At 45.1% G+C, this 57,671-nt stretch carries 45 protein-coding genes and 3 tRNA genes (1 of these 48 running past the window's edge); 23 read left to right on the forward strand and 25 right to left on the reverse strand.

Annotation, left to right across the window (positions count from 1 at the left end; genetic code table 11):
* Positions 1-101: 101 nt before the first annotated feature.
* Positions 102-2,921: a carbamoyl-phosphate synthase large subunit gene (gene carB, locus IE165_RS14185; protein WP_189627305.1), complete on the reverse strand. Its 2,820-nt coding sequence runs from the start codon at positions 2,919-2,921 to the stop codon at positions 102-104.
* A gap of 285 nt (positions 2,922-3,206) precedes the next feature.
* Between carB and IE165_RS14190 the strand changes: the two genes are divergently transcribed.
* A complete protein-coding gene (locus IE165_RS14190) occupies positions 3,207-3,704 on the forward strand; it encodes a hypothetical protein (RefSeq protein WP_189627306.1) in 498 nt (165 codons plus the stop codon).
* 110 nt (positions 3,705-3,814) lie between these two features.
* On the opposite strand, the gene IE165_RS14195 is transcribed toward IE165_RS14190, so the two are convergent.
* Positions 3,815-6,064, reverse strand: a complete 2,250-nt coding sequence (locus tag IE165_RS14195) for a glycoside hydrolase family 20 protein (protein WP_189627307.1) — start codon at positions 6,062-6,064, stop codon at positions 3,815-3,817.
* Between the two features lie 148 nt (positions 6,065-6,212).
* On the opposite strand from IE165_RS14195, the gene lipA reads away from it, so the two are divergent.
* Positions 6,213-7,094, forward strand: coding sequence for a lipoyl synthase (gene lipA, locus IE165_RS14200; RefSeq protein WP_189627308.1), 882 nt, complete (start codon positions 6,213-6,215; stop codon positions 7,092-7,094).
* Between the two features lie 178 nt (positions 7,095-7,272).
* On the opposite strand, the gene IE165_RS14205 is transcribed toward lipA, so the two are convergent.
* Both IE165_RS14205 and IE165_RS14210 read right to left on the reverse strand, forming a co-directional pair.
* The gene (locus tag IE165_RS14205; protein WP_189627309.1) at positions 7,273-8,916 is read right to left on the reverse strand and encodes an amidohydrolase; all 1,644 of its coding nucleotides are present in this window, start codon (positions 8,914-8,916) and stop codon (positions 7,273-7,275) included.
* Between the two features lie 92 nt (positions 8,917-9,008).
* Positions 9,009-9,419 carry a BrxA/BrxB family bacilliredoxin gene (locus IE165_RS14210; RefSeq protein ID WP_189627310.1) on the reverse strand — a complete coding sequence of 137 codons (411 nt, stop codon included), beginning with the start codon at positions 9,417-9,419 and terminating at the stop codon, positions 9,009-9,011.
* A gap of 218 nt (positions 9,420-9,637) precedes the next feature.
* Here IE165_RS14210 and ahcY point away from each other — a divergent pair, with 218 nt between their 5' ends.
* Positions 9,638-10,954 carry an adenosylhomocysteinase gene (gene ahcY, locus IE165_RS14215; RefSeq protein ID WP_189627311.1) on the forward strand — a complete coding sequence of 439 codons (1,317 nt, stop codon included), beginning with the start codon at positions 9,638-9,640 and terminating at the stop codon, positions 10,952-10,954.
* A gap of 57 nt (positions 10,955-11,011) precedes the next feature.
* Here ahcY and IE165_RS14220 read toward each other — a convergent pair whose 3' ends face one another.
* The 4 genes from IE165_RS14220 to upp all read right to left on the reverse strand — a co-directional run bounded on the left by IE165_RS14220 (position 11,012) and on the right by upp (position 13,405).
* Entirely contained in the window at positions 11,012-11,539 is a 528-nt protein-coding gene (locus tag IE165_RS14220) for an AAA family ATPase (protein ID WP_229826571.1), read from the reverse strand.
* Entirely contained in the window at positions 11,532-12,146 is a 615-nt protein-coding gene (pnuC, locus tag IE165_RS14225; protein WP_189627313.1) for a nicotinamide riboside transporter PnuC, read from the reverse strand. The genes IE165_RS14220 and pnuC overlap by 8 nt, the downstream gene beginning before the upstream one ends.
* A gap of 59 nt (positions 12,147-12,205) precedes the next feature.
* Complete coding sequence (locus tag IE165_RS14230) at positions 12,206-12,679, reverse strand: ribonuclease H-like YkuK family protein (RefSeq protein ID WP_189627314.1); 474 nt, start codon at positions 12,677-12,679, stop codon at positions 12,206-12,208.
* Between the two features lie 78 nt (positions 12,680-12,757).
* Positions 12,758-13,405 (reverse strand): uracil phosphoribosyltransferase, encoded by a 648-nt coding sequence (gene upp, locus IE165_RS14235; protein WP_189627315.1) that lies wholly within the window; start codon positions 13,403-13,405, stop codon positions 12,758-12,760.
* Between the two features lie 131 nt (positions 13,406-13,536).
* Here upp and uvrB point away from each other — a divergent pair, with 131 nt between their 5' ends.
* Positions 13,537-15,582, forward strand: a complete 2,046-nt coding sequence (gene uvrB, locus IE165_RS14240; RefSeq protein ID WP_189627316.1) for an excinuclease ABC subunit UvrB — start codon at positions 13,537-13,539, stop codon at positions 15,580-15,582.
* Between the two features lie 6 nt (positions 15,583-15,588).
* On the opposite strand, the gene IE165_RS14245 is transcribed toward uvrB, so the two are convergent.
* Positions 15,589-16,014, reverse strand: coding sequence for a hypothetical protein (locus tag IE165_RS14245; RefSeq protein WP_189627317.1), 426 nt, complete (start codon positions 16,012-16,014; stop codon positions 15,589-15,591).
* Positions 16,015-16,161: 147 nt separating this feature from the next.
* Between IE165_RS14245 and proB the strand changes: the two genes are divergently transcribed.
* The 3 genes from proB to IE165_RS14260 are packed head-to-tail and all read left to right on the forward strand — an operon-like array spanning position 16,162 to position 18,891.
* On the forward strand, positions 16,162-17,196 hold the full coding sequence (gene proB, locus IE165_RS14250) for a glutamate 5-kinase (protein WP_189627318.1): 1,035 nt from the start codon (positions 16,162-16,164) through the stop codon (positions 17,194-17,196).
* Positions 17,197-17,229: 33 nt separating this feature from the next.
* Entirely contained in the window at positions 17,230-18,480 is a 1,251-nt protein-coding gene (locus tag IE165_RS14255) for a glutamate-5-semialdehyde dehydrogenase (protein WP_189627319.1), read from the forward strand.
* Between the two features lie 3 nt (positions 18,481-18,483).
* On the forward strand, positions 18,484-18,891 hold the full coding sequence (locus IE165_RS14260; protein WP_189627320.1) for a hypothetical protein: 408 nt from the start codon (positions 18,484-18,486) through the stop codon (positions 18,889-18,891).
* Positions 18,892-18,926: 35 nt separating this feature from the next.
* On the opposite strand, the gene IE165_RS14265 is transcribed toward IE165_RS14260, so the two are convergent.
* Positions 18,927-20,063 carry an acyl-CoA dehydrogenase gene (locus tag IE165_RS14265; protein WP_189627321.1) on the reverse strand — a complete coding sequence of 379 codons (1,137 nt, stop codon included), beginning with the start codon at positions 20,061-20,063 and terminating at the stop codon, positions 18,927-18,929.
* Between the two features lie 165 nt (positions 20,064-20,228).
* Here IE165_RS14265 and IE165_RS14270 point away from each other — a divergent pair, with 165 nt between their 5' ends.
* Positions 20,229-20,864: a peroxiredoxin gene (locus IE165_RS14270; RefSeq protein ID WP_189627322.1), complete on the forward strand. Its 636-nt coding sequence runs from the start codon at positions 20,229-20,231 to the stop codon at positions 20,862-20,864.
* 59 nt (positions 20,865-20,923) lie between these two features.
* On the opposite strand, the gene IE165_RS14275 is transcribed toward IE165_RS14270, so the two are convergent.
* The 3 genes from IE165_RS14275 to IE165_RS14285 all read right to left on the reverse strand — a co-directional run bounded on the left by IE165_RS14275 (position 20,924) and on the right by IE165_RS14285 (position 24,356).
* Entirely contained in the window at positions 20,924-22,018 is a 1,095-nt protein-coding gene (locus IE165_RS14275; protein WP_189627323.1) for a trypsin-like peptidase domain-containing protein, read from the reverse strand.
* 13 nt (positions 22,019-22,031) lie between these two features.
* Positions 22,032-22,601, reverse strand: coding sequence for an RNA polymerase sigma factor (locus tag IE165_RS14280; RefSeq protein ID WP_189627324.1), 570 nt, complete (start codon positions 22,599-22,601; stop codon positions 22,032-22,034).
* A 222-nt stretch (positions 22,602-22,823) separates the two neighbouring features.
* Entirely contained in the window at positions 22,824-24,356 is a 1,533-nt protein-coding gene (locus IE165_RS14285; RefSeq protein WP_189627325.1) for an SUMF1/EgtB/PvdO family nonheme iron enzyme, read from the reverse strand.
* Between the two features lie 191 nt (positions 24,357-24,547).
* Between IE165_RS14285 and ispF the strand changes: the two genes are divergently transcribed.
* Positions 24,548-25,027, forward strand: coding sequence for a 2-C-methyl-D-erythritol 2,4-cyclodiphosphate synthase (gene ispF, locus IE165_RS14290; RefSeq protein WP_189627326.1), 480 nt, complete (start codon positions 24,548-24,550; stop codon positions 25,025-25,027).
* Here ispF and IE165_RS14295 read toward each other — a convergent pair.
* Complete coding sequence (locus IE165_RS14295) at positions 25,011-26,231, reverse strand: TCR/Tet family MFS transporter (RefSeq protein ID WP_189627327.1); 1,221 nt, start codon at positions 26,229-26,231, stop codon at positions 25,011-25,013. The genes ispF and IE165_RS14295 overlap by 17 nt on opposite strands.
* A 210-nt stretch (positions 26,232-26,441) precedes the next feature.
* On the opposite strand from IE165_RS14295, the gene porW reads away from it, so the two are divergent.
* From porW to uvrC, 3 genes are all read left to right on the forward strand, one after another.
* Positions 26,442-29,585, forward strand: a complete 3,144-nt coding sequence (gene porW / locus IE165_RS14300; protein WP_189627328.1) for a type IX secretion system periplasmic lipoprotein PorW/SprE — start codon at positions 26,442-26,444, stop codon at positions 29,583-29,585.
* A gap of 19 nt (positions 29,586-29,604) precedes the next feature.
* Positions 29,605-31,851: a penicillin-binding protein 1A gene (locus IE165_RS14305; RefSeq protein WP_189627329.1), complete on the forward strand. Its 2,247-nt coding sequence runs from the start codon at positions 29,605-29,607 to the stop codon at positions 31,849-31,851.
* A 65-nt stretch (positions 31,852-31,916) separates the two neighbouring features.
* Entirely contained in the window at positions 31,917-33,716 is a 1,800-nt protein-coding gene (gene uvrC, locus IE165_RS14310; RefSeq protein ID WP_189627330.1) for an excinuclease ABC subunit UvrC, read from the forward strand.
* A gap of 6 nt (positions 33,717-33,722) precedes the next feature.
* Here the strand turns inward: uvrC and era are convergent, their stop codons facing one another.
* On the reverse strand, positions 33,723-34,601 hold the full coding sequence (gene era / locus IE165_RS14315) for a GTPase Era (protein ID WP_189627331.1): 879 nt from the start codon (positions 34,599-34,601) through the stop codon (positions 33,723-33,725).
* 248 nt (positions 34,602-34,849) lie between these two features.
* Between era and IE165_RS14320 the strand changes: the two genes are divergently transcribed.
* From IE165_RS14320 to IE165_RS14360, 9 genes are all read left to right on the forward strand, one after another.
* A tRNA-Met gene (locus IE165_RS14320) sits at positions 34,850-34,922 on the forward strand.
* Between the two features lie 81 nt (positions 34,923-35,003).
* Positions 35,004-35,076 (forward strand) — tRNA-Met (locus tag IE165_RS14325).
* 81 nt (positions 35,077-35,157) lie between these two features.
* A tRNA-Met gene (locus IE165_RS14330) sits at positions 35,158-35,230 on the forward strand.
* Positions 35,231-35,506: 276 nt separating this feature from the next.
* Positions 35,507-36,832 carry a DUF3472 domain-containing protein gene (locus IE165_RS14335; protein WP_189627332.1) on the forward strand — a complete coding sequence of 442 codons (1,326 nt, stop codon included), beginning with the start codon at positions 35,507-35,509 and terminating at the stop codon, positions 36,830-36,832.
* A gap of 197 nt (positions 36,833-37,029) precedes the next feature.
* Positions 37,030-40,128, forward strand: coding sequence for a SusC/RagA family TonB-linked outer membrane protein (locus IE165_RS14340; RefSeq protein ID WP_189627333.1), 3,099 nt, complete (start codon positions 37,030-37,032; stop codon positions 40,126-40,128).
* A 14-nt stretch (positions 40,129-40,142) separates the two neighbouring features.
* A complete protein-coding gene (locus IE165_RS14345; protein WP_229826572.1) occupies positions 40,143-41,858 on the forward strand; it encodes a RagB/SusD family nutrient uptake outer membrane protein in 1,716 nt (571 codons plus the stop codon).
* A gap of 166 nt (positions 41,859-42,024) precedes the next feature.
* Entirely contained in the window at positions 42,025-43,329 is a 1,305-nt protein-coding gene (gene der, locus IE165_RS14350) for a ribosome biogenesis GTPase Der (protein WP_189627334.1), read from the forward strand.
* Positions 43,330-43,348: 19 nt separating this feature from the next.
* Positions 43,349-44,821: a cysteine--tRNA ligase gene (gene cysS / locus IE165_RS14355; RefSeq protein ID WP_189627335.1), complete on the forward strand. Its 1,473-nt coding sequence runs from the start codon at positions 43,349-43,351 to the stop codon at positions 44,819-44,821.
* Positions 44,822-44,845: 24 nt separating this feature from the next.
* Complete coding sequence (locus IE165_RS14360) at positions 44,846-45,715, forward strand: DUF4440 domain-containing protein (RefSeq protein ID WP_189627336.1); 870 nt, start codon at positions 44,846-44,848, stop codon at positions 45,713-45,715.
* A gap of 131 nt (positions 45,716-45,846) precedes the next feature.
* Here IE165_RS14360 and IE165_RS14365 read toward each other — a convergent pair whose 3' ends face one another.
* Complete coding sequence (locus IE165_RS14365) at positions 45,847-47,214, reverse strand: peptidylprolyl isomerase (RefSeq protein ID WP_189627337.1); 1,368 nt, start codon at positions 47,212-47,214, stop codon at positions 45,847-45,849.
* A gap of 268 nt (positions 47,215-47,482) precedes the next feature.
* Between IE165_RS14365 and IE165_RS14370 the strand changes: the two genes are divergently transcribed.
* Positions 47,483-48,538, forward strand: coding sequence for a lactonase family protein (locus IE165_RS14370; RefSeq protein WP_189627338.1), 1,056 nt, complete (start codon positions 47,483-47,485; stop codon positions 48,536-48,538).
* 40 nt (positions 48,539-48,578) lie between these two features.
* On the opposite strand, the gene mnhG is transcribed toward IE165_RS14370, so the two are convergent.
* The 8 genes from mnhG to acs form a co-directional block, all read right to left on the reverse strand.
* On the reverse strand, positions 48,579-48,998 hold the full coding sequence (gene mnhG / locus IE165_RS14375; protein ID WP_189627339.1) for a monovalent cation/H(+) antiporter subunit G: 420 nt from the start codon (positions 48,996-48,998) through the stop codon (positions 48,579-48,581).
* Positions 48,991-49,266: a monovalent cation/H+ antiporter complex subunit F gene (locus tag IE165_RS14380; RefSeq protein ID WP_189627340.1), complete on the reverse strand. Its 276-nt coding sequence runs from the start codon at positions 49,264-49,266 to the stop codon at positions 48,991-48,993. The genes mnhG and IE165_RS14380 overlap by 8 nt, the downstream gene beginning before the upstream one ends.
* The gene (locus IE165_RS14385; protein WP_189627341.1) at positions 49,263-49,739 is read right to left on the reverse strand and encodes a Na+/H+ antiporter subunit E; all 477 of its coding nucleotides are present in this window, start codon (positions 49,737-49,739) and stop codon (positions 49,263-49,265) included. Before IE165_RS14385 ends, IE165_RS14380 begins: the two co-directional genes overlap by 4 nt.
* 3 nt (positions 49,740-49,742) lie before the next feature.
* Positions 49,743-51,254: a proton-conducting transporter transmembrane domain-containing protein gene (locus tag IE165_RS14390; RefSeq protein ID WP_189627342.1), complete on the reverse strand. Its 1,512-nt coding sequence runs from the start codon at positions 51,252-51,254 to the stop codon at positions 49,743-49,745.
* Entirely contained in the window at positions 51,251-51,607 is a 357-nt protein-coding gene (locus tag IE165_RS14395) for a Na+/H+ antiporter subunit C (RefSeq protein WP_189627343.1), read from the reverse strand. The genes IE165_RS14390 and IE165_RS14395 overlap by 4 nt, the downstream gene beginning before the upstream one ends.
* Position 51,608: 1 nt before the next feature.
* Positions 51,609-52,019, reverse strand: coding sequence for a Na+/H+ antiporter subunit B (locus IE165_RS14400; RefSeq protein WP_189627344.1), 411 nt, complete (start codon positions 52,017-52,019; stop codon positions 51,609-51,611).
* Between the two features lie 43 nt (positions 52,020-52,062).
* Positions 52,063-54,372 carry a putative monovalent cation/H+ antiporter subunit A gene (locus IE165_RS14405; protein WP_189627345.1) on the reverse strand — a complete coding sequence of 770 codons (2,310 nt, stop codon included), beginning with the start codon at positions 54,370-54,372 and terminating at the stop codon, positions 52,063-52,065.
* Positions 54,373-54,532: 160 nt separating this feature from the next.
* Complete coding sequence (gene acs / locus IE165_RS14410) at positions 54,533-56,449, reverse strand: acetate--CoA ligase (RefSeq protein ID WP_189627346.1); 1,917 nt, start codon at positions 56,447-56,449, stop codon at positions 54,533-54,535.
* A 178-nt stretch (positions 56,450-56,627) separates the two neighbouring features.
* Here acs and IE165_RS14415 point away from each other — a divergent pair, with 178 nt between their 5' ends.
* On the forward strand, positions 56,628-57,509 hold the full coding sequence (locus tag IE165_RS14415) for a UbiA prenyltransferase family protein (RefSeq protein ID WP_189627347.1): 882 nt from the start codon (positions 56,628-56,630) through the stop codon (positions 57,507-57,509).
* Here IE165_RS14415 and IE165_RS14420 read toward each other — a convergent pair.
* Positions 57,484-57,671, reverse strand: the 3' end of a protein-coding gene (locus IE165_RS14420; protein WP_189627348.1) for an NAD(P)-dependent oxidoreductase. The gene runs 748 nt beyond the window's last position; 188 of the gene's 936 nt are visible here — the last part of the coding sequence; its start codon lies beyond the right edge, outside the window; the stop codon is at positions 57,484-57,486. The two genes, IE165_RS14415 and IE165_RS14420, sit on opposite strands and share 26 nt — an antisense overlap.

The following is a 57,671-nucleotide window of genomic DNA, read 5'->3' on the forward strand; positions in this document are numbered from 1 at the left end:
TGGTGCCTTTCCCATGACTTTAAAGTACGAAAATTCAACCAAATAAAAAAAGAGGCTATCCTTATGAGACGGGCTCTTTTATGCGATAGCTAGCTCAACCTTTATTGCGCATTCAAAAACATAGATTTTTGGCTGTAAAGTTCTCGGAAAAACGGATCCTGCAGATCCTTGATGAAGCGAATAGCTTCGCCGGTAGATTTCATCTCAGGCCCTAAGGTCTTGTCGACTTCGGGAAATTTAGAGAACGAAAACACCGGTTCCTTGATTGCATAGCCTTTCAACTTACGTTCGATCTTGAAATCTTTCAAGGTATTTACACCCAACATCACTTTTGTCGCGATATTGATATAGGGCACATCGTATGCCTTGGCGATAAATGGAACGGTACGGGAAGCACGTGGATTGGCTTCGATCACGTAAACGTTTTCTCCTTTTACTGCGAATTGAATGTTCAACAGCCCCTTTACACTTAACGCTTTTGCCAACTTGATGGAATATTCTTCCATCTTTTGTTGCACGGCATCAGACAAGCTGAATGGAGGCAAAACTGCAGATGAGTCGCCCGAGTGTATTCCGGCAGGCTCTATATGTTCCATCATACCTATGATATGCACGTCTTCTCCGTCACAGATCGAATCAGATTCTGCTTCTTCTGCGCGATCCAGGAAGTGGTCAATCAAAATTTGGTTTCCAGGAAGGTTCTTCAATAGATTGACAACTGCCTTTTCAAGATCTTCGTCGTTGATCACAATACTCATGCCTTGGCCACCAAGTACATAAGACGGACGGACAAGTACCGGATAACCAACTTCATTGGCTACTTTAAGCGCCTCTTCAGCCGAGGTAGCCACCCCATATTTTGGATAGGGAATTTCCAGCTCTTTCAGCAGGTCGGAAAAGCGACCGCGATCTTCCGCTAGATCCATGTTCTCGAATGACGTTCCGATAATTCTGATGCCCAATGCTTCCAACCGTTCCGCCATTTTCAAGGCTGTTTGTCCGCCAAGCTGAACGATAACGCCTTCTGGTTTCTCCATTTCAATAATTTCGCGCACATGCTCCCAAAATACAGGCTCAAAGTACAGCTTATCTGCCATGTTGAAGTCGGTTGATACGGTCTCTGGATTACAGTTGATCATGATGGCTTCAAATCCAGATTCTTTGGCTGCAATTAAACCATGCACACAAGAATAGTCGAATTCAATACCTTGACCGATACGGTTAGGGCCAGATCCCAACACAATAATTTTTTTCTTATCAGAAACGATCGATTCGTTTTCTTCTTCGAAAGTCGAGTAGTAGTATGGTGTTTGCGCGGAAAATTCTGCCGCACAGGTGTCCACCATTTTATAGACGCGGTTAATGCCTAGCTCTTTACGACGCGCATATACATCGTCTTCCGATACATTACCCAGCAGCCAAGATATTTGCGCGTCCGAATAGCCTTTTTGCTTCAATGTTAGAAAGAAATCACGCGGTATATTGTTCAACTGGTAACGGCGAAGCTCTGTTTCTAAATGCACAAGCTCTTGGATCTGCAGCAAAAACCATTTATCGATACGTGTGACTTTACGAATTGATTCCAGTGGCACGCCTAGTTCGAACGCATCTTTGATATGGAAGATACGGTCGCCACTTGGATGTTCCAAGCTGTCCATGATCTCTTCCAAGTTGCGTAGCTGACGCCCATCGGCACCTAATCCCGAGCGATTGGTTTCCAAGGACTGGCAAGCTTTCTGCAACGCTTCGATAAAGGTACGACCTATGGCCATGACTTCACCCACCGCTTTCATTTGCAGCCCTAATTCCTTATTCGCTCCTTTAAATTTATCAAAATTGAAACGTGGAATTTTTACGATGACGTAATCAAGTGTAGGTTCGAAGTAGGCGGATGTTGTTTTCGTTATTTGGTTCTGTAACTCATCTAGATTATAGCCGATCGCTAATTTGGCGGCGATTTTTGCAATGGGATAACCTGTTGCCTTGGATGCCAATGCTGAAGAGCGGGAAACACGTGGGTTTATTTCGATGGCAATGATATCCTCATTTTCAGGGTTTACAGAAAACTGTACGTTACATCCACCAGCGAAGTTGCCGATAGAGCGCATCATGCGGATAGCCTGGTTGCGCATATCTTGGTAACATTTGTCGCTTAAGGTCATGCCCGGCGCAACGGTAATGGAGTCTCCGGTATGGATTCCCATTGGGTCAAAGTTTTCGATGGTACAGATGATGATCACATTGTCATTGGTATCGCGGAGCAATTCCAATTCAAACTCTTTCCATCCTAGCACAGCCTGTTCTACCAACACTTCATGCGTAGGCGAAGCATGTAAGCCTCTGTTTAACGCGGCATCAAAGTCTTCCTTCCGATGCACGAAACCACCGCCTGTTCCAGCCAGCGTATAAGATGGACGGATAACAAGTGGAAATCCAATTTCCTGCGCAGCCTCTTTACCTTCCAAAAAAGAGTTGGCGATTTTTGACGGTGCCACACCTACGCCGATGTCAATCATGAGCTGGCGAAATTCCTCCCTGTTCTCTGTTTTTTCGATAGCAGCAACATCCACACCGATGACTTGGATGTTATACTTCTCCCATAGGCCGAGATTTGATGCTTCAATGCATAGGTTCAAGGCTGTTTGTCCACCCATTGTAGGCAAAACGGCGTCAATCTGCTGTTCCTGTAAAATTTTCTCGATACTCTCACAAGTAAGCGGCAACAAATACACATGGTCTGCTATAACCTTGTCGGTCATAATCGTAGCAGGGTTCGAATTGATAATGGACACAGTGATGCCTTCCTCTTTCAGAGAAAGTGCTGCTTGCGATCCTGAATAATCGAATTCACAGGCCTGACCGATGACAATTGGTCCTGAACCGATGATTAAAACGGATTTAATGGAGGTGTTTCTAGGCATTATTTTTCTTCTTCAAAAAATTAACTATCAATCTGTTGTGCAAGACAGAGCAACGAAACGTGCCTTTTAGTGAGGGATTCCGACTGCGTTGTCGGAGTGCAAAGTTACATTAAATTTATTAAAATGTATGTCTTTTTTGAAAGTTTACGGCACGATTTATGTTTACTGTTTCTCGCTCAAATACCAACCGTAACAGGATAAGTTATTTCGTTGGTTTTATTGATCATATGGATGCGTTTACAATTACATTAAATAAACTGTGTTATTCATTTCAAATTAAAATTTATGAAAAAATCCATCTTAGCTCTTGTAGCTCTATTTTTCACTGTAGGTGCGTTCGCGCAAGATTACAAAAATTCAATAGGTATTCGTTTGGGAAGCGGCTATTACGATATGGTCGGCGTATCTTTTAAAACGTTCATCACCCAACCAGGAGCATTGGAATTCAACGCTGGATTTGATACAGACCGATTTGTGGGAGACAACTTCACCAACGTATCTTTCTCGGGTACTTATCAACATCACTTTCCTATCGGCAACATCCAAGGTTTTAAATGGTTTGTCGGCGGTGGGGCTGTGCTATCGAATACCTTTTCTGATTTCGATGAAGTAAAAGGATTCAATGTTGGGATTTATCCTACCGGCGGTGTTGATTATAAGTTGAAGAATGCACCATTTGCGTTTTCCGCTGATATCCGCCCAACAATCCATGTTGTTAACGGAGCAGGCTATTACAACAACTTTTACGCGAACGGCGGTGTAACGGCACGTTATACGTTCTAGTCATCTACTGCGCCAACTTATAAAAAGAGGCTACTCCAAAAAAGCAGTGCCCCCAAAAAGTTAGACACTTTCTGTGGGCACTGCAAATGGATAGCCTCTTTTTTATACTGTTAATAAACGACAATCTCGTCGGTAAACAAAAATCCTTTTTGGACATTTGTCGCTACAATCTTAACATATCTCGCCATTTGCGGCTTTTCGAGTTTTATCTCAAAGGTCTTGAACGTTAAACGTGGATTGCTTTGGTCATCTTGGTTTTTCAAAGAGCCTACTTCGCGATAGTTCTTTCCATTGTCGGAGAGAAATACCTTAAATTCGCCGGGAAAGAACACGCCCGGTCCGGGGATTTGCATAAAGCGCATGGCAACGGATTTAATTTCTTCCCGTCGCTCAAAATCAATATACGCATCGAAATTTTTGGTAAAGCCCTGCCATTGCCCATCATGGTAGCTTAACCCGCCCATGACGCCGTTGGTCAATGTCAATTCTTTTTCTGCCGGATATCCTTCCCAGTTATTGTTATAAAAAACCTTTTTTCCAATGGCCTTATGGATATCCAACTTTATTTCTTCTACAGGGCTGACCCGAGCGGAGTCGATGAACGAGGCTGCCTTGATCAGTGTGGTCGTGGTAAAATCTATGGGATTGGTGTATGGTGTAGAATGGTGCGAGGGTGTGGAACCATCTGTTGTATAGTAAATGTTCGGTGTGAGCTGTTCGGAAGTCAGGGTCAAGGTGTTGCTAAGACGTTCTCTATTAAATAAAACCTCGGACATCACGTTATAGGAAGGACGATAATAGTTTACATCCCACCGTTGTAAGAGCTTGTAATGATGTTGCAGCCGCTTCTTGAAATCCATCCAGTTCCGCGCTTCCTGCGACGTCCAATTCACCTCAGCCAACGCTAGGGCCCGAGGGAAGGCCATATATTCGACATGTTGATAGGTGGGCATGTATTCGGTCCATAGATTGGCCTGCGCCCCAAGGATATGTTTTGCCTTATCTGTCTCCAATTCCTTCGGGACGGGGTTGTACGCATAAACTTTGTCTAGGGTCAAATAGCCTCCCATCGCTTCCGGTTGGGTTCGGGGATCGGTTTGGTAGTTGTCGAAATAGAGGTAGTTGCCCGGCGTCATAACTACGTCATGGCCCATATTGGCAGCCTTGATGCCTCCGTCTTCTCCGCGCCAGCTCATCACGGTTGCACCTTTGGTAAGGCCCCCTTCCAAAATCTCGTCCCATCCGATTAGCTTTCTCCCTTTTCCTTGTAAGTATTCATCCATCTGTCGGATGGCGTAACTTTGCAGCTCGTCTTCATCTTTCAATCCTACTCGCTCCTTCAGTGCTTGGCATTTAGCGCAGGCTTTCCAATGCTTCTTCTCGGCTTCATCGCCGCCGATGTGTATATACTCCGAAGGGAAAATCGCCAAGACCTCATCCATCACATTTTTCAGAAAAGTGAAGGTTTCTTCATTGCCGATACAGAATTCTGACTGCGTATAAGGCTTGCCTGAGCAGGCTAGTTGCGGGTATACAGCAAGCACCTCTTCGGAATGTCCAGGCATTTCGATCTCGGGGATGACGGTGATGCCTTTTTGCGCGGCATAAGAAACAAGATCCTTGGCTTCTGCTTGTGTATAGAAGCCACCGCTGGCGTTAGGTGTTCCTTCCTGCACATATTGGCGCCCATTGTCCATCCATTCCTTCCAAACGGTATGCGTACGCCATGCGGCCTTTTGTGTCAACTCGGGGTATTGTTTAATTTCCAAACGCCAACCCGCTCCATCGGTTAGGTGCCAATGAAAGTAATTAAACTTATAGAGGGCCATGATATCTATAAATTTTTTCACGAAAGACATGGGCATGTAATGGCGTGATACATCCAAATGCAGACCACGGTAGCTGAAACGGGGCTTGTCGTCGATCGTGAGCTGTGGCAGCAGGGTTGGATCGTCTGATAACATACCCATCTGAATCAGCGTGTATATGCCTTGGATCATTGCTTTTGGGTCGTTGGCTTTGATAAGGATTCCCGAAGCATCAATTTGGAGCCGGAAGGCATCGGCGGCTATTTTGTCGGCCGCCTCGGCGGGAAAAAGTCGTATGCCATGCTGCACCTTCTTATTTACTTTCTTCACAATCTCCAAGGGAGCTGTCTGCAATTGCGGGTACTCCTGCAGCAAGGCACTGGCTTGAACAAATGCTTCGGTGCTGTATAATGCAATTTGCGGCGCTATTTGAAAAGTTCCCTCGGCATAGGTTACTTTGTCAGGTTTGGGGATCAAATTTAACTGCTCTTTCTGCGCTTCACTAAGTAGAGGATACAGTAAAATCAAAGCAAGTATTGGAATAATTCGCATGTCTAATTCTCGTATTAGTTTGATGGTGCAAATATTACAAAATATTTCGTTAGCGCATGGACAGAGTTTTGCACGAACGGTGGAATATGATATTGGAACTACAATTCAGATAGCGGTTTTTTAGCAAATTAATGATTAACTTTGTGACATGATTGAACTTCCTGTAATCCCCGTCACGGAAACACAACGCAAGCCAGATTGGTTGCGTGTGAAATTGCCCGTAGGAAAAGAGTATCGTCATGTGAGAAGTCTAGTTGACGAGCATAAGCTGCATACCATTTGCGAAAGCGGTAATTGCCCAAATATGGGTGAATGCTGGGGCGCTGGTACAGCAACATTTATGATCTTAGGGAATATCTGTACACGCTCTTGTTCGTTTTGTGCGGTGGCAACAGGCCGTCCAAAAGCGGTTGATCTGGACGAGCCCAATCGGGTCGCCAACTCTGTGAAATTGATGCAGGTAAAGCATTGTGTGATTACATCGGTGGACCGTGACGATTTGAAAGACGGAGGCTCTACCATTTGGGCGGAAACGATCCGTGCTATACGGCGCGAAAGTCCAGAAACGACTTTAGAAACCCTCATTCCAGATTTCAAGGGGCAATGGGACAATTTGGAACGGGTGATAGCCGTCCGGCCAGAGGTTGTTTCCCATAATTTGGAAACCGTTCGTCGATTGACGCGAGAGGTCCGTATCCAAGCAAAATATGAACGATCGTTGGAATGTCTCCGTCGTATTTCAGCGGCAGGACTGCGTACAAAATCAGGTATCATGCTAGGCTTCGGAGAAACGGAAGAAGACGTCGTGGAAGCCATGCAGGATCTTTATGATGTTGGTGTTCATATTTTGACGATTGGACAGTACCTACAGCCGACGAAAGCACACCATCCGGTCGTTGAATGGATCACACCGGCGCAATTTGAGAAATATAAAGAAATAGGATTGCAGATGGGATTCAAGTACGTGGAATCAGGGCCATTGGTACGTTCCTCTTACCATGCGGAAAAGCATCTGTTCGATATGCAATAATATGACATCGCTGTTAAAAGTATAGCCCCGACTAATTTCTGCCGGGGCTTTTTTATGGACGTTTTACTGTTTGTTCACGATATAGCCGGACTTGTATTGCTTACAGGTGCAGCATTCATTTAACATGGTTGCAATGCTGCTAAGCCAAGATGCAATCCTAGTGAGATGAGAAATACGGTTATTTTTTTGAATAGACCGTTTCGCCGGCGATCACCGTGCGCAAGGTCTTGATCCGCCTTATTTTGTCTAGGGCAACCTCCATGATATCCTCGTCCAGTATCACAAAATCCGCATCTTTGCCGCGTTCTATACTGCCGCGTTGCCGCTCTTGGAAGCAGGAATATGCTGCCCAGATCGTCATTCCGCGCAAAGCCTCTTCGCGCGACAAGGCATTTTCGATTTGAAAACCTCCCTGCGGAAACCCGCTATTATCGACACGGGCTACGGCAGCGTGAAACCCGTAAAGCGGATTGAAATGTTCTACTGGAAAATCGCTGCCAAGAGCAATCATACCATATTGTTTCAGGAGACTTTTGTAAGCATAAGCTCCCTTGATCCGCTCGGGACCCAAACGCTCATGAGCCCATGCCATATCGGATGTGGCGTGGGTAGGTTGTACGGAAGGGATGATGTGATACTGCGAAAATTTCACAAAATCTGCTGCTGCGATTACCTGCGCATGTTCTATGCGCCAACGTCTTTTTTGCGGTTGTTTGAGGTACTTTCCGTATGTGTCGAGCATCAGTCTATTGGCAGAATCGCCGATAGCATGGGTATTGACTTGAAAGTCAGTGGCCGCCAGTCTTTTTACGACAGCATCGAACTGTTCGGGACTGTACAATAAAAATCCGCGTGTGGGGGCATCGTGGTAATGATCAAGCAGACATGCGCCCCGCGACCCGAGCGCTCCGTCGGCCATTAACTTGATCGATCTGATCGACAGCCGATCAGACTGATAAAAGCCTTCGTTAAGGTATTTCTCAATACTGTTCGGGTTACCCGCGATCATTGCGTAATCCCGTATGGTTAGCGAATCCTGTTGATAAAATTTTTTGAGGTAATCCAGCTGTTCCATCGTCAGACCGGCGTCCACGATGGAAGTCAGTCCCACTGAAAAGAGGGAGTCCTGTGCCCGTCGTAGCCGCAGCAGCAATGAACGCTCCTCTGGGAGAGGGATATGTTGTGCGACCAAGGACATGGCATTGTCCACCAAAACGCCGCTTGGACGCCCTAAGCTATCGCTTACGATAAGTCCGCCTTCCACTCGGAAAAGGGAATCGATCTGCGCTAATTCCATCGCTTTACTGTTTACAAGTGCGGCGTGGTAGTCAATGCGTGATAGAAAGATAGGGGTGTTCGGGAAATATTTGTCTAGACTGTCTTTTGTCGGGAATCCGGCAATGCCCCATTTATGCTGATCCCATCCGCCTCCGATGATCCATTTCCTTTCTGGATAGGCATCTTGGTAGATTTTTAGTTTTTCAACCACTTCGCTGAGCGACCTTGTGTTGCTTAAATCTACTTGGTCAAGCAAATCTGCAAACATAAAGAAGTGTGCATGGGCATCGTAAAATCCGGGGTATATAGCTTTACCTAAGGCGTTGATGCGATCTTTGGCGACATACTTGCGTTGTATCTCCTTACTTGTGCCCATATCGACAAAAACGCCATTTTTTATAGCGAGTGCCTCGTAAATAGTAAAGCTGGAGTCCACTGTATATATCTTCGCGTTGTAGACGATCAGGTCGACTTCTTTGTTGGTCGTACAGGACGAAAGCAGCGTGGCAGCATAGAGCAAGAAAAGGGAATAGATCAATCGCATAAAAAGGATTTAAACACGCATAAAAATAATAAAAAAGAGGCTTTCCGAAAAATTAGGAAAGCCTCTCCATTCAAAAAATCAAAAAATCAGAACTAGCAGTACTCGTCAAAGGCGGCGATCAAGTTGTCTGCAATCATCTGTGCTGGACGTCCTTCGATCATATGTCGCTCGATCATATGTACTAATTTTCCATCTTTAAACAGCGCCATTGCCGGAGACGATGGCGGATAGGGTAGCATGTAATCGCGCGCTTTATCAACGGCTTCTTTTTCCATGCCAGCAAATACCGTTACCAACTTAGCCGGTTTTTTTCCGTTTTCTACCGCAAAACGAGCTGCTGGGCGCGCATTGGCCGCAGCACAACCGCAAACGGAATTGACCACGACGAAAACTGTTCCCTCGGCCGGGATAGCCGTATCAACATCTTCAACGGTTTTTAATTCTTCGAAGCCTGCGTCAACTAACTCTTGACGCATGGGCGCTACTAAATATTCTGGATACATCTCTTTTTGTTAAAATGTCTAAATTACAATAAATAAATTGCCTGGATAGCCAAAATGCGGTGCACGGCTACATGCTCTTCGTAACAAAGATAAGGCATTACGTAGCTTGAATCAAGACGGCATCCTCAAGATAATGTCAGATTTGATGCGAAAGGCTACCAAGTTGCTTTGAAATCAACCTTGTATAGGTTATTTTTGTAAGTAAAATATAAAACATTATGTCTTCTACAGAAACGAAGTATGTACCTTACAAAGTGAAAGATATCTCTTTGGCAGCGTGGGGTAGAAAAGAAATAGAACTGGCGGAAGCAGAGATGCCAGGATTGATGAGTCTTCGCCGAGAATTTGGCGCTTCAAAGCCTCTGCGCGGTGCTCGTATTGCCGGATGTTTACATATGACTATCCAAACGGCGGTTTTGATCGAAACATTGGTGGAACTCGGTGCCGACGTATCTTGGTCGTCCTGCAATATCTTCTCTACGCAAGATCACGCTGCAGCGGCCATTGCGGCGGCAGGAATTCCTGTTTACGCTTGGAAAGGGATGAACGAAGAAGAATTTAACTGGTGTATCGAGCAAACCTTATTTTTCGGAGAGGAACGGAAGCCCCTCAATTTGATTTTGGATGATGGTGGTGATTTGACGAACATGGTCTTCGATGAGTTTCCCGAATTGATCGACGGAGTGAAAGGGTTATCGGAAGAAACAACGACTGGCGTGCACCGTTTGTATGAACGTATGAAGAACGGTACGTTGCACGTACCTGCTATCAACGTTAATGATTCGGTCACCAAGTCGAAATTTGATAATAAATATGGTTGCCGGGAAAGCTTGGTAGACGCTATACGTCGGGCTACCGACCTTATGCTTGCCGGTAAAGTAGCTGTCGTAGCTGGATATGGAGATGTCGGCAAAGGCTCGGCGGAATCATTACGCTCTGCCGGAGTGCGGGTTATCGTGACGGAGATCGATCCGATCTGTGCGCTACAAGCCGCAATGGAAGGTTATGAAGTGAAGAAAATGGCTGATGCCGTGAAAGAGGCCAATATTGTTGTAACGACCACAGGCAACCGCGATATCATACGGCCAGAACATTTCAAAGCGATGAAAGATAAGACTGTTGTGTGCAATATCGGCCACTTTGACAACGAGATCGATGTCGCTTGGTTAAACAGTAACCATGGTGATAGCAAGGTAGAAATCAAACCACAGGTGGACAAATACACCATCGATGGAAAAGATATTATCTTATTGGCAGAAGGCCGTTTGGTAAATCTTGGCTGCGCAACGGGGCACCCGTCTTTTGTGATGTCTAACTCGTTCACCAACCAAACGCTGGCTCAGCTTGAGCTGTGGACCAACACGGATCAATACGGCAAGGAAGTATATACGTTGCCCAAGCATCTGGACGAAAAAGTAGCGCGGTTACACTTGCAGCATATCGGTGTGGAACTCGATACCTTATCAGCAGAGCAAGCGAGGTACATCGGTGTAGCCGTTGAAGGTCCCTATAAGCCTGAAGCATATCGGTATTAAGCGATCAATAAAAAGAAGACCTAAGTTTCTGCCAGAAAGGCTTAGGTCTTCAATAGTTTAATAGTAGCGGCTGCAGCGAGCTAGTGCATTTTCTAAGCGTTTGCCGTCTAGGCCCGATATGACCGTATATTTAGCCGAAATGGCATCCAATTCTTTTTTCCAAATTTCCATAAAGTGGGCACGGTCGTTTGGGAAATCGCGTAAAGGATCATCCTGCCAAGGCAGGTCGATGTCCATTAAAAGGTACAGGTCATATTCCCTCGACCTGATTTCATTCGTGACCTCTTTCGGCGTATCCCCAAAAAGATGATCACACCAAATTTTTACGGTCAAGATGGTGGTATCACAGATCAGGATGTTTTGCTTGGCGAGCGGTACCAGCGCATCCTCAAGTGCCAGTTGACCATAAAACATGTTCACTTCATCTTGCAATGTATACTGCCTGTTCAATCCCTCACAGTAATAGCGGGCATATTCGGGTACGCAAACTGTGCCGATATGATTGGCCAGATTGCGTGCGACCGTAGATTTTCCGGTAGATTCGGGACCAACGACGGCGATTTTTACGATCGAATCTTTATGCACAGTGTTTTTTCTCTTGTTTATACGCATGTTGCCACTCACGATAGCCATTCCATGCAATAATAGTAAAAGCTACATAAAGTATAGCAGTTAACGCCAAATCTTTATGTAGATAGAGTGGAATGTACAACAGGTTGACCACGATCCATAACAGCCAATTTTGTAGTACCCTGCGGGTCAGTAGAAATTGCGCAACAAAACTCATTGCCGTACATAGACCATCCATGTAGGGGACGTCAGAATTTGTTGCGTAGCGCAGGATCGTTCCGATGAGCAAAGCCAAGGACAGCGTAAGGATTGCGATGTAAAGCTGTTGTCTGTTGGTAAGTTTTGTCACAGGCACCAAATCTTTCTTGTCGGCAGAACCCCAATAGTGCCAGCCGTAAATTGCCGTAAAAAGGAAGTAAAGCTGTAAGACGGCATCGCCATACAGACGGTTTTGGTAAAAAAGATAGGCGTATATTGAAACACTTACTATACTGACTGGCCAATTCAAGATGTTTTGACGGGCAGCCAAGTGGACGCACATAAATCCCGTTATGGTGGCCAACCATTCCAGAAGGCTGGTGGAAAGAAATTGCTGATAGAAAGAGGTGAAAAGTTCAGGCATACCTTTAAATGACGTTTAAAGATACACTTTCATTCGAAATGTGTGCTAAACCTAGGCTCCTATTGTACGATTTTGTTTGCGCAATTCGTACTGGCGAACGATTCCGGTTTAGCTTTGAATTGGAAACCCATGCCCATAATATAACCCATTGCCTCTTTTAGCGCTACATTGGATTCAAAATTGGGATTGGTGTTGATGTCGACATGTACTTCCAGATCGATGTGATATTGATCCAAAAGCGGGCAGAGTAGATAAGCGATGTCGATGGATTTTTGGACTTCAGTCAGCATGCGTTCTTTGATGCTTTGCCGTTGGGTCTTTCTATCGCGATGGATGAACATGAAGCCTCCTTTGTGCTCGCGCAGGAAAACGATTACCGTAGCAAACTCAATGATTCCTCGCTTGACTTGGGAATCTGTTCCTATGTAAACTTTCAATTTGTTACCTAGGTGAGTTTCTGCTTTGATAATCTCTTCAACGGCCTCGTTTATCGAGGAACGAATTGTCTCGCCATTGTATTTTTGCCAAACCATAATGATAAATTATTTGAGATAAATTTACTGATAAATAGTGCATTGCGTTTTTTTGTGCGTGTTAAATTTCTGTTATTATTAAGCTTCTTTGTTGCCATAAGCCAAGTCGCCGGCGTCGCCAAGTCCGGGAACAATATAGGCTTTGGAGGTCATCTCTTTATCCACGGCACCCACCCAGAGGTGAGCGTCTGGCAGAAATGCGCGTACATGTTCTATGCCTTCTTCAGAAGCGATCACTACCGCGATATGTAATTCTTTGATAGCATATTCGGCGAGCAGCTCTTTACAGCATAGCACCAAACTTTGACCGGTTGCCAGCATAGGATCTGCAATGATCACCACGCGGTTATCCAGATTCGGTGTATTGCTATACTTTTTATGGATTTCAATTTCTCCGCTTTTTTTGGTGTGCCTGTATGCCGCGATAAATGCGCTATCTGCACGGTCGAAGACATTAAGCAACCCCTGGTGAAAAGGTAGTCCAGCACGGATAATCGTCGCTAGGACAGGCTGTTGTTCCAACACGTTATGGGAAGCAACACCCAGCGGCGTATCCACGGAACTTGGCGTAAATGCAAGTGTCTTACTGATTTCATAGGCTGTAATCTCGCCCAGACGTTCTAAATTTCGACGGAAACGTAAGCGATCTTTTTGGATATTGATGTCGCGCAACTCTACTAAATAGTGATTGGCGATACTATTTTCTTTGGTCAGAATCGTTACCATATCGTGCTCTGTTGAGGTGTTTTTACTAATTTACGAAAAGCCTTTCAATATTTGTACCACGAACATGACAGTCTACCGATAAAGGTTTATTCTTTTTTAAGTATTTTTAAGCTTTAATCACAAGGATTTGAATGAAATTTAGCTTAACATCGGAATATAAGCCAACAGGAGACCAGCCGCAGGCCATAAAGGAATTGGTAACGGGTATAGCACAGGGTGAGCAGTACCAAACGTTATTGGGCGTAACCGGATCTGGAAAAACGTTTACCGTGGCAAATGTTATTCAGGAAACACAGCGACCAACGCTCATATTGAGCCACAACAAGACATTGGCAGCACAGCTATACGGGGAGTTCAAGCAGTTTTTTCCCGAAAATGCGGTGAATTATTTCGTTTCGTACTACGACTATTACCAGCCAGAGGCATTTATCGCATCTTCTAATACCTACATTGAGAAAGATCTGGCCATCAATGAAGAGATCGAGAAACTCCGTTTGGCGACCACGAGTTCGCTGATGTCAGGACGGCGGGATATTGTGGTGGTGTCGTCGGTGTCCTGCATCTATGGTATGGGTAATCCGGAAGATTTTTCGCGATCGATATTTCGTTTTGCGGTAGGCATGACGATTAGTCGTAATGCTTTTCTACATCGTCTCGTGGAAATATTGTATGCCCGTACCACAGCCGACTTCAAGCGAGGTACGTTCCGCGTAAAAGGGGATATTGTCGATGTGTATCCGGCGTATCTGGACCATGCATTTCGCATTTCTTTTTTCGGCGATGAGATTGATGAGATAACGGAGATAGATCCTGTTTCGGGAAAGACCATCTCAAAAACGGAAGATATAGCCTTGTTTCCCGCTAACCTGTTCGTAACGCCAAAAGACAAATTCACCAAATCTATTTGGGAGATTCAAGATGAGTTAATGCAGCGGAAGTCACAATTGGAAGAGGATGGAAAGATGCTGGAGGCTAAACGGCTGGAGGAGCGCGTGAACTATGATTTGGAAATGATGCGCGAACTGGGCTACTGTTCTGGTATTGAGAACTATTCACGATTTTTTGACGGACGGCAGCCGGGCATGCGTCCCTTCTGTCTGTTGGACTATTTTCCAGAGGATTATCTATTGGTGATCGACGAAAGCCATGTCACACTTCCGCAGTTGCGCGCCATGTATGGCGGAGATCGCTCTCGTAAGGTTTCGCTCGTCGAACATGGTTTCCGTTTGCCGGCTGCCCTGGACAACAGACCGTTGAATTTTCCTGAATTTGAGTCGCTTACCAACCAGACGATTTATGTTTCGGCGACGCCAGGCGATTACGAATTGCAGCAAACAGAAGGTGTAGTCGTGGAGCAGGTTATCCGTCCTACGGGACTGTTGGATCCCGTGATCGAGATCCATCCGGCCATCAATCAGGTGGATGATCTGTTGGAAGAAGTGGACAGAACGATAAAGGAGGGGGGGCGTATCTTGGCAACAACGTTGACCAAACGCATGGCAGAAGAGTTGACAAAATATATGAGTCGATTAAACATCAAAGTGCGGTATATCCATTCCGAAATCAAGACCTTGGAACGGGTTGAGATTTTAAGAGGACTGCGTTTGGGAGAATTCGATGTGCTTGTCGGTGTTAACCTCTTGCGGGAAGGGCTGGACTTGCCCGAGGTCACCCTTGTCGCTATATTGGATGCTGATAAAGAGGGTTTCTTACGTTCGGAACGATCGTTAATACAGACTATCGGCCGGGCGGCACGAAATGACAAAGGGCGCGTAATTATGTATGCAGATCAAATGACAGATAGCATGCGCATTACCATTGATGAAACCAATCGGCGTCGGGAAAAGCAAATTGCCTACAACACCGAGCATGGAATTACGCCGCGCACCGTCGGAAAAACGAGGGAAGAAATCTTGGAGCAGACTTCCGTTGCAGACTATAAGGCTGGCGAAGCGAAAGCCTATGTAGAGCCGGATGCTGCAACGTTGATTGCTGCAGATCCGGTGATGGAGTATTTGGGCGACAAAGATTTGCGAAAAGCGATTGAAAATGTGCGGAAGCAGATGGAGAAGGCGGCGAAAGAGATGGACTTTCTGTCGGCAGCCAAGCTTCGTGATGAGATGTTTGCTATGGAGAAGCTCTATGAAGACCGATTTGGAAAAGAATCAAGGACCTAAGCCACCTTACTTCTTTTCCTCATAAAGCATTTCATCTTGATGAATGAGCGACCAACAATGGTTTTCCTGCGCGAGGGTGTACTGCTTGTTTTTATATAGCAGGGGTGAAACGCTGTCCAAGAGAATGCTTTCATCTTCTTCTTTTAAAAAGAGCTCGGCCTGATGCTTTGTCGAATCAATCAGTACAAAAGCGGCGGTTTCAAAGCTAGTCGATGTGTCTGTCACATTCATGGTAATGGCTTCTTCCCAAGGCCGGATACAGTTTTCTCTCACTTTAGACCAGGTATAGCCGGCGGAAGCCAAGCACCCATTATCATCTTTATCGCCCCCCAGCTGGGCTAAGTTTGACGTATTGCTGGATTTACTGTTGTCCTTCCTCCCATGACAGGCAGTTAGCGACAACGTGACGAGTAGCAGAGCCATATATTTCATAGCATTTCTTTTTGTTCTAAGAATGAACCGCAAACGATGCCAAAGTGTTTTCTTAAATTGCGGCAATAGTTTACTTTTTTATAAAAAAGCTTGTTACATTTACATTTGTTTAATTAAACCCTATAATAGTTGTCAAATTGTTAATAAATGAAGAAGCCGGTATTGGTTATTAAGTTTGGGTCAGCCTCCATAACCACAAAAGAGGGCGATATCGACGAGCGGATCGTGCTGGAGATTGCACGCCAAACGGCCCAGCTTCAAAAGCACTATAACATTGTATTGGTATCATCGGGTGCTGTTGCTGCAGGCAAGAAATTCTTGGTAAACTATGCGGGTAGTTTGTCAGAACGCAAAGCTGCTGCTGCCATCGGCAATCCGCTATTGGTGCGCACATACAGCACCTACTTTAAGCCTTTTAAAATCGCTTTGGCGCAAAGCTTGTGCGAGCGGCAGCATTTTGCCAATAGGGAGCAGTTTTTGCAGCTTAAAGATACCTACCAAGAGTTGTGGAAAAACAACGTTATTCCCATCGCCAACGAGAATGATGTGGTCAGCAATAAAGAACTGAAGTTTTCCGACAACGATGAGCTTGCGACGCTGATCGCTGTAGGATTTGGCGCAGAGCAAATCCTGTTCAGTACGTCCGTTCCCGGCGTTTTGGATGAAAAGGGCGTTGTCGTTCCTGAAATTCGTACAATAGATAGGGAAGTGCTGTTATTGGCCCGTAAGGAAAAATCGGCCGCTGGGCTTGGCGGCATGACATCCAAGCTGAATTTTGCACGCTTGGCTAACCAAATGGGGATTCAGGCCGTTATTTTTAGTATGCTGACAACCGATGGAATTCTGAAAGCCGTGCGCGGAGAGACGGGAACAATATGCCGGCCACAGCAAAAGAAAGTTTCTTCGCGAAACAAATGGATGGCAAGCGGAAGCTTGATCAAGGCGCTGGTACACGTTGACGCCGGTGCCGTGAAGGCTATCCAAGATAGAAAGAGCCTATTGGCGGTTGGTATTGTGGCCGTAAATCAACGTTTGGAAATGGGCGAGGTTTTCCAGATCTGCGACGCCAACGGAGTGGTTTTCGCAGTAGCAAAAGCGAAGATCGATGTGGTAGACCTGCCATCAATTCATAAAAAGAAAAATATGGCGGTGGCGCATGCGGATGATATTGTCCTGCTATAACGGATCAAAAAATGCTGTTGATAGGAAGAAGATATGAAAGATAATATTCAGTTCGAATTAAAAGCTGCATATGCGGCGACGAGAGAAGCAAAGCGATTATCCGATGAGATGAAACGTAAGTTGCTCTATGGGATATCCACCTCGCTAAGCGAACATGCGGATGCTATACTTGTTGAAAACAAGCGGGATTTGGACCGTATGGATCCCGAGGATGCTCGATATGATCGACTATTGCTTACAGCAGATCGTATTCACTCCTTGGCAGAAAGTATGCGGCAGGTTGCGGAGTTAGCGGATCCTACAGGTGTTATGTTATCGCATAAAATACTTGACAATGGCTTGAACGTCGAAAAGAAAACGGTTCCTTTGGGCGTTGTTGCGGTCATCTATGAGTCGCGGCCGAATGTTACCGTGGATGTCGCCGCCTTGTGTATCCGATCGGGCAATGTCTGTTTACTACGAGGGGGATCGGATGCCTGGTATACTAATGTGATGTTGGTAAAGATTATACAGGACGTGCTCGCTCAGCTCGGATTGTCGCAAGATGTTGTACAGCTACTTCCTGCGGATCGTAAATTTGTACATGAACTGCTTACGGCAACGGCCCATGTCGACATCATCATTCCGCGCGGTTCCCAGGCGCTGATCGAATTTGTTCGGGAGCATGCAAAAGTTCCCGTTATCGAAACTGGCGCCGGCGTGTGCCATACCTATGTCGAAGAAACGGCCGATCTGCACAAAGCGGCGCAGATTGTTGCCAATGCGAAAATCTCAAGACCCTCGGTTTGCAATTCGTTGGATACCGTACTGGTGGATAAATCTGTAGCACCAGCTTTTGTGGCACTGCTGGTCCCTTACTTCGAAAATTATGGCGTACGTGTTTTTTGTGATGCAGATGCCTATCGTTTGTTCAAATCGCTGGACTATCCGCTTTTGGAGCACGCAACTGATGCAGATTTTGGTCGCGAATTTCTATCCTTGCAATGTTCGGTGAAGCTTACTTCATCTTTTGATGAGGCGCTGGCTCACATTGGCCAGTATTCGTCAAAACATTCCGAATGCATCGTGTCGGAGGATGCGGAGAAGATTGCTTTTTTTATGGACACAATTGACGCCGCTGCGGTGTATGCCAATGCGTCTACCCGTTTTACCGACGGCGGTGAGTTCGGCTTAGGGGCCGAGATCGGTATATCTACGCAAAAGCTACATGCACGTGGCCCTTTTGCGTTGGAGAAGTTGGTCACCGAGAAATGGTATGTTACCGGAGATGGACAAATAAGATAGTATATGGGAATTCGATATGAGAAAGATACGATCCTCAACTGGGTCAATGAGATGGCGAAATTTTTGCGCCTTTTGGTAGATAAACATGAAGCCTTCGAAGAGCCTGTCGATTTAGCACCTATAGAAAATGGCTATCGTGAATTCTTTAGAAAGGAACGTTCGTGGATGATAACAGCGTCGGAAGAAGAACTGAAGTCGTATGTCGATGACGCATTACATCTTGAACAGATACGTCCATTGGCTTTGCTTCTTCTTCGGGATGCTTTGCTGGTTCGGGATGCTGCCGAAAAACGGCAATTATTGCAACACGCTAAATTTTTGTTCGGCTACGTGTCGGCGAAGTCGGGTAGTTTCTCCTTCGAGGATTACGGTAATTTGGCGACGATCGACAGCCTACTTGCTTCGAATTAAATAGATGAGGAAAAGGAAACGCATATCCGTTTTCCTTACTTCAATATATCGCGTGCAATCACCAAGCGCTGTATTTCCGATGTGCCTTCATAGATTTGTGTGATTTTCGCGTCGCGCATCATGCGCTCCACATGGTATTCTTTCACGTACCCGTATCCTCCATGTATCTGCACCGCCTCAACTGTCGTTTTCATGGCTACTTCTGAGGCAAACAGTTTGGCCATGGCTGCCTCCTTGGCATATGCCTTACCATGATCTTTAAGCCAGGCCGCTTTGTAGGTAAGGAGCCGTGCGGCCTCTATCTCCACTTCCATATCGGCCAATTTAAATTGAATAGCCTGATGTTCGCAAATGGGTTTGCCAAATGTTATTCGCTCTTTGGAGTAGGCTAAAGCCAATTCGTAAGCTCCGGCAGCAATACCAAGTGCCTGTGCCGCAATCCCGATGCGTCCTCCGTCCAAAGTTCTCATCGCAAATTTGAAACCGAAGCCATCGTCAGCAATTCTGTTTTCCTTTGGAACCTTTACATCGCTGAATAATAGGGAGTGGGTGTCCGAACTTCTGATACCAAGCTTGTTCTCTTTTGGGCCTATCGTAAATCCGTCCATGCCCTTATCTACGATAAGTGCGTTTATCCCGCGGTGCCCCTTTTCAGGATGCGTCTGTGCGATAACGAGGTAGATGTCCGCATTTCCGCCATTTGTTATCCAGTTTTTGGTGCCGTTTAGTAGGTAATGGTCTCCTTTATCGATTGCTGTCGTGTGCTGTGAAGTGGCATCCGATCCTGCTTCCGGTTCAGAAAGCGCGAAAGCGCCCAGTTTTTCACCTGATGCCAAGGGGCGGAGGTACTTTTCTTTTTGTACCTCGTTTCCAAAAGCCTGCAGCCCATATAAAACCAGCGAATTATGAGCAGACATAATCACGCCAACCGAAGCATCGATCTTTGAAATCTCTTCGATGGCGATGGCGTAGGCTAAGGTGTCCATGCCCGCTCCACCATACTGTTCTTCTACCATCATCCCCATGAAACCCAGCTCGCCCATTTGTTTCACGGATGAAAAGGGAAACATGGCCTTTTCGTCCCGCTCGATGGCGCCCTCCCGTAAAGATTTTGCAAATTCTCGAGCTGTCTGCCTGATAAGTTCGTGTTCCTCGTTTAGTTGAAAGTACATAATCGCTCTATATTTAGTAATCAAATATAAGTAATAATAATATGCTTGCATAGTAAATTTATTGTAATGTTTGGTGATTTATTTTCAATACGTGGGGCTAATATTTTGAAAATTAAAATAATCTACTAAATTTGTAGATTATAGGTAAGACATAAAAACAACGATATGAGTTTAAGACTAGGAGATATTGCGCCTAATTTTCAGGCGGAGACATCGGTAGGGCCGATTGATTTCTACGAATATATTGATGGGGGATGGGCCGTGTTGTATTCACATCCATCGGATTACACCCCGGTTTGTACGACAGAATTGGGCAGGACAGCACAATTGAAATCAGAGTTCGAAAAGCGCAACGTAAAGGTGTTGGCATTGAGTGTAGACTCCGTAGAGGATCACCTCAATTGGATCAAAGATATCAACGAAACGCAAAATACCTCGGTAGAGTTTCCGATTATCGCGGATAAGGATCGTTCCATAGCCGAGTTGTATGATATGATCCATCCAAATGCCTCGGTGACGGCGACAGTGCGTTCGGTTTTCATTGTTGGACCAGATAAAAAAGTGAAGCTGACACTGACATACCCTGCATCGACAGGACGCAATTTTAACGAGATTTTACGGGTTATCGACTCCCTGCAATTAACGGATGAATATTCGGTTGCAACACCAGCAGATTGGTCAGACGGACAGGATGTGATCGTGGTGCCGGCAATCAAGACCGAAGATATACCCGCGAAATTTCCGAAAGGGTTCACGGAAATCAAGCCGTATTTGCGGGTGACACCACAGCCGAATAAATAGGGAGCTGCATAGGAAAAATAAGAGCGCGAATCATCAATCCGCGCTCTTATTTTAAGCGGTTAATAGACTTTCACGATATAAATATATTCTTGAAGACGCTTGATCTGCTCGGTACGATTCAGGCTGCTCAAGCCATTACGGTTGCTCAATACAATATTTCCTTTCAAGGCGTCAGCAGGAATGCTGTTCAACGTTTCGAGAAGGGCCTTGGTTTTGATGGCAAAAGCAGCACCATCAATACCTTTTTGCTTACCGCTGATAATTCCAATAACATGGCCGTCTTTATCCAGAACCGGACCACCGCTATTTCCAGGATTGACCGGTATGGATATCTGATAAGCTAGCGTATCCCCTGCATATCCTGTCGATGAGCTAAGATACCCCTGCCCGTATACGGCTTCATCGCGCGGGAACCCGATGGTATAGATATCTTCTCCCAAATCAGAGTCCTGTTTCTTAAAAGTATACGGAATATTTTTGCTCGATTTAAACGTCGAGTCACTGATATGGAGAATGGCCAAATCTTTCTCCGGGTTGGTGAAAATAATATCTGCTTTGAAGGATTGTCCGCGGTGGTTTTGCAGATGTACGGAGTCTGCCCCTGTTATAACGTGGTAGTTTGTCACCACATAACCGTCACGCGTGATCATAAAACCTGTAGCACCAAAATGCATAGTCTCTGTATGATCTTTACCGCTTTTTATATTCTTGATCGCTGCATTGTGTGCATTGACGTTACGTTTGACGGTGTTCATGTCACGGCGTAAGGCGCTGTAATCAGTAGTTGTCTTTTTAAGGTTGCGATAATAGCCTGTCAGCCAAAGTGTAGAAAAAACAGAAACAATGGCGATCGTTGCAGCAACAGCAGCATTCAGCTGCACCTTCCGCCACAGTCGGATAATTTTAGCAGGTTCCTTGATTTCGCTTTCCTGTGCGTATTTTATTGCATTTTTGTTCAATCTTTCTTTGAAAACCAATCTGGCGTCTGCTTGTTTAAGACGCTGCAGAAATGCTTTGTGCTCCGCAAAAACAGCAGCGTAAGCAGGGTACTCTACGCAGTATTTTTCAAATGCTGACTGCTCTTCGGGCGAAAGTTCGCCGCGGAGATATTGATCTGCCCATTCTATAAATTCTTGTTGCCTTAAGCCTTCCATGACACGTTTTACCTTACTTTTTAAAAAAAACTTTTTTGAGCCGCTGCAGACACTTGTATTTCTGATTTTTCGCGTTATCGGGATTGGTGTATCCAAATTTTTCGCATATATCTGTCATCGAGGCGCTTTTAATATAATAATCATGCAAGATCGTTTTACATGGTTCTCCAAGCATCAAAAGCGCACCCTCCATTTGAAGCAGGTTTGCCTCGGTAACCATATGCTCCTCGATAGCATCTTCAGCTGCCAGTGAGTCCTCTAGTTGATCAAGCTGATCTTTATAATATTTAGATTCTCCACGCGTGAGTTGCTTTAACCACAATCTTTTGGAAATCGCGTACAGAAAAGTTTGCAGCTTACTGCTCAATTCAAAATCGCCGCTAATCACTTTGTCATAAAGTACCATTACGGTTTCCTGAAAGATATCTTGGGCCTCTTCTCTGCTTCCCTGGTTATTGATAACCATTTTCGCGATGGTGGGGTAATATAGCGTGTATAACTTATGAATTGCCAAGTTATCGCCAGATTCCATACCACGAAGGATTTCCAAATCAATGTTTGTATCGCTTTTATCCTTACTCACTTATTAATACCTTTTAAGCTAAATAGTAACCTTCGTATAGACGTTTTTTTTTCTTTTTTATTATTGTTTGCTCGATAAAAAGGATGTGTCGGAACAAACAACTGGCAGACCAGCCTGTGCCGGTTTAGGGCGTTATATAAACCGCCATAGACAGTCGGTTGCTCCTATTCCGTATATAGAAGGAGCTGAGAGAGACCCTGTCTACGACGAAAAGTCAAATTGCTAGGGCGTAGAAACGCGTCTTGCTCTGGTTTTCGCTGTTCCCTGTGTGGGGCCAAAAACATTGCCTACCATAGTCATTGCACAGCGGAACCCCGTCATCGCGCTGGATTCATCTTGCTGCATAAAACGACGCGTTGCCGGGTTCAACCAATAGGCGCGGTCGTTCCAAGAGCCCCCTTTAAAAACACGACTTTTATTATTGACCAAGGTCGTTTTTCCATAAAGTTCCTCCATTTCCTCATCCTCTGCGCCACGCGCGTCATATTGGTAAGCGGCCGTTTGCAGATCGGTACTACGTTGCGCTTGGAGCTCTTCCCATGTTTGTTTCCGCGGAGCCTTTGCCGGTACTTTTATTGGGCGGCCATACTTATCTTTCGCCAAGATACGACCTTCAGCGTCTTCATATTGGTTGTCCACGAAGACATTACCACGGAAGGGATTGAAGTCTTCAAAATCTTCGAAAGAAAGTTGCCGGTATACATCATTTACCCATTCATTGACATTCCCTGCCATATTGTATAAACCAAAGTCGTTAGGTGCGTAGCTCATAACAGGAACGGTGATATCACCACCATCGTTTAGATCGCCTGCTACACCCATATTGTTGCCACTCGTGATCTTGAAGTTGGCCAACATCCGTCCCTGGTTTTTTCTTTTGTCCGATCGAACACCCAGCCCACTCCAAGGATAGATCCGGCTATCTTCAATATTGCCAGCTACCGTATTGCCTATAAGTCCGAGTGCTGCATATTCCCACTCTGCTTCGGTGGGCAGGCGATAAGGTTGCTTTAAAATGCCATCTTCCATCCGCACCGTGCGACGGCCGTCCGATGCTGCGCCCGGTCTGTTGTCTTTGGGCATATTGGGGCCGTCAATTCCAGCGCCTTTCAACTGGCCATTCAGATAAATTTCTGTATTAAAAGCGTCGCCAGTACCACGCTGATTTGCTTTCGTTTCGTAATCGACAAGTACGCCAGAACGGCGTAGTATATGCTCGTTGACTCTATCAGTTCGCCATTGGCAATAAGCATTCGCCTGTTCCCACGACACCCCAACTACCGGATAATCTTGGAATGATGGATGACGGAGGTAAAGGTTTACATAAGGCTCGTTATACGAGAGCGGATGCCGCCAAACTAGGGAGTCGGGCAGTGCGTCGTAATACAGTTTGCCATCCTCGGGAAAATTCTGGGCAATCCAATGCAGATATTCCAGCCAATCCGCGTTGGATACTTCTGTTTCATCGATATAGAAAGATGCTACGGTAACCCGGCGCTTTAAATTGTCATGTGCATAGCCAAGATCTTCGTTTAAACTTCCACCCATTACGAATGTTCCGCCTTCTACAGCCACCAAGCCCGGGCCAGGAGTTTCTTTTACTTTTCTATTTATCTGCAAGCCCCCGTTGTAGGAGTCGTTGTAGGCTACGCCGGTTTTTGGAGACACGTCTTTCCTAGCCCTTTTGCTCTTGCAGGAATGGAATGTAGCCATGGCGGATAAAATTACCAACAGGAAGAAGATCTTTTTTAACATAAGCTGATCTATTACTATCATAGGGTAGAGTTATGGACTGACCAATCAAAAGTAATAAATAAATGTTATTATGTATAGCGTGGGGACGGGTAAATGATTTTTTTTGTGGTGTGGCATAGCATGCAAAACACCATATGTGTAGATTGCTGATATTTCGTGTACAATCGCCGATTATTATATAAGTTTGCAAGATGAAAATAAAGGTAGGTTTTGGTTTTGATGTTCACCAAATGAAGATCGGGCATCCGTTTGTGCTGGGAGGCGTCACGCTAGACCATTATGCAGGGGCTTTTGGGCATTCGGATGCGGACGTGCTGGTACATGCGATTTGTGATGCTATCTTGGGAGCTGCAAACTTGGAAGATATCGGTTATCACTTTCCGAATACCGACCCCAAGTGGAAAGGGATCAGTAGTCTTGTATTGTTAAAAGAATGCGTTCGTTTGATAGCGGAAAAAGGCTTCGCGCTTGGTAATATCGATGCGATGCTCGTACTGGAAGCTCCAAAAATAAAGGCTTACATACCAGAAATGAAAGCATATCTTGCCGATGTCACCGGGTTGGAGATCGACGACATTTCCATTAAAGCGACAACGAACGAAACGATGGGTTTCATTGGGCGCAAAGAGGGCGTTGTGGCTTATGCGGTGTGCCTTATCTCGAAGCCTTAGTTTTTTGAAAATAAGCAAAGGCGATAAAGAAAGCGCTGAGGGTCATGGCTCCTCCCGTTACAAACGGTGCGCCGGGAAAATAGTATGGATTGCTAGCTGTTGTGAAAAATGCGAATAAGTTACTCATTAGCAGTGGTCCGATAATCGCTGTTAGGCTAACCAGCGAAGCCACTCCGCCCTGTATTTGCCCTTGCTCGTTACTAGGGGTAAGGTTCGAGATCATGCTTTGCATGGCTGGGCCAGCGATACCCCCGCAAACATACAGCACGCTGAAAGCGTATAGCGACCACGTCGCCGTTGCTAACCCCATAAGCGGGAGGGAAATGCTATGCAGGGAAAGGCCAACCAGAATAGATCGCGGTAAACCAAGTTTCGGTATCGTTACACGTAATAACCCAGCCTGCACAATGGTCAGCAATGTGCCGATGAAACCGAGGGATAGCCCTACCATCTTCTCGGTCCACTGAAATTTTTCCATCGTGTAGTAAGACCAGGTGCTTTGCACGGCATGTGCTGCGAGATTGACCAAGAATATGCAGCTTACCAATGCATAAATCTGCGGATATTTTTTCATATGTTGAAAAGCTCCTACAGGATTAGCTCTCCGCCATGAAAATCCGCGACGGTGATCGGCCGGTAGGGATTCAGGAACGGCAAAGTATCCATAAACCAAGTTCAATAAACTGAGCGCTCCAGCCGCAAAGAATGGGACGCGCGATCCAAATTGACCAAGCAGTCCGCCAATAACGGGTCCAATAATAAATCCGAGACCGAAAGCAGCGCCAAGAAGACCGAAGTTTTGTGCTTTCTTAGCAGGACTGCTGATGTCAGCAATGTACGCGGCCGCCACAGTGTGGCTTGCCCCCGTAATGCCGGCAATAAGCCTTCCTAAAAATAGCCATCCAATAGATGGGGCAAATCCCATCAATACATAGTTGACACAAAATCCCAATAAAGAGAACAGCAAAACAGGCCGACGGCCATAGCAGTCGCTGAGATTTCCGAGGACAGAAGCAAAAATAAACTGGGTAAATGCGTAACAGAACATCAGCCATCCACCATAGCGCGAAGCATCACTAAGATCACCATGAATCAACTCCTTGATAAGGGCCGGCAGAACGGGGATGATAATACCCAGCCCGACCGTATCAATAACTACGGTCAAAAAAATAAAAAATAAGCCTGATTTTTTTCTATGTGGCATGAAGGTATCCAACAGTATAACTTTTTTTCTAAAATAGTGTTTTAATCTGTAGTCCTTAGAATAAATAGATAAACAAAAGTTATACAGGCAGCGCCAGAAGCGGAATGTTCATTTTTAAAAGGAATTTAAGTAGAAATTCTACGAATAATGGTATTTTTGTAACAACGACGATCGCTGAACGATAAGCCTAAAAAGAGACGTCTACGCTGCATGAAAATGATATTTGAAAAACTCTCGGGGCATCGGTTCCTCTTTTCCCTTGTGCTGATAAGCTGTTGCCTGATGCTGATCTCCTCTTGCCGGTTGTTTAGGGGAAAGCCAGCAGTTGCCCGTCAGGGACAGGAAGATACCTTAAAAACGGATTTCTTCCAAAATTTGACATCCCGGTATAACATACTTCATCACGCCAACATGATGTTGGAACAGGAAACAAATGCCATTTTTCATGCTTTGGAAAAGAATTACCAGATTCGTCTGTCGGTATTTGATGAGCCCACGACAAGCGGAGATCCACATAAGATGATGGATTCGCTGATTCAAAAAGCCTACAAGATAGTCAATGACAAACAGGCGAGCAAGTATGTCAATGATGCCATTTTCCTTATCGGAAAAGCTTACTACTATAAGGGAGCGTATTACACTGCGGCAGCATTTTTCGATAAGCTGATCCGTGATCGCCGACCCGAACAAAAGTCATTTGGCGCGTTGGCCTACGCGTGGAAATCCCGTGCGCTGCTTCAGCTAGGAAAAGAGGAAGCTGCTGGGCTGGCGGTAGACTCTGCATTTATGGTGCTAGACGATCACGCAAAAACCAAGACATTCGTATATGCGGCGAAGGCTAACCACCTTGTGCGTATTGGCAAAGAACAAGAAGCAATTCCATTTTTAGCGTATGCCCTTTCCACCAATGGCCGGCATGGCGACCGTTATCGATGGAAGTTTCTGCTCGCTCAGCTATATCGGGATACGGAAAACGAGAAAGCTTTGGTTTTATTCAATCAATTGTCGAGGAGCAATGTGCCTTTTGATATGGCCTTTGAAGCAGGTCTGCAATCGGCTTTTCTGACGCAATCGAAGGATACAACCAACTTGGCACAGCGGGCGAAGCCATTTTTTAAGATGTTGAAAGAAGGCAAAAATGATGGTTATCGCGATCAGATATTATTCGAAATAGGTAAAATTTACCTAGCGGGTGGCGAAGAGGAACATGCTGTTCGTTATTTCAACAAGGCGTTGAAGGATGTGGATAGCAATCCTTACCAGCAGACAGAAACCTTTCTAGTGATGGCGGATTATTTCTTTTCTAAAAAGCAATATCAAAAGGCTCAGCGCTATTACGATAGTATCGCTACCATCTTGCCACAGAACTATACCGATGTGAACAAACTGCGGAGAAAGCTTGCTTTTATGAAGGAGCTTACCGCATTGTATCAGGAGAACATGTGGCAGGATACGTTGATTGCGCTCGGCGAGATGCCTGACAATGTGCGGCTTGCTGTGGTGGATTCCTTGGCGAAACAATCGTTAACTGCGCGTGAGCTGTTCATCGTCCAGCAAAAAAAAAGGAACGGAGGTACAAAAAAGGAATCATCGACCAATAGAAATGCATGGTCTAGTTTGCAAGGCGCCGCCCCGGCCCAGCAGCCCGCATCCATCTTTGCCGATAGCCGTTTTTACTTTAACAATCAGGACGCACGTCTTTTAGGGCTATCAGCATTTAAGAAGCGATGGGGAGGTAGGCAATTGAAAGATGGTTGGCGTTTTTCAGGAGATCCCGATGGACAGGCTATGGAGACACAACCTTTCCTGACAAATGATTCGGATGCCGTAGAGCAGGTCTTACAGGTTGCCGGCCAAGACAGTTTGCAGCAATTTCGACAGCGCTATTTAGATGCGATACCCATAACAGCCGAGGACTTTGGAAATAGCCGCCGAAAGATTCACGATAATATGATCGCCATCGGTAATATCTACCGTGACTATATACGAAATAACGCCCAAGCGATAGAGGCTTATGAAGCCTTATTAAAACGCTTTCCAGATACCGAGGTTGCATCGGAGATCTATTACGCGCTATTTCGAATGTACGATAGCGTCGATCAAGTGAAAAGTGCGTACTATAAAGAGAAGTTGACGGATAGGTATCCAGGCAGTATACATGCCATGGTTGCGAAGGATCCGCATTATATGGAGAAGAGAAATCGCGAGAAGAGCACCATGGACCGGGCTTTTGAACGTCTTTTTACGCTTTATACGAATGGAGAACATACCGCGGTGATAGAACAAGCGACGGAGGTGCTCGCGGGAACATCGCGAGCAAGCCAAATGGCCTCGCAGGTGGCCTACTTAAAAGCACTTTCTATTGGTCGCGTAGGTCGGGTTGAAGATTTTATGGGGGCTTTGCAAGAAATTATAGAGCATTATCCTGCAGATAGTCTCGTGGTACCATTGGCGCGCGAACATAAAAGGTATATGGTGCACCACCCCGAACTATTTGCTAACAGGGTGAATGCGTTGCAGGACAAAGACAAACAGCGCGTCGCTTTTGTGGACGAACCGGATATGACACCATGGCCGGCGTTACGTATAAATGGCGACTATAGAACAGCCTCGCCATTGGCCAGTTCCTACAAAGACCAACTTGCAGAACAAAAGGCTGCCGAGCCCCAAGATGGAGCGATAAAAAAAGAAGTCGCGGTGCTGTGGGCTGAAGAAAGAAAGGAGGCTTCGCCGAAAATCACTACGGAAAGCATAGCAGGCAGAAAGGCTGGTTTGTCGGCGGTGAATGCGGGTATATTATCTTCAAATCTGGTTTCTTCAAGGATAGATTCTATAAATATGGAGGAGGAGCGCTCTTCGGTCCGGTTGGATGCATCCGCCACTGGCGCACCGATAAAGACGACAAGTAAGTTTGACAACGTAGGAAGCCTCCAGGGAAAAATTACCAACACTGGACAGATGCGTATCGACTTTGGAGCAAACGACTACCGCGACAAAAAATTGTTCCCCGATACAGCGACTTACTATTTTGTGGTCAATGTTATGGATCCGGCCGTAAATCTTGCACCTAGCCGGTATGGCATCGGCCAGTTTAACCGTTCACGGTATGCACGGTCTACGATTAGCCACCAACTCAGCTTGGTGAATGCGGAAAACCAGTTATTATGCATGGGGCCTTTCGAAACTTTTGAAGAAGTTAAAACTTATGAAACGAGAATCTTACCTTTGTTACCTGAAATCATGAAAGTGCCACAAGAAGATTACAACAGCTTTATCATAACAAGAGAAGCAATTGGCACGTTAACTGATGGGATACAGATTAAAAACTATCATCAGGTTTACGAAGAGCAATAAAATCGTTTTCGACAATAAAATGAAAAGAGAATCAAAGCAAAGTAAATTGACCGCAGAGGACATCAAGCGATATACATTCAATTTTTGGAAGGTGTTTTTTGCTGTCATTTTGATCGGTGTATTGTTCATCGCGAGTGTTCGTTTTGGCGTTTTTGGGAAGCTTCCTTCTTTTCAGGAGCTGGAGAACCCAAAGAGCAACCTCGCTTCAGAAATACTGTCCGACGACCTTCAGGTATTAGGCACATACTATCGCCACAACCGTTCGAATGTCACATACAGCGAGTTGTCACCCTATTTGATCCAAGCGCTTATCTCTACAGAAGACAAACGTTTTTATGACCATTCCGGCATCGACTATTCGCGTACCATCACGTCGGTATTCCACACGTTGTTTGGCAACAAACAGGGCGGGAGCACGATTACCCAGCAGTTGGCACTGAATTTATTTTCAGAGCGCCGTGAACGGAATACCTTCAAGCGCGTCATGCAGAAATTTCAGGAATGGATAACGGCTGTGCGGTTGGAAAGGAGCTATACAAAAGAAGAAATCATTACCATGTATTTCAATACGGTAGATTTTGGGTATAAAAACACTTACGGCATCAAGTCGGCAGCGCGTACTTTCTTTAGCACGACGCCCGATAAGCTCGCTCCCGAAGAAGCGGCAATATTGGTGGGGATGTTAAAAGGTCCCTCGGTGTATTCGCCGGTACGTTTTCCAGATAATGCTACGGTGCGCAGAAACACCGTACTAAACAACATGGCCAATCAAAATTTTCTGACAGCAGATCAGTTGGCCAAAGCGAAGGGCAATCCGATTAAGCTTAGGCTGAGTATATCTAGCTATGGGGAAGGACTAGCGCCATATTTTAGGGCGATTCTGAAAGACGAGATAAAGAAAGCATTTAAAGAGCTTTCTATTACGAAAGGGGATGGCACTCCCTATGATTTGGATCGGGATGGTCTTCGGATATATACGCCAATCAATTACAGTATGCAGCAGTATGCAGAACAGGCGCAAAAGGAATGGATGATGAAACTGCAGCGGGATTTTGACCGGCAGTATCGCAATTCAGATCCTTTTCGGGGCGATAATGCCAAGCTCCTCGTTAAAGGGATGCGTAATTCTGATCGGTACAGGGCGCTTAAGGAGTCTGGCTTTTCGGAGGATGATATCCGGAAGGAATTCCAAAAAAAGGTGCCCATGACGCTGTTTACCTATAGGGGAAATGTCGATACCGTCATGACACCAATGGATTCTATTCGCTATAACAAGCTTTTCCTGCGCAATGCGGTGATGTCGATGGAACCAAAGACAGGGCATATCAAAGCGTGGGTAGGCGGTATTAATTTTGAGCATTTTAAATTTGACCATGTCAAACAGGCGCAGCGCCAAGTTGGTTCGACGGCAAAGCCTTTCACCTACGCTACGGCGATCGATAACGGTTATTCCCCTTGCTTTACCGTGCCCAATCATATGCAAACGTACGGCAACTGGACGCCGCGTGGCACAACGCAGGGCGGGGATCCCATTACCTTAAAAAATGCACTCAAATATTCCCAAAACTTTGCGACGGCCTATGTAATCAACGAGGTCACGGCGCAGAATGTAGCTATGCTTACGAAAAAGATGGGTATTACCTCGGATGTGCCCAACTACCCATCTATCGCGTTAGGATCATACGAAGCCAATGTATTTGACATGGTAGGTGCCTATTCGGCATTCGTCAATCAAGGAACTTGGATTGAACCTACCATGATTTTACGTGTCGAAGATAAAAATGGAACGGTTATTTACGAGAAGATGCCCAAAGTGGTAAAAGCTTTGAACAGCGAATCTGCTTACATCATGGTAAATATGTTGAAGGGCGTTGTGGATGGTGGAACAGGATCTCGTGTCAGAAGGGCAGAATATGGTGGGCTTACCAACCCAATGGGCGGCAAAACCGGTACGACGAACGACAATTCTGATGCGTGGTTTATTGGTATTACGCCGGATTTGGTAACGGGGGTATGGACGGGAGCTGAAGATCGTGGCATTCGTTTTCACAGCATGGCATCTGGACAAGGAGCAGCGGCAGCCCTGCCTATTTTTGGATTATATATGAGAAAGGTATATGATGACAAGAAGCTGCACTATACGCAGGAAGATTTTCCGTTGCCGCCCGGAGGGCTAACGAGAGAGTTGGATTGTAGCAAATATCAGCCGTTCCATGGCAGTTCCGTGGATGAAGTTCAGTTGGACGACGATAGATTAGGTTTTTAATAGACGATCTTTTCATTGCCGAACAGTAGATTTAACGAAATTTGTTGTTCGGCATTTTTGTTTATATGGAGTTATTTGATTACAAAGAAGAACTAAAGAGGATACCGCATAAACCAGGCGTCTATCAGTATTTCGACAAAAACAACGAGCTGATATATGTAGGCAAAGCGAAGGATTTGCGAAACAGGGTAGGCTCTTATTTTGTGAACGATAGCCAGCTAAACAGCAAAACGAGGGTGCTCGTGCGCAAGATCAATCGGATAGCGTTTACGATTGTGGATACGGAGATTGATGCCTGGCTGTTGGAAAATAACTTGATCAAAAAGCACAAGCCTCGCTACAACGTGATGCTGAAAGATGACAAAACCTACCCTTGGATTGTTATCAAGCAGGAACATTTTCCACGTGTTTTTTGGACTCGAAAGTACATCAAAGATGGATCACGCTACTATGGGCCCTACGCTTCAGTCGGTATGATGCACATCATATTAGACATGATTCGCGAGTTGTTCCCTTTGCGTACTTGTAACCTAAATCTTGCGCCAGAAAATATCGCCAAGGGGAAGTATAAGGTCTGTTTGGAGTATCAAATAGGAAATTGCAAAGGTCCTTGTGAAGGTTACCAGGGCGAAGAAGACTATAACCAAAATCTTTCTGATATAAAAGATATATTGAACGGGAAAATTTCGGTCGTGACGAACCGTTTGAAAGGACAGATGACTGATGCGGTGAATGGGTTGAATTTTGAGATGGCGCATCGCTTGAAAAGCAAACTAGACAAGCTGTCCAACTATCAAAGCAAATCGACTGTGGTCAGTTCGTCCATTACAAATGTGGATGTCTTTAATATAGCGGCTGATGATAGCTATGCTTTTGTGAATTATTTGAAAGTGGCGCACGGGGTTGTGATACAAACGCAGACCCTAGAAATGAAAAAACGTTTGGACGAATCGGTAGAGGAGTTGCTTGCTTTAGCCATTCCCGAAATACGAAGCCGATTTAAAAGCACGTCCAGGGAGATTATTGTTCCTTTCGATATTCATATCGAAGAACGGGAAGATCTGAAGTTTACGGTCCCTAAAATGGGAGAGAAGCGCAATTTGCTTGACCTTTCCTACAAAAACGTCGCCTATTTCAAGAAGGAACGTATGTTGCAGTACGAGCGTTTAAACCCGGAAATAAAAACAGAGCGGGTTCTCAAGCAAATGCAAAAGGATCTGCGCATGAATGTTTTGCCGAGGCATATAGAATGCTTTGATAATTCGAACATACAAGGTAATTTTCCTGTTTCCGCAATCGTTGTGTTCAAGGATGCGAAGCCGTCCAAGAAAGACTATAGACATTTCAATGTGAAGACCGTCATCGGGCCAAATGATTTTGCGACCATGGAAGAAGCGGTATTCAGACGCTACCGTCGCCTGTTGGATGAAGACCAAAGCTTGCCCCAGCTGATCATTATCGATGGAGGGAAAGGTCAGTTAGGAGCCGCTTTGAAGAGCCTGAAATTGCTCGGCATAGAGAAGAAGGTGACGATAATCGGCATCGCAAAGCGATTGGAAGAGCTCTATTATCCAGGGGATCAATATCCTCTTTATTTGGACAAGAAGTCTGAAACGCTACGAATCATCCAGCATCTGCGGGACGAGGCACATCGATTCGGGATTACTTTCCACAGAAACCAGCGCAGTCGTAAAACATTCGTTTCGGAACTGGAGAATATACCCGGTATAGGCAAAACTTCGGTAGAGAAACTTCTGAAACTATTCAAGTCCGCTAAAAGAGTGAAGGAAGCAACGGAAGACGAATTGGCAAAAGTGCTTAATCAAAAACAAGTTAAAGCACTCCGCCAGTATTTCGAGGGTTAACTGCGATTAATCCTCGTAGCCAAATTTTTTCAAGTAGTTCTTTTTGCTCCTCCAATCCGGGATCACCTTCACAAACATCTCTAAAAATACCTTGCCGCCGATAAATTCTTCCATATCCTGCCGAGCATATGTGCCCACCTTTTTGATCATGGCTCCGGCTTTGCCGATGATGATGTTTTTTTGAGAGTCACGCTCGACAATAATTTCTGCAGCGATGCGGGTGATATTGGCCTCTTCTTTATAGGAAGTAACTACAACCTCGGTACTGTAGGGGATTTCTTTATCGTAAAGTTTGAAAATCTTTTCGCGAATCATCTCCGCCATGAAAAATCGCATGTTTTTATCGGTCAATTCATCTTTCTCATAATAGGGAGCGTGTTCGGGAAGCTTTTCCTTGATATACTGCATAATGCCTGTTACACCATGGTCTTTCAGCGCCGAAATGGCAAATATCGCATCCGGATTCAGCTTTTCTTGCCAAAATTCGATTTTAGCTTTAACTTCCTCTTCTGATGATTTGTCAATTTTATTGATGAGCACAGCCACAGGAGATGATGTTTTCCGTAGCCTTTCGATTACATCATTCTCATCGTACTTTTCGTGAATATCAGTAACGAAGAGAATAACATCAGCGTCAATTAGGGAGCCTTGCACAAAGTTCATCATGGATTCCTGTAAAGAATAATTCGGTTTTATGACGCCGGGTGTATCTGAAAAAACGATTTGATGGTCCTCATCGTTCACAATGCCAATAATTCGGTGTCTAGTAGTTTGTGCTTTAGGTGTGATAATCGACATCTTCTCACCTACTAATGCGTTCATTAAGGTGGACTTACCCGCGTTGGGTTTCCCGATGATACTGACGAATCCTGCTTTGTGCGACATTTTATCTTGTTTTTATTTGGAATACAAAGAAACAAATAATATCTTTGTACTCCAATTAAACGGGATGTTATCTTGCGCTACGCATACAGAAAAGCGCAATTTTAAAAAAGACAGAACAAATTGGAGTGCCGAAATCAACGGTCTTCGTTTGAAGAGGTTGAAGAAAGCGATCGAGCGCGAGGCCTGATTGATAAAATTTGACATCAAAGTGGAGTTTTTTTGACTTTCACTATGCCATAAAAATATATTGCGGGGTGGAGCAGTTGGTAGCTCGTCGGGCTCATAACCCGAAGGTCATCAGTTCGAGTCTGGTCCCCGCTACTAAAGAGCTAGGCGTGAAGTCTAGCTCCAAGAAATTAAATGAGCGGTGCGCGATGTATCGCTGCGTAGATAAAAATATATTGCGGGGTGGAGCAGTTGGTAGCTCGTCGGGCTCATAACCCGAAGGTCATCAGTTCGAGTCTGGTCCCCGCTACTAGAGAGCTAGGCGTGCAGTCTAGCTCCAAGAAATTAAATGAGCGGTGCGCGATGTATCGCTGCGTAGATAAAAATATATTGCGGGATGGAGCAGTTGGTAGCTCGTCGGGCTCATAACCCGAAGGTCATCAGTTCGAGTCTGGTTCCCGCTACACCGAAAGCCCCGAGGAAACTCGGGGCTTTTTATTTGCCGTCAATTTTTGGTTCAGGTCGAGATAGGCGTTTTTGTCGGCTTGCAAACTTGACTAGATGTCTGGTTCCCGCTTTAGGGCAAGTCTTTATGAACGTGCAGGCATTGCGTTGCTGCTGGTACGCATACCCAATTTATCGGGCAGGCTGTTTGCTTGATAAAAGCGCAATCGTTTGATTGACGTTTTCATTTTGGGAAGTCAGCATTCCTATTTATGTTTATCTAAATAAACTTAAATATGGATGCCAACATCTTAAAACATACCTTCCTCATATCTTTCTTTTTATTGATCGTTTCGACATCTATCGGCAAACCTATCCTGTCTAAATTTGATGTTGCTGATACGTCTTTCTATCCAGTTCCGCTAGCAGGCAATGCATTTTTAACCATCAAGCCAACAGGTGCTACCGAGCAGATTAGAAATAGCGGCCTTATCGGATGGAGCAACGCAGCCAGCGTTGTCAGCGTCTATTTTCGCGTCAACGAACGCGCTGAGATCCGCCTAAAGTTGAGGGCAAGGGTTGCATCAGATGCCAATTCCAGTAAAATCACCGTCACCGTAGCAGGAGTCGCCAAAGAAATCGATTTATCGGGAACGGAATTTCAAGATTATGAGGTGGGCACTTTCTCTGTTCCGGAAGGTTACGTCAAGGTGGATCTGCAGGGAAAAGCCAGATCAGGCAATTATTTTGCGGAGGTATCACACCTTGTTGTAGACGGCAGCTTTCCCAAAGCGCAAATTATCTACAGTAACGATCCGTCCTTTTATTATTGGGCACGCCGAGGGCCTTCCTGCCATATGGCTTATGTAGTTCCCACTACGGATCCTGTACAATATTATTACGGAGAACTTACCGTTCCCGAGGGAGAGGACGCGGTTGGTTCCTATTTTATGAGTCATGGATTTTCTGAGGGATATTTTGGGATACAGGTGAATTCGGACCGGGAGAGGAGAATACTATTTTCGGTGTGGAGCCCTTATGCTACAGATAATCCGGCTGACATTCCAAAACATCTACGTGTTACGCTGAACAAAAAAGGTACGGATGTGCATACGGGCGAATTCGGGAATGAGGGATCTGGGGGACAAAGTTATTTTAGGTATAGTTGGACTGCTGGAACGACGTACAGGTTTCTGTTGAAAGCGCAACCTGATTTGAACGGCGCAACGGACTATTCCGCGTGGATATATTTGGACGATAGCGGAGGCTGGTTTTTGATCGCAAGTTGGAAGCGACCGGATACGGATAAGTACCTGACGGGATTCCATAGCTTTCTTGAAAATTTTGATCCCAATCAAGGTCACATCGGACGTAAAGTGCTTCTATCCAACCGATGGGTCCGAACGGTTTCAGGTCAATGGTTGGCGGTAAATACCGCACGCTTTACAGTAGATGCAACCTATAACGCTTCGCAGCGTATCGATGCGATAGGAGGCACGTTAGATCATGCTTTTTTTCTGCAGAATGGTGGTTTTTTTTCACGGGTCGTCACGCCAGGAAGCACATTCAGCATGACAGCGCCCGCTGCTGCCCCGTGCATCGATTTCGATAATCTACCCTAACTAATTAAGGAACGGCGGACGCTGACTCCTTTTTCTTCACTTTTTTGTGACAGAGACTTTTCCGCGCAAACGTTTGTGTTGATTTGCGCAATCGTTTTCGTTTAATAGTGAATTTATCGTGAGGTTACTTTACGTTAACTTGGCGACCACTAGATTATGGTAATCTAATCGTTCAACAAAACCTTAAAAGTAATTTTATGATAAAGAGATCTACAAATCCTTTGTTCATCAGTAAAAGTGTTCGGTTGGCTTCAGTGCTTTTCATAGGCGCTTTGGTTCACTCGGATCAGGTATTGGGAAATAGTAGCAGCTTGTATTGGAGCACTTCGCACCAACAAACGGTAACGGGACGTGTGACGTCAAGTAGCGGCCCGGTATCTGGTGTTACGGTATCAGTTCAGGGCAACCCAGCATTGGTGACCTCAACAGATGAACAGGGTAACTTTTCCCTTGCTGTCAACAAAGGCGATGTGCTGGTGTTTACGGCCATAGGATATTCGTCCCATACGCAAGTGGTAGATGGCCTTACCATGCAGGTTTCACTGGACGTTGCTGACCAATCGCTGGAAGAAGTGGTGGTGGTTGGTTACGGAACACAGAAAAAAGAGAGTTTAACGGGGGCGTTAACATCTGTTAAGGGAGATGAGTTACGTGATATCACTACGGCGTCAGTAGAAAATATGCTTAACACAAAGGCTCCCGGTGTCTATGTTGCTCCAGGGTCTGGGCAGCCCGGTTCGCGTGGCGCAGTGGTGATCCGCGGACAAGCAACCCTTAGTGGTACGACCAGTCCTCTTTGGGTAATCGATGGTGTGATCATCGGGACATCAGCAGGGGATCTGAATCCCGATGATGTCGAGTCGATGACGGTACTCAAAGATGCTGCTTCCACAGCGGTTTACGGTTCGCAAGGTGCCAACGGTGTGATTGTTGTTACGACCAAGGGTGCTAAGACCGGAAAAACGACCATCGAACTGTCTTCTAAAGTTGGTTTCAATCAGTTGACTAATGGCAACTTGGAAATGATGAACGGCGAAGAGCTCTATGACTACTATAGCTCGTTTGCAAATGCAAGCACAATCGCCTTTCCCCGATGGAACGAAGACCTCCGAAACAGTAATTTCGATTGGTGGGACGTTGCGACGAGAAATGGATTTACCCAAAACCATAATGTTACGCTTCAAGGTGGTACAGAAAGCCTCCAATCCTTACTTTCGATCGGCTTGTACGATGAAAAAGGTGCTGTCAAGGGGTATGACTTTACGCGATACAACGTCCGCTTTCGGCAGAGCTATAAGCCTTTAGCGTGGCTGACCATAAAGCCTTCATTTGTTGGCGCGCGACGTGGCGTCGCGGACAGGCAATATTCTACGACAGCGATGTATTCGAATTTTCCTTGGGATAGCCCATTCGATAGCGAAGGGAACTTGGTGCCACATCGTTACAGCGGCTGGGTAAATAGCGCAAGTACAAATTATCTCTACGATTTGCAGTGGAACAATTCTACAAATACAAATTATGAATTGATGGGGAATCTTGATTTTGATGTGAAATTGACAAATTGGTTGACTTTCTCATCGGTCAACAACTATCGTTACAACAGTTATTCTTCCAGCGGTTATACAGATCCCCGTTCCAATGGAGGGCAGAGTGTAGGCGGAAGGCTAACGGAATATCGCACTGAATTTGCGAGGCGATATACCAGCCAAATTCTTCGCGCTGATAAAACATGGGGTTTACACGCCGTTAATGGTGTGTTGGTATACGAGTTTAATGATTACGCCGCCAAAACACTGGATGTGTATGGAACTGGATTTATTCCTGGTTTCCAAGTGTTGGATGTCGTCAACAGACCGGAACGTACGCGAGGTAAGATTAATGAATGGGCGGTAGAGTCGTTGTTATCCAATATGCATTATTCCTATGACAATAGATATTTGGCACAAGTTTCATTTCGCAGAGATGGAGCGTCAAATTTCGGCGACAATGCAAAATATGGCAATTTCTTCTCAGTAAGTGCTGGCTGGAATATAAACAATGAGCAGTGGTTCAAAGCGGATTGGGTAGATGCCTTCAAGTTAAGGGCAGCGTATGGCTCTGTCGGGAATCGTCCTAGCGCATTGTACCCGCAGTATAATCTTTATTCCGTATCAGCTACGTCAGGGTATAATGAGAGTCCTGGGGCGCTCATCAGCCAAAAGGGAAATCCTGACCTCACTTGGGAAAAAACATATACCACTGGGGTGGGAGTTGATGCATCAGTTTTAAATAACCGTGCCCGCGTGACGCTAGATTATTACATGAAGAATACGGATAATATTCTTTATCAGGTGCCCGTTACGGGGACTGTAGGCATCACGAACATTTGGCGAAACATTGGCGAAATGCGAAATACAGGGCTAGAGCTGGCCATTGGTGGTGATCTTGTTAGAAATGCAGATTGGTTATGGAGTGTCGACTTGAATGTTGGCCACAACCGTAACCAACTTACGCAGCTTTACCCGACGAAAGACGCCGCTGGGAATTTTGTCGTGCGTCCGATTATTGTGGGTGATGGTTTGGGTATTGCGGGATCGTCGCAGCGTATTCTCGAACCGGGCCTTCCAGTGGATACATACTATCTAAAGGAATGGGCTGGAGTGAACCCCGAGAATGGAGCGCCCATGTGGTATAGGGTGCAACGGGATGCAGATGGAAATGAAATTTCCCGTTCGACGACTTCAAATTATTCTGAAGCAACATTCGAAAAGTTGGGCAATGCGGCGCCCGATATTTTTGGTGGATTTTCCACGGCATTACGCTATAAAAATATAGATTTAGGTGCTGTTTTCGGTTATTCTATCGGTGGTCAAATCTACAATTACGCGCGTCAAGAATATGATGCCGATGGAACATATACGGATCGAAACCAAATGAAATTGATGCCAGGTTGGAGTCGCTGGGAAAAGGAAGGTGACATGGCTACACATCCTATAGCAAAGTACAACAATCGGGACGGTGGTAATCAAGCGTCTTCGCGTTTTATCGAGGACAGCGATTTCCTACGGCTGCGTTCGCTGACCCTAGGCTATAGTTTTAAGTTGAGCCAATACAATATTAGAAGCTTGCGTGTTTATTTCGCCGGAGAGAACTTGTTTGTCTTGACTAAATATTCAGGCGTCGATCCCGAATTGCCCATCAGAGATGCCGATGAAGCGAGTTTAGGCGAACCCGTTGGTGCTTTGCTTGGATCGACCGGCCCATCAGTTTATCCAGCTACTCGACGTTTCATGCTAGGCTTTAATCTTTCATTCTAAAATTATTTAAACAGATGATAAAAAAAATATGTATAGCGCTGCTGGCTTGTGCCAGTATTGCTTCTTGTGATATCGATCGCTTTCCTTACGGTTCAATGGATACGGATCGGATAGAAAATGATCCAGACGCGTATATTGAATCCTTATTAAATGGAACTTATGCGCAGTTGAAAACATGGTCTGACCCGATGCATCGCTGTGGCGAATACGCCGGTGATAATATCATGATTCGAGGATCCTCCACTGATGCTTTCTATGAATTTATATCTTTCTCCCGTACGCCCAATAATGGTCGACTCAATCAATTCTGGAATGCGGGATATAAAGCCATTGCACAATCTTCCAATATCATCAATATGTTTGAAGAAGGCCGGAATGCGGAGTTCGACAATAAATTGGGAGAGTGTTATTATATCCGCGGTCTGATGTATTTTTATTTGGTTCGTGCTTATGGAAGACCATTCTATCAAAATCCTAGTGTCAATTTGGGCGTTCCTATTGTCAATGGAACACCGGAAGATGTCGTTAACCTCGAATTACCTGATAGAGCCACTGTTCAGCAAACTTACGAACAAATTATTGCGGACTTGCTGAAAGCGGAGGAAATGTTAACCATCGACAATGGGCCAATCTATGCTTCAAAAGGAGCCGCTCAAGCCTTGCTGTCCCGCGTGTATCTTTACATGAGTGGTACGTACGATTCTCCAAACTCGCAATATGCACAATTGGCGGTGGAATACGCAGATAAAGTGATTAATTCAGCGAATTATGCGCTGCTTCCCCGAGATCAATTCATGCAATATAATACCTATACGCCAGAGAATAATCCGGAAACTATTTTTGCGGTTAAACGCGTAGCATCTGAATTTTCAGGCGCCGATCATTTTTATGGTGTAGGCGGTATGTACGCAAATATTGGAGGAATGGGTTGGGGAGAAATGTATGCTAGTGCGAAATACATCGATTTGCTTAACGAAACTGGTCGTAATGATTGGCGCCCGGAGAAATACAGGATTGTGGATGCACGTGCTGCTTTTATTGAGCCAACCTACAGTCGAAATGCGAGCACAGGAGCGTTCACAGAAGTGTTTCGTTTTATAAAACAGGATCCAGCAAACGGCTTCAATTATGTTCAGGCACCAGTCACGCGTAGCGGTAATGTAATAACTTGTCGTGACGGAGATCAGACCTATACATTGTCTGCCGTTGACGCTGCGCAGGAAATTTACAGCATCAACTATAGTGATAACAGGACGTACATTGGCGTGCTTGATAATTTTATTACACTGAACAGAGTTTATCCACAGTTTTACATCACCAAAGCCTCACGAGAGGGAGAAGATTCTCATTTACATTCACCCGTTATTAGCCGTTTGGGCGAGATTTATCTAAACAGAGCTGAGGCGTATGCAAAACTTGGTAACTACCGTGCTGCCCTTACAGATTTGAATCTTATTCGAACACGCTCCATCGTAAACGGATCTTATGCCTCGCTTGATGCGTCCAATGCCAATGCAAGGATCGATAAAGAACGCCAATTGGAACTGGCTTATCAAGCAGAGCGAAGTTATGATGTTTTTCGTAACGGGGGTTCACTTACAAGGTCTTATCCTGGTCCGCAGATACAGAATGAAAGTATTGCGGCGAGTGATTTCCGGGTAGTGTATTTCATTCCGCAGGATGCCATAAACTCCTATCCTGGAACATTGACACAAAATCCGACACAGTAGTCTTTTAAGGCTTCCCTGAACATTCAGGAACTATAAAATGGCTTTGCAACAGTGCAAAGCCATTTTTGTGAATACCACTAAATAATCGTTTATTTTATTGTAACTTTGTGGGCTTGAACAAAAAGTAAGTTGCCGTGAGGTAACGTTTTTAACACCGAATATAGTTATGGCAAATATCGTTGCAATCGTAGGGCGTCCAAACGTTGGAAAGTCCACTTTATTTAATCGTTTAACAGAGAGTAGAAAAGCTATTGTTGATGACTTTAGCGGGGTTACTCGCGATCGTCATTACGAAACGGCAGAATGGATCGGTAAAAAATTTACTGTAATCGATACGGGTGGTTTTGTGCACGGATCCGACGATATTTTTGAAGAAGCGATACGAGACCAGGTTCACATTGCGATTGAAGAGGCTTCGGTGATCGTTTTTATGGTTGATGTTACCACGGGCATTACCGATCTAGACGATGAAATAGCAGACTTATTAAGACGTAGTTCGAAACCAGTTTATGTAGTTGCCAACAAGGTAGACCACGCAAAGTTGCACCACGATTCTGCCGAGTTCTATGCTTTTGGTTTGGGAGAGGTATACAACATATCATCTGCTACGGGGTCGGGTACCGGGGAGCTTTTAGATGCGGTCGTTTCTCATTTTCCTGAACAAGAAGAGGAGGAGGATGATGCGCTGCCAAAGTTTACCATCGTGGGGCGGCCCAACGTTGGGAAATCTTCCTTAACAAACGCCCTACTTGGTGTTGATCGGAATATTGTGACAGAGATTGCCGGAACTACCCGAGATTCCATCCGCATACATTATAAGCAGTTTGGGCATGAGTTTCTGCTAATTGATACCGCTGGTCTGCGAAGGAAATCGAAGGTTAATGAGGATATCGAATTCTATTCGGTTATGCGGACCATCAAAGCATTGGAAGATTCTGATGTTGTTATCCTCATGTTGGATGCCAACGATGGCATTGAAGCACAGGATATCAATATTTTCCATTTGGCAGAGAAGAACAAAAAGGGCATTATGATTGTCGTAAACAAATGGGATACCATTGAAAAAGACCATAAGACGTCAAAGGAGTTTGAAGCCAAAATCAAGGAAAAAATAGCGCCATTTAGCGACGTGCCGATAATTTTTACCTCGGTTACAGAAAAGCAGCGTATTTTCAAAGTCGTGGAAACGGCGATGGAGGTGTATCAAAATAAAACAAAAAAGATATCTACCTCCAAGTTGAACGATGTGATGTTGGAAATTATCGAAAATTATCCACCACCGTCCACCAAAGGTAAATATATCAAGATCAAATACGCGACGCAATTGCCTGGTAGATCACCTATGTTTGCGTTTTTCTGTAATTTGCCACAATATATAAAAGATCCCTACAAGCGTTTTGTGGAGAATAAGTTGCGCGACAACTTCGACTTCAAAGGCGTTCCCATTCAGATTTATTTTAGACAGAAATAAGCGGCTTAGCTAAAAATTCATGGAAAACAATCTTGTCCTTTATAATACGTTAACACGAACGAAAGAGAAGTTTGAACCGTTAAATGCCCCTTTCGTTGGAATGTATGTTTGCGGACCCACGGTATACAGCGATGTGCATCTAGGAAATTGTCGCACCTTCGTGTCCTTTGATCTTATTTTTCGATACCTCTTGCATTTGGGCTTTAAGGTTCGTTACGTACGTAATATCACGGATGCAGGACATTTGGAAGGCGACCGTGATGAGGGCGATGATAAATTTGCGAAAAAGGCAAAATTGGAACAGCTGGAACCCATGGAAATCGTGCAGAAGTATACATTGGGCTTTCACGACGTGTTACGCCTATTTAATACCTTGCCTCCCAGCATCGAGCCAACGGCTACGGGCCATATTTCAGAACAGATCGAGATGGTTAAGCAAATCATCGATAATGGATTTGCTTATGAATCCAATGGTACGGTGTATTTTGATGTCGAAAAGTATGTGCAGAGCAACGACTATACGGTGTTGACCAACCGTAAGTTGGAAGATATGTTAAACAATACGCGTGAGCTGGGCGGTCAAGACGAAAAGCGGGGGCGTTTGGATTTTGCACTTTGGATAAAAGCTAAACCGGAGCATATCATGCGCTGGCCTGCTCCTTGGAGTGTGGGCTTTCCGGGCTGGCACATCGAGTGTTCGGCGATGAGCAGCAAGTACCTTGGTGCACAGTTTGATATCCATGGCGGGGGTATGGATCTGGCAGCAACACACCACACCAATGAGATTGCCCAGTCTGAAGCTTGCAACCATGTTCATCCAGCCAAGTACTGGATGCACACTAATATGTTGACCGTTAATGGTGCGCGGATGTCCAAATCAGCGGGCAATGGCTTTTTGCCCCATCAATTGTTCACTGGTGATCATCCCTTACTAACCAGAGGGTATTCGCCTATGTCCGTTCGTTTCTTCATGATGCAGGCGCATTACCGTAGCACGTTGGATTTTTCCAATGAAGCGTTAGATGCTGCAGATAAGGGCTATAAACGCTTGATGTCTGCTATAGCTTTGTTGGATAAGATGAAGGCTACGGATTCCAAGCCTTCGAGCTTCGATTGCGCAGCTACAAGGGATCGTTGCTACGCCGCGATGAACGACGATTTCAATAGTCCGGTTTTGATCGCCGAATTATTTGAGGTGGTACGATTTGTGAATGCAGCGTACGATGGAAAAGCAAAAATTGACAGTCAGACCATTACCGAAATAAAGTCTTTAATGCAGCATTTTGTATGTGATATTTTGGGATTGAAAGATGATCTATTGACGCAGGATAACGGAAGTTTAGATGAGCTTATGCAAATTATCATCAATATCCGTAATGAAGCTAAAGCAAATAAAGATTTTACGACCTCCGATCGGATCCGTGAAGAACTCAGTGCAGCTGGTATTCAATTAAAAGACAGCAAGGACGGAACACTTTGGAATAAGATTTGATTGTAGGACGACAAAAATGTATTAATGAAATTAACAAAAATTTATTCGCTTGTCGTACTTTATGCCTTTTTCGCGTCGCTATCAAGCGTTCAAGCGCAGCTTCCGGATAAAGTAGGGGGGCTCATCCGAGCCGATCGGACGGCGGCGAATATCGCCAAAACTGCCGGTACGCATGAGGCGCTGATGTCCATTGTCGATAAAGAATCCACCTTGTATGTTCCTTCGCCCGTCAACGCCGTAAACTACCTAAGCAATCGACCTAATCTTCCTGATGTATTGACATGGCAGCCTAATTTCGCGCTGGTGTCTAAAAGTCAGGACTGGGGCGTTACTTCTGGTCCCATGGAATTTCAGAAGATAGGTGTCATCAAGCGTTACGGGCAGTATCTGACGGTGTGGCGAAGAGATAGAAAAGGGAATTGGAAAGTCCACCTGCGTGCAGAGGTAGAAAACTTTGGGAAAGGTACCAAATCAGACTTGGTTTTTTACGAGCCTGATGATTCCTGGTATCTTAAGCACCGGTCCAAGGTACGTCTCCAGCAACGTGAAGAGGTAGTCACACAAAGTGATGAACTCTTTTCGACGATTTTAAAAGCAGATAATGAAGCAGCTTTTAATGAATTCCTATCAGACGACGTACGTTATTATTATCCTTGGGAACCCGAAATGGAGGGTAAGAAAAACGTACTGGCTTTTTTAAAGAAAAAACGTATAGAAATTACGACAGAACCTACGGGCGTTGGGCGGGCCTATAGTGGCGAGTATGCTTACACTTCCGGCACGGCAAATGTCCGTTCAAAAGAGAAGGTCGTGAAATTCAACTATATCCGGATTTGGCAATTGAAGGACGATTATCAATGGCGCGTGCTGGTGGAGATGATGTTCGAACGCTAGTTTTCGGTCATATGGGTTGTATTGGAAAGCAGTGGGCGCAGCATATAAATGCACGTTACGACTATTTCAATCCAATAAAAAAGCTGATCATTTTCTGATGATCAGCTTTTTTACTGGTGGTTTATGTTGCCTTATTTCTTGGCGAGGCTTTCGTCAGTTATCCACAGTTTAAGCTCGTCGCACGCCAAAAAATCCGGGTTGATATCAATAAAGGTATTATCTTTTCTAGCTTCGAACCATTCGCTTAAACTTCGATTTATTTTATCCTGCTTTGCTGCCTCTTGGATCTTGGCAAAATCCTGCTCAAGATTTGCCTTATGTGGTGCAATACGGGATTTCAGATACATAAACTTGTAGACTTGGTTGCCTGTTCGATCTTTGGACAGGAAGGCCTTGGAATATTGGCCTACTTGCAAGGGGTCAATAGCCGTGAAGGTCTCCCGGTCTAGTTGGTCCATTGCAATTAGGCTTGAGCGGTCTTCCTCATTGACAATCATCCCTCCTGTGTATTTCGTTTCATTGTTGTCCGAATAAGTAGAGGCCGCGAGGTGAAAGCTCAATTTGCCTTGTTCTACTTTGTCATATATGCTGTCAATTTTCGCCTTAGCGCGTTGCAGACTGGCGTTTGTAGGTTTTGTTTTGATCAGTACGTGGCGTACATTCACCTCTTCCCCACGACGCTGTAAAACTTGTAGAAAGTGAAACCCATACATGGTCTCAAAGACCGGAGATACTTCGCCTTCCTTCAATTTAAAGGCCATCGCCGAGAACTCCTTCACATAACTGTCTCGCGTGGCGAAGCCCAGTTCGCCACCATAAGGAGCGGAGCCATCCTCCGAATAGAGCCGTGCCACGGTGCCGAAGTCCGAGCCGTTAACAACCTGCTGACGATAACCTTCTGCCTTTTGTTTGAATTGCTCTTTCTCTTCTTTTGTTAAAACGGGGTTGATGACAATCTCGCCCACCTCTACTTCCGTGTTGAAATATGGTAAACTATCTTGGTTCAATCCGGTAAAATAGCTTTTGACTTCCTGTGGCGTAACATTAATGGTCGTTACGATGTTTTGCTGCATTTTCTGCGCTTTCAATTGTTCGCTGATACTGGGACGCATTTCTTCTTTATATTGAAGTAACGATCGGTTCAAAAACTCTTCTAAACGTTCTTTGCCACCCGCTTGTCTCACCATCATTTGCATCCGTCTGTTCAAGTTGTCGTCCACCTCGGCCTCGGAAACCTCGATAGAGTCAATAATGGCCTGTTGAGAGAGGAGTTTTTGGGTGACAAGCTGCTGCAACAGATAACATTTCATGTTGTCATTGGGCTTCTCGCCCTGTGCCAAATATTGCGCATATTGCATTTCGATATCCGACTGGAGGATAATACCTGATCCGACTGTCGCCACCACACGGTCCACCAGTCGACTCTGCGCACCTGCAATCTGCAAACCACATACAGCAATGATCATTGCTGCCAATAAATTTATGTATTTTTTAATCATAGAGTCTCTCTTTTGCGCCGTGCAAAATTATCAGAAAATAACGGGAATAACATGCTCTTTCTGAGATAATTTTTCGGTAATTATACACTTCAAATGTACTAAATCTTTGCGCGCTAAATTATTAAAAATGTTAAAAAATCATTTTTCTTTAACCATATTTAACAGCTTCGTTGTTATTATAGTTGTGGTAAATAATATGTAACTTGGGATATTTACTACATGTCGATCATATATGAGAACGTTAATCATTGTTTTACTTAGTTTTTTTATGCTGAAATCTACTGCACAAGAAATCCCCATGTTCGTGGGGACTTACACGAACAAAGGGAGTCAAGGAATTTATCTATACATGTTTGATAGTGAGACTGGCGACGCGGTGCTTTACGCAGCCACGGCCGCACAAGATCCCTCATTTTTGGCACGTTCGGAAGATGGTAATATGTTGTATGCTGTCCGTGAACAGGACGCGGAAACCGCCGAAGTCGCTGCCTATACCTTTGATGGGGACCTCCTTTCTTTCGTTAACAGTCAGCCTACCGGCGGCGGCGCCCCGTGTCACGTTGTGGTAGGGAGAAAGCATCCTTTAGCGCTTGTTTCAAACTATGGTGGAGGCTCTTTAGCGGTATTTAAATTGGATGACAATGGCGCGTTGGGGGAAAGGATTCAGCTCATCCAGCAGGAAGGGCAAGGCCCAGATAGCGATCGTCAAGAAGCATCTCATGTGCATTCGGCATTTTTCACCGCGGATGAAAAACGGGTGTTTGTGCAGGATTTGGGTGCTGATCGCGTGACCATATATCGTGTGTCGCATGAACGAGATCAATACAAACTGGTTGAAGAAACAGTTATTGCTACACCTCCAGGCGGAGGGCCGCGTCATTTGATACTGGACCAAGCAGAAAAGAACTGCTATGTTTTGCTGGAAATGAAAGCGCAAATTGCCCGTTATAGAAAAGAGAAGGATGACTGGAAGCTCGTGGACACTGTTTCGATCAATGCCGATGGATTCGCCGGCGAAAATGGGGCAGCTGAAATAAAGTTTTCACCGGATTATAAGTTCGTGTATGCAAGCAATCGAGGAGAGGCCAATAGTATTGCTCTTTTTGAAGTTGGTAAGTCTGGCGAATTGCTCAAAAAAGAAGTATATGCCGTGGAGGGTAAAGAGCCGCGCAACTTCAATATCAGCCCCGATGGAAAATTTTTATTGGTTGCCAATCAGGGTACGGATGATATCGTGGTTTTTCGTCGTGACCTAAACAGCGGCGAACTGGAAGATACCGGAAAAAAGATTGAGGTATCTACGCCTGTCTGTATTATATTTTAGACGTTGCGTACATCAGCAGTGACGCAACAGCGCGTTTGCGTCACTCGGTTTCTTCTTCGGTTTTCGCAATGTTGCGGTCTGTGGACTGATTTTTTTCTGCCTCATCCTCCTCACTTTCCAATTCGTGGGTCTCTTCATTGTACATCCCTTCCAGCTCATCGATTACGGTATCTTTCCAAAGTGGGGTGCCGGTAAAATAAGCTGCGCGTCCTATCATATGTGCAGCGATCGGCGCGGTAATGATCAGGAAAAATATAATGGCAATAGCTTTTGTCGTGACCGAAACGTCCGGAAACATGATCGCAGCGCATATGAGAAGGAGTCCGACACCTAAAGTCGACGCCTTGACCGTAACAGACAATCGCAAATAGAAATCAGGCATGCGTAGGATGCCGATAGACGCGAATAATATCGATAGGACACCTATCGTACTGATTATAGCTAATATAATATCAATCATTTTTCTGTTTTTCTGTGTAATAGGCAAAGGCTACCGTGCCTAAAAAAGCAATAAGGGCAAGTATAATGGCAACATCCAACAATACAGCTTGATTGGAACGTATGCTGTAGACGGTGATGATACCGATCCCGGTGGTGATAATTAAATCCAAAGCGATAACCCGGTCAACCAGCGTAGGCCCCTTAAATAGCCGAATGAATACCAACATAACGGCGATGGATAGCACGGGAAGAATAACGTAGTCAAAATATGTTTCGAGTGTAATCATCGTAGAATTGCTAATAACCTTCTTTCGAGTCCTGTTTTGGTCTGTCTGACGAATGTTTCGGGATCCGTAAGGTACATCACGTGGATATAGATTGTTTTTTTGTCATCACTGATATCAATAATCAGGGTGCCCGGCGTCAGCGAGAGCATGGTACTTAACAGATTAATTTCAAAATCCGTAGAAGCGTTCAGTGGATATCGAACGATCCCAGGTTTAAAGAAATATTTGGGCGTAACAACATCGAACGCTACCTGTATATTTGCTTTGATGACTTGGTATAAGAAATAAAATATAAAGCTGATGATCTTCGGGACACGGTAGAAATACCGTTGATCCAGTTCGTTTCGATTCATGATCCACAGCACGAAAAAACCGAGCATAAACCCAAACAAAAAATTTGTGTAATACATGGATCCCGTGAGCGCTACCCAAATTGCCGATAGCAACAGGTTCATTAAAAAGTATTTAATCATATGCTAGTTCGTTTTATCTCCCAAGACGGCTTCGATATACTCCGAGTTATCCATCAGTTGAGAGGAAATTTTATCCGTTATATTGATAATTGCTTCTGCATTTAATCCTACATAAAGTGTGACGACGCCTAAAATCAGAATGGGTAAAACCATCAATAGTTTTCTGTAGGGGCGCATCGGCGCAAAGCGATCGTCGAGAAGATCTTCCTGCGGAGGGTTTTTCCAAAACACTTGCGACCACATCTTGGCGATAACGTACAGCGTTATGAAACTTCCAATAATCAAGGCTGCAGCGAAAAAGTAATGGTGCATTTCAAAAGCGCCCTGAAAAAGGAATATCTTTGGCCAAAACCCCGACAACGGTGGTATACCGACCAAAGAAAACAGCACGATGGCAATCATCAACGATATTTTCGGATAGTCGCGATAAAGACCACCTAATTTTCCCATATCTAGGGTTCCGCGTAGTTGACGGATCAAACCTGCTATTAAGAACATATTTGTTTTGACCATGATATCATGTATAAGATAGAACACGGTTCCCATTAACGCTATCTTCGTAAACATCGCTATACCGCCGACCATAAAGCCGATGTGACATACTATCAGATAGGAAAAAAGCCTGCGTACATTTGTTTTTATGAGCGCTCCAAATGCTCCGGTGATGATGGTCATGACAGCAATACCCATAAGTAACGTTCGCGTGAAGTCGTCGGGAATGAAAATCAGGCTCAGGACGCGTATAAGTGCATAGATACCAACCTTCGTCAACAACCCCCCGAATGTAGCTGCAACAGCAGATGGAGGCGTGTGGTAGGAGGATGGCAACCAATAGTACAAAGGGAATACGGCAGACTTAATGCCGAAGCCAATAATGAAAAAGCAGGAGGTGATGCCCACTAATGTTTTGTTTTGGACCAGTTGGATCTTAAGTGCGAGATCTGCCATGTTGAGTGTGCCGGTTATCCCGTACAAAATCCCGATTCCAGTCAAGAAAAACATGGAAGCCAAGATGTTCATAGCCATATACTTGACGGCTCCCTCCAATTGCGCTTTCCGCCCTCCTAACGTCATCAACACAAAAGATGATATGATGATGACTTCGAAAAACACGTATAAGTTGAAGATATCACCCGTGAGGAAGGCTCCCTGCAACCCCATAATCAAGAAGTGGAAAATCGGGAAATAACCGTAAAGCATGCGTTGTCTGCTCAGGCTTACCGAAGAGAACAACGATACGGCGACGCCTGCTATGGATGTCAAGAGAACGAGCGTCGCACTGAAGGCATCGGCAACGAAGACGATGCCGAAAGGTGCATCCCAATTTGCAGCGTTCATCGTTAAGATACCATCTGCCTGCACACGCGTAAACAGGCGTATCGCAACGAGCAGACCAATGATGCTGCCTCCGACGCTTAGAAAACGCTGCGTCACGGTTTTTCGCCAAAACATCAGTTGGGCAATAGCCGTAAAAAGCTGTACAAAAATAGGAGCCAAAATATGGTTGTCTATCATAGATCTTCTTCCTCCGGTGTGTTTAAATCATCTAAATCGTCTGAGTCCACCAGCGCATACACTCTTTTCAGGAGAACAATTGCAAAGGACGTAAGTGCGAAACTGATGACGATAGCAGTTAAAATTAGGGCTTGGGGTATAGGGTCTGCGTAGATATCTTGGAATACCTTGTAGGCTTCGTTGATCACAGGAGGACTTCCTTTCGTAATTTTACCCAACAAAAAGATTAAAATATTAGTGCCATTCCCCAACAGCATGATGCCCAAAAGTAGCTTCACCATGCTTCGGCGTAAAATAAGGTAAACGCCGCTCGCATACAATAAGCCTATGATGATAACCAGTAGTAATTCCATATTATTGTTCTAATGCTATGGTAAACAAAATGGTGAGCACAACCCCAATGACGACCAAATATACCCCTAAGTCAAAAAATAGGGCCGACCCGATCATGCCAATGACCGGAATTGGCTCCTCAAACCAAAGCCCAGTCATAGGCGGCAAACCAAGTAGCAGCGGCGCGACAACGCTTAACGTAGAGATTGCCAAACCAATTGGGATTAGGGATAGGGGCTTATAGCGCAATATCTTCATGGTGCTTGCTGTGCCATTGGCAAAACTATGGAGTACAAAAGCAATAGAGGCCACCAATCCGCCTACAAAGCCCCCTCCGGGATAGTAATGTCCCCTTAGCAGCAGAAAAAACGAAAACAATAAGAGGATCGGTAGTAGATACCGCGTTGCTGTCTGTAATATCGCACTTTTCATACATTCTTACTTTATAACGCCATTTCAAAAACAGGCGCTGCTTTTACTCTTTTTCTGATGATTTTAAACGTAACCTAATCAAACTGTAGACGCCGATTGCCGCGATGGATAATACAACCGTTTCGAACATGGTGTCAAGACCGCGGAAATCCACGAGAATAGTATTGACCACATTTTTGCCCTTGGCCAGCAAATATGAATTTTCGCCGTAGAAACTGCTGATCTCTGTGACATTGGGTTCTTGCAACACTCGCAGGGCAATGAGGGAAAGGATAACACCAAAGCCCAGCGCCACCACGGCATCACGAAGCTGTAGCCAGCGGCTTGTGATATTGATAAAGCTTGGGAGTTTGTACAAAACCAATACAAACAACACGGTAGTAAGGGTGTCGATGGTGAACTGTGTCATCGCCAGATCGGGTGCGCTGTAGAATACGAACATCAAACAGATGCAATAACCAATGACACTCGTAGATACCACCGACGTCAAGCGAGAGCGCGTCGTCACAATAATATATAAAGCACCCAAAAGCATGGCTACAATTCCGACTTCATACCAAGATAATGGTGTTAGGCTGTCCCATTTAATGTGTATGGGTCCGCTGATCCACAATTTATAGCCCAATAAGATTTCGGCAAAAACGATAATCTTAATGTGATAGGAACGCAGGTAACCATTGTGGAATGTTTGCGTATACCAATTTGATAGCCGCATCGTGGATCTTCCTATGATGGAAAATATACGCTGTGGCGCAATACTATTGAGGCGCTCTACCGCGGCAAGCTTTCGTTCACTTGGCTTATTAAAGAAGTAAACCACTATACCTATCAAGAGGGTGGCCAAGCTCAGTAGCAGCACGGTGTTAAAGCCGTGCCATATTTTTAAATGCATGGCAGTATCTGTCTGTACGATGGCATTTGCTGCTTGATAATTGAAAATATCCCCGATATAACCCGGGAAGACGCCAAATATTAAACCCAAACTACCTAAGATCAGCGGTGGAATCCACATGGACGGATATGGAAGGTGTACGTTAGCGAAGCCAGGTGGGAGTTTTCCCGTGAAAGGCTTTAGACCGGCCATAAAACCCGCCGCCACCAAACCAATGTTCGTGATCACGGCTAGGGCGGTAAGCCATAGCGTCCAATTTGTCTTGTAATGCAAAGTAGCTTCGTAAATTAGGTCTTTGCCTATAAAGCCAAAAGTTGATGGAAGCCCGGCACTAGACAGCGCGGCCAGCAAGGCTGCGATAAATACAGGAAAGAGCACTTTTCGCAGACCGCCCAATTTGGTGAGGTCACGGGTGTGTGTTTCGTGATCGATGATGCCGGTGACCATAAAAAGCGTAGCCTTGTAAAGCGCGTGCACCAAAATGAAAACGGCCGCTGCGATGATCGCTTCCTGCGTTCCGAGCCCTAAAAGAAAAGTTAAAACACCCAGCGCTGATATGGTCGAATAGGCAAGAATTCCTTTCAAGTCGACCCGAAAAAGTGCATGTATGGCCGCAAATACCATCGTGAATCCCCCGACAATCAGCAGGGTATTATTCCAAATTTCTGTATGGCCGAGTATTGGCGTAAAGCGTGCTAGGAGATATATTCCAGCTTTCACCATGGTTGCAGAATGCAGATAGGCAGAAACGGGCGTCGGCGCTTTCATCGCCCCCGGCAACCAAAAGTGGAAGGGAAACTGCGCCGACTTTGTAAAGGCGCCAATAAATATCAAACCAACAATCAGTGGATATTGGGGGTGGTCGACGATGAGATCATGCTTTGTGAAAAGCTCGCTAATCATGAATGTGCCTGCAATATGACCCATATAAATAAGGCCGGCAAGCAAGAAAAACCCTCCCAAACCCGTGATGCTCAAAGCGCTTAAAGCGCTGTCCCGGGAAGCTTTACTGTCGTTGTTAAACCCAATTAAGAAGAAGGAGCTGATGCTGGTAAGCTCCCAAAAAACAAATAGGGTAAGGATGTTGTTTGAGAGTACTACGCCCAGCATGGCGCTCATGAAAAGTAACAAATAGGCAAAAAACCTATCAAAATATGGATGCCCCTTTAAATAAGTCCTGCCGTAAAAGAAGATGGCTGTACCGATGCCTGTAATCAGTAGAGCAAAGAGAAGCGACAGGCCATCCAGTCGAAAATCCAAGTTGACACCTAAACTGGGAACCCAATCCACATGTTGCACCAAATTCGTTCCGCCCAAGATGGTAGGGATATGCAGTAGGTAAAACACAAAAAGAAGTACAGGTACCAAAGGGAGCACGATACTCCATTTTGCTTTAACCAGCTTGCCAAAAGGAATAAGAAGGCTCGATGTTATTAACCCTGTTAAAACAGTAAATAGCATGCAGTCTTTAAATTGTAATTATTGGAAATGGTATAAAAATAGTAAAAAATGGGGATATTTCCGCGGTAAATTTTGCATTTCTTAAGTAAGGCGCAATTCTTTTGACGGTAGGGGGTAGGAAGGGATTAAAATAAAAACGCGCTGGGCGCGTTTTTATTTTCTATTTGTGAATTGCGGTTGCTCCGTCGATGATGGAGTCTACCACAGAAGGATCCTGTAACGTAGAGGTGTCGCCCAGGTTTGCCGTTTCACCTTCGGCGATTTTGCGAAGTATGCGGCGCATAATTTTGCCGGAGCGTGTTTTCGGCAAGTCCGATACGAACTGGATGATATCTGGTTTTGCGATCGCGCCGATGATACGTGTGATAGTCTGTAGGATATCTTTACGCGTGCTTTCTTCGTCGATATGATGGTTTGCAATCACATAAGCATAGATACCTTGTCCTTTTACAGGATGTGGGTAACCGACGATGGCCGATTCGACAACGTCAGCGTGCATATTGATTGCATTTTCGACTTCTGCCGTACCAATCCGGTGCCCGGAAACATTGAGAACATCATCCACACGCCCTGTAATCCTATAATATCCTTCAGGACTGCGATAGCAGCCATCACCTGTAAAATACTTGTTCTCATAGGTTGAAAAGTAGGTCTGCTTACAGCGTTCGTGGTCGCCCCAGGTGGTGCGAAGCATGCCCGGCCACGGGAATTTTATGCATAGATTCCCCGAAACATCATTGCCCTCTATTTCTTGCCCGTTTTCATCCATTAAACAGGGCTGTACACCGGGCAGTGGTAACATGGCATAACCGGGGATGGTCGGGGATATGCCGGCCAAAGGAGAAATCAAGATCCCTCCATTTTCCGTTTGCCACCAGGTGTCGGCTATAGGCGCTTCGCCTTTTCCCACCTTATCGTGATACCAGTGCCAAGCCTCTTCATTGATCGGTTCGCCTACAGAGCCCAGTTTTTTAAGACTGCTTAAATCTTTTCCATCAATATAATCGTCCCCGAAAGCCATCAATGAACGGATGGCGGTGGGCGCGGTATAGAGCGTGTTCACTTTGTACTTTTCCACAATATCCCATAATCTTCCCGCATCTGGGTAGGTTGGTGTGCCTTCAAACAATAGCGACGTAGCGCCCTGTGATAGGGGACCGTAGACAATGTAGCTATGTCCAGTGATCCAGCCGATATCTGCCGTGCAGAAATACACCTCGCCCGGTTGGTATTGAAAGACGTTAGAAAATGTGTATCCAGTATAAACCATATAACCGCCAGTCGTGTGCACGACACCTTTGGGCTTGCCCGTAGACCCCGATGTATAAAGAATGAAGAGTGGGTCTTCGGCGTCCATCTCTTCTGCTGGGCAGGGCGGGTTGCCCTGCGTTTCGACCTTTTTAATCTCGTCTTCCCACCAGACATCGCGACCTTTGATCATCGATACAGGTGTTCGCGAGCGCGTCAGTACAATGACACGTTCCACGGATTTGCATTGCATCAAGGCATCATCTACGATAGATTTAAGCTCTAATACCTTGCCGGCACGATAGCCGCCATCAGACGTGATGACCAATTTGCATGCTGCATCGCTGATGCGATCGGCGATGGACTGTGCAGAGAATCCACCGAATACCACCGAGTGGATAGCGCCGATACGTGCACAAGCCAACACCGCAATCACCAATTCCGGAACCATGGGTAGGTAAATACAAACCCGGTCGCCTTTTCCGATATTATTGTTTTTCAGTACGTTGGCAAAAGTTTCTACCTTATCCAAGAGCTGTTTGTAACTTAATATCCGGTGTGCTTCGTTCGGATCGTTGGGCTCCCAAATGATGGCAGGCTTGTCTCCATAATTATAAATATGGCGATCTAGGCAATTTTCTGTGATATTCACGCGGCCACCTTCAAACCATTTAATGCTTGGTTCCGTAAAGTTCCAGCTCAGGACATTTGTCCATTTTCTCTTCCAAAAGAAATGTTCTGCAATTTCTCCCCAAAATGCAGCTGGATTTTCGACGCTATGTTTATAGACGTCCTGATATTCCTCAAAACTTTTAATCTGTAGGTTCATATTTTTTCGGTGCAAAATTATGATGCATTATTCAATACGGACAATTATTTATCAAAACATGTCCGTATCGGATATAGATAGGCTAATTTAGTTTTTTTTGCCATCATTAACAATCTTTTTGCGCGATAAATGGGAAGAGAGAATGTTGCATTTGACAAAATTACTATCTTTAAAATATATGAATGCACTACGGCATGGCTACTACTTTTTAATTTACACCAATTTGCTGATAGCCTGTGCAGCCATGGCACAATGTGCGTTGACCTATATATTTTTTTCGGCTCCGTTCGATTATGCAATGATCGCCATTGAGGGTGCGGCAACCCTTTTGTTGTACAACTTCAGCCTCGTCCTTTCCCGTCCCAAAGATCCCAGCAAGTCGCTGTACAGAAGGACCCGTTGGGTGTTTAAAAACGAATGGGTCTTGTGGATGAACAGTTTCTTGGCGGTATCGGTGCTCGCTTACTCCGTTTTTAAGATCCACGTCTACAGTTTGCTTTTTTTGGGCATTATTGGCTTGTTTAGTATCGCTTACTCGTTTCCTATATTGCCTTACCGTGGCAAAATAGTGGGCCTGCGCCAGCTTCCTGCCATGAAGATTTTTCATATCGCCTTGGTATGGACATTAAGTTCCGTACTGTTGCCTGCTTTTGAGCTACATCTAAATGGGGGGGCGATAGAAGCACCTAAGTTGTTCGCACTCTTTGCTTTGAAGTATGTTTTTCTCTTGATTTGTACGCTACCATTTGATATCCGGGACATCAGACAGGATTCGTATTACCACCTTAAAACCATCCCGAGTATAATCGGAGCCGAGCGTGCCATTACACTGTGCTACATTCTGCTCGGTTTGCATAGCGTCGCCCTACTCACGACGACCTTTCCCTGGTCAATCAAAATCGGCGTGCTTACCACAAATTTGCTGATCGGCATTGTCTTCCGTACGATTGTTTTTCGCCACAGAGAGCATTACCATAGTGCATACCTCTTGGATTTTGCATTGGTGCTGCAATTTACGCTGGTGATGTTCGCGGTCAGTCTTTTTGCAATGTGGCGATGATTTTATCCGCGAGTATTGCCGATAATTTATAGTAGCTTTCGAAGGTCCAGCCAGCAACATGTGGACTTAACAGCACGTTATCCCTACTGCATAGATCGTTGTACCAATCCTGTTGGCCTAACATAGGGAATTTTTCTACCGGTAGAACATCAAATGCGGCTC

Source organism: Sphingobacterium griseoflavum (assembly GCF_014653155.1).
Classification (GTDB): domain Bacteria; phylum Bacteroidota; class Bacteroidia; order Sphingobacteriales; family Sphingobacteriaceae; genus Sphingobacterium; species Sphingobacterium griseoflavum.

What these genes read in the sequence shown, in the direction of transcription:
- carB (WP_189627305.1), bottom strand. Translation starts at nt 2,921, where the DNA reads ATGCCTAGAAACACCTCCATTAAATCCGTTTTAATCATCGGTTCAGGA.
- IE165_RS14190 (WP_189627306.1), top strand. Translation starts at nt 3,207, where the DNA reads ATGAAAAAATCCATCTTAGCTCTTGTAGCTCTATTTTTCACTGTAGGT.
- IE165_RS14195 (WP_189627307.1), bottom strand. Translation starts at nt 6,064, where the DNA reads ATGCGAATTATTCCAATACTTGCTTTGATTTTACTGTATCCTCTACTT.
- lipA (WP_189627308.1), top strand. Translation starts at nt 6,213, where the DNA reads ATGATTGAACTTCCTGTAATCCCCGTCACGGAAACACAACGCAAGCCA.
- IE165_RS14205 (WP_189627309.1), bottom strand. Translation starts at nt 8,916, where the DNA reads ATGCGATTGATCTATTCCCTTTTCTTGCTCTATGCTGCCACGCTGCTT.
- IE165_RS14210 (WP_189627310.1), bottom strand. Translation starts at nt 9,419, where the DNA reads ATGTATCCAGAATATTTAGTAGCGCCCATGCGTCAAGAGTTAGTTGAC.
- ahcY (WP_189627311.1), top strand. Translation starts at nt 9,638, where the DNA reads ATGTCTTCTACAGAAACGAAGTATGTACCTTACAAAGTGAAAGATATC.
- pnuC (WP_189627313.1), bottom strand. Translation starts at nt 12,146, where the DNA reads ATGCCTGAACTTTTCACCTCTTTCTATCAGCAATTTCTTTCCACCAGC.
- IE165_RS14230 (WP_189627314.1), bottom strand. Translation starts at nt 12,679, where the DNA reads ATGGTTTGGCAAAAATACAATGGCGAGACAATTCGTTCCTCGATAAAC.
- upp (WP_189627315.1), bottom strand. Translation starts at nt 13,405, where the DNA reads ATGGTAACGATTCTGACCAAAGAAAATAGTATCGCCAATCACTATTTA.
- uvrB (WP_189627316.1), top strand. Translation starts at nt 13,537, where the DNA reads ATGAAATTTAGCTTAACATCGGAATATAAGCCAACAGGAGACCAGCCG.
- IE165_RS14245 (WP_189627317.1), bottom strand. Translation starts at nt 16,014, where the DNA reads ATGAAATATATGGCTCTGCTACTCGTCACGTTGTCGCTAACTGCCTGT.
- proB (WP_189627318.1), top strand. Translation starts at nt 16,162, where the DNA reads ATGAAGAAGCCGGTATTGGTTATTAAGTTTGGGTCAGCCTCCATAACC.
- IE165_RS14255 (WP_189627319.1), top strand. Translation starts at nt 17,230, where the DNA reads ATGAAAGATAATATTCAGTTCGAATTAAAAGCTGCATATGCGGCGACG.
- IE165_RS14260 (WP_189627320.1), top strand. Translation starts at nt 18,484, where the DNA reads ATGGGAATTCGATATGAGAAAGATACGATCCTCAACTGGGTCAATGAG.
- IE165_RS14265 (WP_189627321.1), bottom strand. Translation starts at nt 20,063, where the DNA reads ATGTACTTTCAACTAAACGAGGAACACGAACTTATCAGGCAGACAGCT.
- IE165_RS14270 (WP_189627322.1), top strand. Translation starts at nt 20,229, where the DNA reads ATGAGTTTAAGACTAGGAGATATTGCGCCTAATTTTCAGGCGGAGACA.
- IE165_RS14275 (WP_189627323.1), bottom strand. Translation starts at nt 22,018, where the DNA reads ATGGAAGGCTTAAGGCAACAAGAATTTATAGAATGGGCAGATCAATAT.
- IE165_RS14285 (WP_189627325.1), bottom strand. Translation starts at nt 24,356, where the DNA reads ATGTTAAAAAAGATCTTCTTCCTGTTGGTAATTTTATCCGCCATGGCT.
- ispF (WP_189627326.1), top strand. Translation starts at nt 24,548, where the DNA reads ATGAAAATAAAGGTAGGTTTTGGTTTTGATGTTCACCAAATGAAGATC.
- IE165_RS14295 (WP_189627327.1), bottom strand. Translation starts at nt 26,231, where the DNA reads ATGCCACATAGAAAAAAATCAGGCTTATTTTTTATTTTTTTGACCGTA.
- porW (WP_189627328.1), top strand. Translation starts at nt 26,442, where the DNA reads ATGAAAATGATATTTGAAAAACTCTCGGGGCATCGGTTCCTCTTTTCC.
- IE165_RS14305 (WP_189627329.1), top strand. Translation starts at nt 29,605, where the DNA reads ATGAAAAGAGAATCAAAGCAAAGTAAATTGACCGCAGAGGACATCAAG.
- uvrC (WP_189627330.1), top strand. Translation starts at nt 31,917, where the DNA reads ATGGAGTTATTTGATTACAAAGAAGAACTAAAGAGGATACCGCATAAA.
- era (WP_189627331.1), bottom strand. Translation starts at nt 34,601, where the DNA reads ATGTCGCACAAAGCAGGATTCGTCAGTATCATCGGGAAACCCAACGCG.
- IE165_RS14335 (WP_189627332.1), top strand. Translation starts at nt 35,507, where the DNA reads ATGGATGCCAACATCTTAAAACATACCTTCCTCATATCTTTCTTTTTA.
- IE165_RS14340 (WP_189627333.1), top strand. Translation starts at nt 37,030, where the DNA reads ATGATAAAGAGATCTACAAATCCTTTGTTCATCAGTAAAAGTGTTCGG.
- IE165_RS14345 (WP_229826572.1), top strand. Translation starts at nt 40,143, where the DNA reads ATGATAAAAAAAATATGTATAGCGCTGCTGGCTTGTGCCAGTATTGCT.
- der (WP_189627334.1), top strand. Translation starts at nt 42,025, where the DNA reads ATGGCAAATATCGTTGCAATCGTAGGGCGTCCAAACGTTGGAAAGTCC.
- cysS (WP_189627335.1), top strand. Translation starts at nt 43,349, where the DNA reads ATGGAAAACAATCTTGTCCTTTATAATACGTTAACACGAACGAAAGAG.
- IE165_RS14360 (WP_189627336.1), top strand. Translation starts at nt 44,846, where the DNA reads ATGAAATTAACAAAAATTTATTCGCTTGTCGTACTTTATGCCTTTTTC.
- IE165_RS14365 (WP_189627337.1), bottom strand. Translation starts at nt 47,214, where the DNA reads ATGATTAAAAAATACATAAATTTATTGGCAGCAATGATCATTGCTGTA.
- IE165_RS14370 (WP_189627338.1), top strand. Translation starts at nt 47,483, where the DNA reads ATGCTGAAATCTACTGCACAAGAAATCCCCATGTTCGTGGGGACTTAC.
- mnhG (WP_189627339.1), bottom strand. Translation starts at nt 48,998, where the DNA reads ATGATTGATATTATATTAGCTATAATCAGTACGATAGGTGTCCTATCG.
- IE165_RS14380 (WP_189627340.1), bottom strand. Translation starts at nt 49,266, where the DNA reads ATGATTACACTCGAAACATATTTTGACTACGTTATTCTTCCCGTGCTA.
- IE165_RS14385 (WP_189627341.1), bottom strand. Translation starts at nt 49,739, where the DNA reads ATGATTAAATACTTTTTAATGAACCTGTTGCTATCGGCAATTTGGGTA.
- IE165_RS14390 (WP_189627342.1), bottom strand. Translation starts at nt 51,254, where the DNA reads ATGATAGACAACCATATTTTGGCTCCTATTTTTGTACAGCTTTTTACG.
- IE165_RS14395 (WP_189627343.1), bottom strand. Translation starts at nt 51,607, where the DNA reads ATGGAATTACTACTGGTTATCATCATAGGCTTATTGTATGCGAGCGGC.
- IE165_RS14400 (WP_189627344.1), bottom strand. Translation starts at nt 52,019, where the DNA reads ATGAAAAGTGCGATATTACAGACAGCAACGCGGTATCTACTACCGATC.
- IE165_RS14405 (WP_189627345.1), bottom strand. Translation starts at nt 54,372, where the DNA reads ATGCTATTTACTGTTTTAACAGGGTTAATAACATCGAGCCTTCTTATT.
- acs (WP_189627346.1), bottom strand. Translation starts at nt 56,449, where the DNA reads ATGAACCTACAGATTAAAAGTTTTGAGGAATATCAGGACGTCTATAAA.
- IE165_RS14415 (WP_189627347.1), top strand. Translation starts at nt 56,628, where the DNA reads ATGAATGCACTACGGCATGGCTACTACTTTTTAATTTACACCAATTTG.